Source organism: Variovorax sp. Soil_C_12 (assembly GCF_057657375.1).
Window position 1 is genome coordinate 52,934 of sequence record NZ_JBDGIO010000018.1, and the last position, 57,671, is coordinate 110,604.

At 70.0% G+C, this 57,671-nt stretch carries 44 protein-coding genes (2 of these 44 running past the window's edge); 29 read left to right on the forward strand and 15 right to left on the reverse strand.

Features of this window, described 5'->3' with window-relative positions; genetic code table 11:
- The 9 genes from AC3A6X_RS31535 to AC3A6X_RS31575 form a co-directional block, all read right to left on the reverse strand.
- Window positions 1-812 carry the 5' end (the start) of a spermidine synthase gene (locus AC3A6X_RS31535; protein WP_487845873.1) on the reverse strand. The gene continues 1,228 nt to the left of window position 1, outside the view, so 812 of the gene's 2,040 nt are visible here — the first part of the coding sequence; it begins with the start codon at window positions 810-812; the stop codon falls past the left edge of the window.
- Window positions 813-814: 2 nt separating this feature from the next.
- Complete coding sequence (locus AC3A6X_RS31540; RefSeq protein WP_487845874.1) at window positions 815-1,273, reverse strand: DUF2214 family protein; 459 nt, start codon at window positions 1,271-1,273, stop codon at window positions 815-817.
- A complete protein-coding gene (locus AC3A6X_RS31545; protein WP_106557007.1) occupies window positions 1,270-2,229 on the reverse strand; it encodes a LysR family transcriptional regulator in 960 nt (319 codons plus the stop codon). The genes AC3A6X_RS31540 and AC3A6X_RS31545 overlap by 4 nt, the downstream gene beginning before the upstream one ends.
- Window positions 2,230-2,295: 66 nt before the next feature.
- Window positions 2,296-2,853, reverse strand: coding sequence for a hypothetical protein (locus tag AC3A6X_RS31550; protein ID WP_487845875.1), 558 nt, complete (start codon window positions 2,851-2,853; stop codon window positions 2,296-2,298).
- 157 nt (window positions 2,854-3,010) lie between these two features.
- Window positions 3,011-3,499, reverse strand: a complete 489-nt coding sequence (locus AC3A6X_RS31555; RefSeq protein ID WP_487845876.1) for a CesT family type III secretion system chaperone — start codon at window positions 3,497-3,499, stop codon at window positions 3,011-3,013.
- A gap of 337 nt (window positions 3,500-3,836) precedes the next feature.
- Window positions 3,837-6,476 (reverse strand): hypothetical protein, encoded by a 2,640-nt coding sequence (locus AC3A6X_RS31560; RefSeq protein ID WP_487845877.1) that lies wholly within the window; start codon window positions 6,474-6,476, stop codon window positions 3,837-3,839.
- A gap of 94 nt (window positions 6,477-6,570) precedes the next feature.
- A complete protein-coding gene (locus AC3A6X_RS31565; RefSeq protein WP_487845878.1) occupies window positions 6,571-8,565 on the reverse strand; it encodes a hybrid sensor histidine kinase/response regulator in 1,995 nt (664 codons plus the stop codon).
- A complete protein-coding gene (locus AC3A6X_RS31570; RefSeq protein ID WP_487845879.1) occupies window positions 8,562-9,566 on the reverse strand; it encodes an ABC transporter substrate-binding protein in 1,005 nt (334 codons plus the stop codon). The genes AC3A6X_RS31565 and AC3A6X_RS31570 overlap by 4 nt, the downstream gene beginning before the upstream one ends.
- Window positions 9,567-9,751: 185 nt before the next feature.
- Entirely contained in the window at window positions 9,752-11,635 is a 1,884-nt protein-coding gene (locus tag AC3A6X_RS31575) for an ATP-binding response regulator (RefSeq protein ID WP_487845880.1), read from the reverse strand.
- 242 nt (window positions 11,636-11,877) lie between these two features.
- On the opposite strand from AC3A6X_RS31575, the gene phnD reads away from it, so the two are divergent.
- The 4 genes from phnD (at window position 11,878) to AC3A6X_RS31595 (ending at window position 16,627) form a co-directional block, all read left to right on the forward strand.
- On the forward strand, window positions 11,878-12,903 hold the full coding sequence (phnD, locus tag AC3A6X_RS31580; protein ID WP_487845881.1) for a phosphate/phosphite/phosphonate ABC transporter substrate-binding protein: 1,026 nt from the start codon (window positions 11,878-11,880) through the stop codon (window positions 12,901-12,903).
- 7 nt (window positions 12,904-12,910) lie between these two features.
- Entirely contained in the window at window positions 12,911-13,915 is a 1,005-nt protein-coding gene (locus AC3A6X_RS31585; RefSeq protein ID WP_487845882.1) for a phosphate/phosphite/phosphonate ABC transporter substrate-binding protein, read from the forward strand.
- 262 nt (window positions 13,916-14,177) lie between these two features.
- Window positions 14,178-14,834 (forward strand): hypothetical protein, encoded by a 657-nt coding sequence (locus tag AC3A6X_RS31590; RefSeq protein ID WP_487845883.1) that lies wholly within the window; start codon window positions 14,178-14,180, stop codon window positions 14,832-14,834.
- Window positions 14,835-14,953: 119 nt separating this feature from the next.
- Window positions 14,954-16,627: a ShlB/FhaC/HecB family hemolysin secretion/activation protein gene (locus tag AC3A6X_RS31595; protein WP_487845926.1), complete on the forward strand. Its 1,674-nt coding sequence runs from the start codon at window positions 14,954-14,956 to the stop codon at window positions 16,625-16,627.
- Between the two features lie 54 nt (window positions 16,628-16,681).
- Here AC3A6X_RS31595 and AC3A6X_RS31600 read toward each other — a convergent pair whose 3' ends face one another.
- Window positions 16,682-17,083 (reverse strand): VOC family protein, encoded by a 402-nt coding sequence (locus AC3A6X_RS31600; protein WP_487845884.1) that lies wholly within the window; start codon window positions 17,081-17,083, stop codon window positions 16,682-16,684.
- Window positions 17,084-18,304 carry an Acg family FMN-binding oxidoreductase gene (locus AC3A6X_RS31605; protein WP_487845885.1) on the reverse strand — a complete coding sequence of 407 codons (1,221 nt, stop codon included), beginning with the start codon at window positions 18,302-18,304 and terminating at the stop codon, window positions 17,084-17,086.
- A 287-nt stretch (window positions 18,305-18,591) separates the two neighbouring features.
- Here AC3A6X_RS31605 and tssK point away from each other — a divergent pair, with 287 nt between their 5' ends.
- The 23 genes from tssK (at window position 18,592) to AC3A6X_RS31720 (ending at window position 53,522) form a co-directional block, all read left to right on the forward strand.
- Window positions 18,592-19,923: a type VI secretion system baseplate subunit TssK gene (tssK, locus tag AC3A6X_RS31610; protein WP_487845886.1), complete on the forward strand. Its 1,332-nt coding sequence runs from the start codon at window positions 18,592-18,594 to the stop codon at window positions 19,921-19,923.
- Between the two features lie 156 nt (window positions 19,924-20,079).
- On the forward strand, window positions 20,080-21,408 hold the full coding sequence (locus AC3A6X_RS31615) for a DotU family type VI secretion system protein (protein WP_487845887.1): 1,329 nt from the start codon (window positions 20,080-20,082) through the stop codon (window positions 21,406-21,408).
- Window positions 21,405-25,010 carry a type VI secretion system membrane subunit TssM gene (gene tssM / locus AC3A6X_RS31620; protein WP_487845888.1) on the forward strand — a complete coding sequence of 1,202 codons (3,606 nt, stop codon included), beginning with the start codon at window positions 21,405-21,407 and terminating at the stop codon, window positions 25,008-25,010. Before AC3A6X_RS31615 ends, tssM begins: the two co-directional genes overlap by 4 nt.
- Window positions 25,007-25,651: a type VI secretion system-associated protein TagF gene (gene tagF / locus AC3A6X_RS31625; RefSeq protein WP_487845889.1), complete on the forward strand. Its 645-nt coding sequence runs from the start codon at window positions 25,007-25,009 to the stop codon at window positions 25,649-25,651. Before tssM ends, tagF begins: the two co-directional genes overlap by 4 nt.
- The gene (locus AC3A6X_RS31630) at window positions 25,648-27,522 is read left to right on the forward strand and encodes a serine/threonine protein kinase (RefSeq protein WP_487845890.1); all 1,875 of its coding nucleotides are present in this window, start codon (window positions 25,648-25,650) and stop codon (window positions 27,520-27,522) included. The genes tagF and AC3A6X_RS31630 overlap by 4 nt, the downstream gene beginning before the upstream one ends.
- Window positions 27,523-27,576: 54 nt before the next feature.
- The gene (mltA, locus tag AC3A6X_RS31635; protein ID WP_487845891.1) at window positions 27,577-29,247 is read left to right on the forward strand and encodes a murein transglycosylase A; all 1,671 of its coding nucleotides are present in this window, start codon (window positions 27,577-27,579) and stop codon (window positions 29,245-29,247) included.
- Between the two features lie 17 nt (window positions 29,248-29,264).
- On the forward strand, window positions 29,265-30,035 hold the full coding sequence (locus tag AC3A6X_RS31640) for a hypothetical protein (protein ID WP_487845892.1): 771 nt from the start codon (window positions 29,265-29,267) through the stop codon (window positions 30,033-30,035).
- Between the two features lie 26 nt (window positions 30,036-30,061).
- Window positions 30,062-31,150 (forward strand): hypothetical protein, encoded by a 1,089-nt coding sequence (locus tag AC3A6X_RS31645; RefSeq protein WP_487845893.1) that lies wholly within the window; start codon window positions 30,062-30,064, stop codon window positions 31,148-31,150.
- Window positions 31,151-31,313: 163 nt separating this feature from the next.
- A complete protein-coding gene (locus AC3A6X_RS31650; protein WP_487845894.1) occupies window positions 31,314-33,413 on the forward strand; it encodes a caspase family protein in 2,100 nt (699 codons plus the stop codon).
- Window positions 33,414-33,447: 34 nt separating this feature from the next.
- On the forward strand, window positions 33,448-34,005 hold the full coding sequence (locus tag AC3A6X_RS31655; RefSeq protein WP_487845895.1) for a type VI secretion system tube protein Hcp: 558 nt from the start codon (window positions 33,448-33,450) through the stop codon (window positions 34,003-34,005).
- A gap of 33 nt (window positions 34,006-34,038) precedes the next feature.
- Complete coding sequence (locus AC3A6X_RS31660; protein ID WP_487845896.1) at window positions 34,039-34,860, forward strand: type VI secretion system accessory protein TagJ; 822 nt, start codon at window positions 34,039-34,041, stop codon at window positions 34,858-34,860.
- Window positions 34,853-35,368, forward strand: a complete 516-nt coding sequence (gene tssE / locus AC3A6X_RS31665) for a type VI secretion system baseplate subunit TssE (protein ID WP_106557022.1) — start codon at window positions 34,853-34,855, stop codon at window positions 35,366-35,368. The genes AC3A6X_RS31660 and tssE overlap by 8 nt, the downstream gene beginning before the upstream one ends.
- Before the next feature lie 681 nt (window positions 35,369-36,049).
- Window positions 36,050-37,954 (forward strand): type VI secretion system baseplate subunit TssF, encoded by a 1,905-nt coding sequence (gene tssF, locus AC3A6X_RS31670; RefSeq protein ID WP_487845897.1) that lies wholly within the window; start codon window positions 36,050-36,052, stop codon window positions 37,952-37,954.
- Window positions 37,918-39,030, forward strand: coding sequence for a type VI secretion system baseplate subunit TssG (tssG, locus tag AC3A6X_RS31675; protein ID WP_487845898.1), 1,113 nt, complete (start codon window positions 37,918-37,920; stop codon window positions 39,028-39,030). Before tssF ends, tssG begins: the two co-directional genes overlap by 37 nt.
- Window positions 39,031-39,154: 124 nt before the next feature.
- Window positions 39,155-41,851, forward strand: coding sequence for a type VI secretion system ATPase TssH (gene tssH / locus AC3A6X_RS31680; RefSeq protein WP_487845899.1), 2,697 nt, complete (start codon window positions 39,155-39,157; stop codon window positions 41,849-41,851).
- Window positions 41,852-41,912: 61 nt separating this feature from the next.
- A complete protein-coding gene (locus AC3A6X_RS31685) occupies window positions 41,913-43,010 on the forward strand; it encodes a hypothetical protein (RefSeq protein ID WP_487845900.1) in 1,098 nt (365 codons plus the stop codon).
- A gap of 20 nt (window positions 43,011-43,030) precedes the next feature.
- Window positions 43,031-44,449, forward strand: coding sequence for a tetratricopeptide repeat protein (locus tag AC3A6X_RS31690; protein ID WP_487845901.1), 1,419 nt, complete (start codon window positions 43,031-43,033; stop codon window positions 44,447-44,449).
- A 17-nt stretch (window positions 44,450-44,466) separates the two neighbouring features.
- Window positions 44,467-45,840, forward strand: coding sequence for a tetratricopeptide repeat protein (locus tag AC3A6X_RS31695; RefSeq protein ID WP_487845902.1), 1,374 nt, complete (start codon window positions 44,467-44,469; stop codon window positions 45,838-45,840).
- A 24-nt stretch (window positions 45,841-45,864) separates the two neighbouring features.
- Window positions 45,865-48,753, forward strand: coding sequence for a type VI secretion system Vgr family protein (locus tag AC3A6X_RS31700; RefSeq protein ID WP_487845903.1), 2,889 nt, complete (start codon window positions 45,865-45,867; stop codon window positions 48,751-48,753).
- 13 nt (window positions 48,754-48,766) lie between these two features.
- Entirely contained in the window at window positions 48,767-51,373 is a 2,607-nt protein-coding gene (locus AC3A6X_RS31705; protein ID WP_487845904.1) for a DUF2169 family type VI secretion system accessory protein, read from the forward strand.
- Window positions 51,370-52,422, forward strand: coding sequence for a pentapeptide repeat-containing protein (locus tag AC3A6X_RS31710; RefSeq protein ID WP_487845905.1), 1,053 nt, complete (start codon window positions 51,370-51,372; stop codon window positions 52,420-52,422). The genes AC3A6X_RS31705 and AC3A6X_RS31710 overlap by 4 nt, the downstream gene beginning before the upstream one ends.
- A 20-nt stretch (window positions 52,423-52,442) precedes the next feature.
- Entirely contained in the window at window positions 52,443-53,117 is a 675-nt protein-coding gene (locus AC3A6X_RS31715) for a DUF3540 domain-containing protein (protein WP_487845906.1), read from the forward strand.
- Window positions 53,118-53,126: 9 nt separating this feature from the next.
- Window positions 53,127-53,522: a DUF4150 domain-containing protein gene (locus AC3A6X_RS31720; protein ID WP_309958976.1), complete on the forward strand. Its 396-nt coding sequence runs from the start codon at window positions 53,127-53,129 to the stop codon at window positions 53,520-53,522.
- Between the two features lie 20 nt (window positions 53,523-53,542).
- On the opposite strand, the gene AC3A6X_RS31725 is transcribed toward AC3A6X_RS31720, so the two are convergent.
- Window positions 53,543-54,142 (reverse strand): hypothetical protein, encoded by a 600-nt coding sequence (locus AC3A6X_RS31725; RefSeq protein ID WP_487845907.1) that lies wholly within the window; start codon window positions 54,140-54,142, stop codon window positions 53,543-53,545.
- Between the two features lie 326 nt (window positions 54,143-54,468).
- On the opposite strand from AC3A6X_RS31725, the gene AC3A6X_RS31730 reads away from it, so the two are divergent.
- The gene (locus AC3A6X_RS31730; protein ID WP_487845908.1) at window positions 54,469-55,110 is read left to right on the forward strand and encodes a retropepsin-like aspartic protease family protein; all 642 of its coding nucleotides are present in this window, start codon (window positions 54,469-54,471) and stop codon (window positions 55,108-55,110) included.
- On the opposite strand, the gene AC3A6X_RS31735 is transcribed toward AC3A6X_RS31730, so the two are convergent.
- The 3 genes from AC3A6X_RS31735 to AC3A6X_RS31745 form a co-directional block, all read right to left on the reverse strand.
- Complete coding sequence (locus AC3A6X_RS31735; protein WP_487845909.1) at window positions 55,107-55,460, reverse strand: RidA family protein; 354 nt, start codon at window positions 55,458-55,460, stop codon at window positions 55,107-55,109. The two genes, AC3A6X_RS31730 and AC3A6X_RS31735, sit on opposite strands and share 4 nt — an antisense overlap.
- 14 nt (window positions 55,461-55,474) lie before the next feature.
- On the reverse strand, window positions 55,475-56,110 hold the full coding sequence (gene plsY / locus AC3A6X_RS31740; protein WP_106555767.1) for a glycerol-3-phosphate 1-O-acyltransferase PlsY: 636 nt from the start codon (window positions 56,108-56,110) through the stop codon (window positions 55,475-55,477).
- Between the two features lie 108 nt (window positions 56,111-56,218).
- Window positions 56,219-57,280, reverse strand: coding sequence for an aldo/keto reductase (locus AC3A6X_RS31745; RefSeq protein ID WP_487845910.1), 1,062 nt, complete (start codon window positions 57,278-57,280; stop codon window positions 56,219-56,221).
- Window positions 57,281-57,366: 86 nt separating this feature from the next.
- Here AC3A6X_RS31745 and AC3A6X_RS31750 point away from each other — a divergent pair, with 86 nt between their 5' ends.
- Window positions 57,367-57,671, forward strand: partial view of an alpha/beta fold hydrolase gene (locus tag AC3A6X_RS31750; RefSeq protein ID WP_487845911.1) — the start only. Its footprint extends 628 nt past the window's final position; the window shows 305 of its 933 coding nt (coding positions 1-305); its start codon is at window positions 57,367-57,369; the stop codon falls past the right edge of the window.

Below are 57,671 nucleotides of genomic sequence, written 5' to 3' on the forward strand. Positions count from 1 at the left end.
GTCAGCAGGTAGACCGACAGCGGCAGCACCCAGAGGAAGGGCACCGGCGCCACGTTCTGCGTGACGTGGTTGGTGACGGCCAGCAGCAGCCAGGAGCCGAGCGCGGGCAGCAGCAGCCACAGCAGCTGGTCGATGAGGCGCGGCTTCGTCTCCGGGCTGACCACGGGCGCGGGCGCGTCGCCGGACGGCGCCACGACCTCGATCGCCGCCGGCCAGCGTCCGGCAACGTAGAACGCGGTGGCGCTGCACAGCAGCACGAACACGCCATAGCCCGCGGACCAGGCCCAGGCCTGCTGCTGCACGGTGCTGCGCGGCTCGATCAGCACGGGGTAGCAGAGCAGCGCCGCCAGCGAGGCCAGGTTGGACAGCGAGAAGTAGCGGTACACCTGCGCGCCCCACGGCGTGCGCGTGATCCAGGCCTGCACCAGCGGCCCGGTGGTGGACAGCAGGAAGTAGGGCAGCCCGATGGTCGCGACCAGCAGGCCGAGGATGCGCAGCGTCGGCTCCTCGCCGCCGCCGGGCTTCCAGGACGCGTCGGCCAGCACCGGCATGAAGGCCAGGCTGGCCAGCAGCAGCGCGCCATGCACCTTCGCCTGCGTGCGCGGCTCCAGGCGGCGGGAGATCCAGTCGGCATAGGCGTAGCCGGCCAGCAGCGCGACCTGGAAGAACACCATGCAGACCGACCACACCGCCGCCGAGCCGCCGAACCAGGGGAGGATCTGCTTGGCGACCAGCGGCTGCACCAGGAACAGCAGGAAGGCGCTGAGGAAGATGGTGCCGGCGAACAGCGCCTTGATGGACGCCGGCTGCACGGCTAGCCCCTTGCCCCGAAGCCGCGCGCCAGGAACACGGCCACCAGCGGGATCAGCGCGATCAGGTGCGCCTGGATCATCACCAGCTTGCGCGTTTTCTTGACATCCGCCGCATCGGGCAGCGAGCCGCTGGAGCGCACTGCCTTGCGCCAGCGGAAGTAGGTGAGCGTCGGGAAGATCGAGAGCACGGCGATGATGATGAAGAGCCCCAGCTTCACGTGCAGCAGCGGGTTGGTCCAGTACCAGGTGGTGCCCTTCATGCCCCACCAGGTGCGCGCCAGGCCGGTGGCGAGCACGGCGATGGCCGAGATGCCGTAGACCATGTCCACCTTGGCGATGCGCTCGACCGCCGCTGCATTGAGCCATTCCACGCGGCACAGCGCGGCCTCGCTCGAGATGAAGACCACCATCGTGAGGATGGCCAGGAAATGCACGTACGCAAGGATCGCTTCGAGGGTCATCTTGTTTTTTCCGGGGAAGTCGCAGGCGCAGCGATTGTGCCGCCCCAGAACTCCGGCCGTGCATACTGCGCCTTCAAAAAATCCAGCCACAGCCGCACCCGCAGCGCCAGGTGCTTGCGCTGCGGAAAAACGGCATAGATGCCGTTGGGCGGCGCCGCGAAATCGTCGAGCAGCGGCACCAGCAGGCCGGCGTCGATCTCGGCCTCCACCTCCCAGGTGCTGCGCCAGGCGATGCCGTGGCCGGCCAGGCACCAGTCGTGCAGCACCTGGCCGTCGGAGCAGTCCAGCGGGCCGGTGGGGCGCAGGTAGATGACCTCATGCTCGCCGTTGGCGCCGGGCACCCGAAAGGCCCAGCCGCGGGTCTGCGAGGCATCGCTGGAGAGCGTCAGGCAGGCGAAGCGCGCCAGCTCGTTGGGATGGCGCGGCGCGCCGTGCCGGCGGATGAATTCCGGCGTGGCCACGCAGCGGCGGCGGTTGTCGGCCAGGCGCATGCTGACCAGCGAGGAGTCGGGCAGGTCGCCCACGCGCACCGCGCAGTCATAGCTCTCGCCGGCCACGTCGATCACGCGGTCGCTCAGGTTCAGCGAGATCGTCACCTCGGGATGCAGGTGGTGGAAGCGCGGCACGAGCGGCGCCACGTGGCGCCGGCCGAAGCCCGCCGGCGCCGTCACCCGCAGGTGGCCGCTGGCCTTGACCCCGCCCGCGCTCACGCTGGCCTCGGCATTGGCCAGCTCGACCAGCAGGCGCTGGCAGTCCTCGAGGAAGGCACTGCCCTCGTGCGTGAGCGTGATGCGGCGCGTGGTGCGCACCAGCAGCTTGACGCCCAGCCGCTCCTCCAGCGCATCGAGGCGCCGCCCCATGATGGCCGGCGCCACGCCCTCGGCCTTGGCGGCGGCCGTGAGGCTGCCGCGGGTGGCGATTGCGACGAAGGATTCGAGCTGCTTGAGGCGGTCCATCGGCGGGGATTATGCGGAGCGCGGCAGGCGCTCGGGAGGCGAAGGAATAATGTTCGTCTTCAACTTCTATCGAGGATCGGAAAGTGACGCGTTCAGACCTGATGGCTCAAGCCCGGCGCTGAGCCTTACGGGCGTTTCCAACGACGAGTTCGGTCCTGGCGCATTCAGATCCAGCAGCCAAAGTGCCTGAGGCTCGAGATCGGTGCTGGGCGTTGTGGAGACTTCCAACGATGGAATCGAGCGAAGCACGCCGGGGTTGATTCGCCCCCTCTCGTCCTGATGCTCGACAGGTTCCCGTCGCATGTCCCGGATGTAATGCTGAATCGCGACCTTGATGAGGTTGTTGCCATGCTGGCCGACGATGAACTTCGTATCCGAATTGATATTGAGGTGTTCAACGTGGTACCTGAATAAGACTCGCGCGACCGGGACGGAGACGGCTGGCTCACGTCCGGTCCGATGGGCGATCACTTTGCTGACATGAAAATCCAAGGTGTTGGAACCCGGGTCATACCCAAGCGTCTTTTGGAAGACGCCATGATCCACGGCGTCTTGCAAGACTTTCAGCGATTCGAAAAGGTGCCTGCCGTTCTCGCAAGCCGAGATCACGTCATCGAACTTCAAAGACTGAACAGCGCCAGCGCTGCGTCGACCCGGCGCACTTTGGCGCAAGCCCAGAGCAAGGTGCCGAAGGTGTAGACGTCGGGCTTGACACGCCCCGCGGTTCCCAAGGCTATCTCTACGCAAATCCACCTCCTTCGTGAAATGTTTGCCTCTCTGCTCAGGCGAAGTTCGTCCAGGATGGCGGCTCCCCCGCCTTCTGCATCGGTGAGAGGCCATGCAGTTCCCCAGCGAGGCCGTCGCGCCGCCAGCGATGCGCCAGTTGCGCGATGTGCGCCAACTCCGCCTTCAGGGTCTGGACATCGATATCCATCGTCGTGCGCAGGTAGCACGCGAGTTCCTGCGTGCTGTCGTCGATGCAATACGCTGCGTTGTGCTGCTGCGCCATCGATACGTTGAGTGCCAGCAGGCGACGCAAAGCGGCCGCTTCAGTGGCCAGCGGCACCACGCCGAAGACGCAGTACGCGAACAGGCATGCGGGCTCGCTCAGCGGGTCGTAGCCGACACTGAACGTCACGTCCTCCACGCAGGCCTCGAAGGCGATGGGCAAGTGCGGGTCGAATTCGAACACTGGTTCCTCCCAGCCTGCGTCGCGGTAGAAGTCGCTGACGAGATCCAGGAATCGTTGCGCGGAGTCCGGGTTCTTCATTGGCGTTTCTGACCGGGAACGAACTTGGGTGCATCCGCGTTCAGTGGGCGCCATGCATTCGAAGGAACGAATTCGGGCGCATGCGCGTTCAGCAAGGGGCTCGCGACGTCAATGTTCTGTCTGAAATTCAACTCAGTTCCTCTTGGAGATGTTTACTTGTTTAGTCACGCCACGCGCGGAGGGCAAGGCTCAGGCACTGACGTCGATGCGATGTCAGTCCAGGTCGCATTTCCGGACCCTGACTCGATGAGTAACCGCTGTCGGGCACGAGTTCCCGCGCACACCAGGAGTCGAGGGTCAAGTCCGGGCGCGCGGTAGCCGGCGGTCGGCGGACAGCTCAGGAGGGGCTGAAGCGCGAGACCATTTCCACCCAGGCTGCGTGGCCGATCTCGGCCTCCACTTGCGCGGCCAGGCTCCTTTGCTCGAAGGCACGGGCAGCCACGAACTGTGCTCCTGCATGGTTGTACTCGGAGCGATCATCCGGAAGCCGGATGAGTGCACGGGCCATCGCTGTGCACCACATCACCTGCTCGGACTCCGACAAATCCCTGATCCATAGCAGCGTGCCCATCGCCATCGTCTCGTCGTCCACAACGCAGCGCATGACATTGCACAAGCCGTCAGCGGAAAGCAAGAATTCGCCAGTGCCGGCCACGCGGACTGTCAGCATGGCACTCAGTGCGAGGTGGGCCTCTGGGAAAGTCAGTCGAGACAGCAGTTCCTCCGACTTGCCCAGCCCGGGGTTCGCGGCAGCGGAATCGATGGCCTTGGCGATGAGCAGACGCAGCTTTGAGTTGAAAAAGCCGGGCTTGAGATTCATGAGCAAGAGCAGCCGCCAGCCAGGGGCCCATTGATGCAGGTGTCGGATGCAGTCATTGAGTTTGCCGAGCTCGATGGCCGCCATCTGCCTCGATAGGGCCACCATGTCGTCCAGCGGCTGTTCTTGCGCAATATTCTTGATTGAACCTTGTGCGTTGCCCTGCGGTACAACGGTGGTCTGGATCGGCGGCAGCGCGGCCCCAAGATCGACGCGATGCGCGAGCGCCTTGAAAAGCAAGGCGACGGTGGCGCCGCTGCATCGGCTTCGAACCAGTGCGTAGCGGTTCTGCAAGAGGAAGCGGTCCTGCAAGAGGTAATCCACCACGGCGTGCGCGATCAGGCCTGGGCCTTCGACCATTGCCAGGATGCAGTCGAGCTCGACGGAATGATCGGCCCTGCAAAGCATCGGCAGCGCATGGACCATATTGCGGCGCAGGGTGTCGCCCGGGGTTCCTATCCGTTCGACCAGCGCCTGGATGACCTGTTTCTGCCCTGCACCCATCGACGAAAGAATCGCTGTCGCGACTTCCGCGTAGTACGGCTCGCCGGTCATGAAGAGCACGGCGGCCATCTCCCGCGCTACTGAAGCCTGTTTCGCCGCAGCCTCTGCATCTTCCTGATCGATCTTTTTTATGTCGAGGTTCAGAACCTCGATTCCGACCGCTCCAAGCTTTTGGCTGACAGCCTCGAAAAGTTCGCCATAGACCCCATGGCGAAATTCCGGGTGCGGTGATTGATGAAGAAGACGCGCGGCGGTGTACAGGTGCCCGTCTCTGAGGGCCTGCCGAAAGTCCGCGGCCAGATGGACGAGCGTGTCCGCATTCCCGAGAATGCGGCCGGCTTTGACCTTCAGCGAACCCAGGATGCCGGTCTGCGGTTCCTGCTGCACCTCTTGCTGGATCTTCAGAAGTGAGCGCCCATGGGCCTTATAGTCCGACTCGTCCCACTGCAGAGACCATTGAGTCAGCGCACTCACAAGGTAACTTTTCAGCGCTTCGGCGAATTCCGCATCCATCTTGTTGGACAGCGATGCAAGTTCTCGCAGGCGGCCCAGGCCCTTCTCGATGTCCTGCGAATTCACGGCCTGCTCGACCGCAATGCGCAAGACTTCGCCTTGCAGTCCGGCCGGCACTTTGTAGAGCAGGTGCAGCGTCCTTTCTGCAAGCCAAGCCTTCGCTTGCAGCCCGTCGAGCAGACCGCTGAGCTTGTTGCCATACGCCTCAACCACCGGAAGAGGCGTTTTCCCCGTGGTCAAGACGGGCCAGGTGATGCATTTCATCGCTCCCGCCCGCGCGGGATCGTGACGCTCGACGTCGTCAGCGAGCCACAGGAGCGAGTGCAATTCGCCCAGGTATGCATCCGCGGGCATGTTCCGGATCCGTTCCAGCGTGATGTGCACAGCTTCGACGAGTGTGAGGTCGTCATCAAAGACCTTGACCATTTGCATGGTCAGTGTCGGAAACAAGGCGACGCACTCCTGCCTTTTCTCCGGCGATAAACACGGCAAGAGCTTGAAGAACAGGGGAAAGTTCTGGCCGAGCCGCGCGTCGCGGACTGCGGTGCTCAGGACCCGGCCCATGGCATTGCTGCCATCCTGATCGTCGCTGGTCTTCAGCCGGCGGATATGCTCGGGCGAGCACCGGTTCAGCAGGACAAGTCGAACGGCCGGCATGCACATGCATATCAGTGTGCATGCTGGGTTGAAGTTGTCCGCGCCCATCAGGATTTCGAGGGCCTGGGAGATCGGCTCCAGCGCTTCTTCACCCAGCTTCGAAGCCGCGACGAACTGGTTGTCGTTCTGGAAGTCCAGGCTAGTGATTTTCTTTAGGCAATCCCGTACCGACTTCCATTGATCGCCGCAGGCTTGAGCCTCAAGAGGCCGGGGTCGCTGGGGCATTCTCAGTTGACGACCGCCACTGCGATCGAGCCTTCGCGAATCGACGAGCCTGAGTAACACGTGTCTTGAGGACTGGATCGAGTCGGGTTCGAGCACCCTCGATGTACTCGGCGCTTGTCCATCCTGAATGCGTCCTTCTGCAATCCGGCGGCCGCGTCCTACGTTGTTTGAATTCAACTCCGACCCTCTTTGAAAGCGTTCATCCGCACGCTCGGACGAAGGCGGCCGCGCCGATCGATCGAGTTCGGTCAGCGTTTGCACTCGGCTGACTGCACACCTGTCTTCTGTAACCGTTGCGGTTGACAGGGTTCCGGGACGGCCCGGCGCATGCTGGCCATGAACCCGGCAAGCCGGCTCAGGAAGCCATGCGCCCGGCGCGCCGCGTCGACAGCAGCGCGCGCAGCTTGGCCGGCGCCACCGGCTTGGTCAGAAGCGTCACACCGCCCTGCCGCAGCCGCTGCAGCGCCTCTGGCCCGGTGGCGCCCGAGACCAGCACCGCGAGCGCCTGGGGCTGCAGGCGGCGCGCGGCCTCGATCACTTCCATGCCGTCCTCGGCGTCGGCCAGTTGCAGGTCGCACAGCAACACGTCGAAGCGCGTCTCCGAATCTGCAAGACGGCGTATTGCTTCGCTCCCGCTGGCCACGCATTCGACCTCGCAGGCCCATTGCGTGAGCAGCGCCCGGGTGGCGTCGAGGATGGCCGGGTCGTCGTCCACCACCAGGCAGCGCAGCCCGGCCAGCGGCGAGCTGGCCACCGGCTCCGGTGCCGGCGGCGGCACGTCGCGCGGATCGGCGCCGGGCAGTTCCAGCGAGAAGGTGCTGCCGGCCTGCAGCGCCGAGCGCAGCGCGATCCGCGTGCCCAGCAGCGCGGCGATGCGGGCGCAGATCGCCAGCCCGAGGCCGAAGCCCTGGCGCCGGTCGCGCTCGGTGTTCGCGACCTGGTAGAACTCCTCGAAGATGCGCTCCTGGTGGATCGGCGCAATGCCGACGCCGTTGTCGCGCACCTCGATGCGCACCTGCCCGCCGCGGCGCCGCGCCGCCACCAGCACCGTGCCCTCGGCCCCGCTGTGGGTGATCGCGTTGCCGACGAGGTTGCCGATGATGCGCAGGAGCAGGGCGGGGTCGGAGCGCACCGCGAGGCCGCGGTCCCGCCACACCAGCCGCACCTGCGAGGCGGCGGCGCGCGCCGCGTGCTGGGCGCCGAGCTGGTCGAACAGCATCGCCAGCGAGACGTTGCCGATGGCTGGCGTCAGCACCTGCGCGTCGAGCCGCGAGATCTCGAGCAGGTCGTCGAGCAGCACGCCCATGAACTCGGCGCCTTCCTGCAGCCGCAGCACCGCAGGGCGCTGCGTTGCGCTGGCGGTGGGCAGCAGGCCATCGATGAAGAGGCCCATGGCGTGCAGGGGCTGGCGCAGGTCGTGGCTGGCCGCTGCCAGGAAGCGGGCGCGCGAGAGCGCGGCCTGTTCGGCTTCGGCCATGCGCTGCAGCGCGACGGCGGTGGCCGCGCGCACCTGCTCCTCGCTCTGCTGGCGGTTGCGCTGCAGGCGCTCGGCCAGGCGGTTGATGTCGTGCGCGAGATTGGCGAGCTCGTGCTGCCCGCTGCGCGTCTCGTCGTCGCCGTCGGCCGGCGCCTTGCCGCCGCGCGTGACGACGTTGCAGCGCGCATCGAAGCGGCCGGCCTCCAGCGCGGCCACGGTGCGCGAGATGCGGCGCAGCGGTTGTGCGACGGTGCGCGCCGTGTGCCGCACCCAGGCCCAGGCCGCGATCAGCGCGATCATCGCGATGCCGATGCCCGCCATGAGCGAGCGCGTGCGCTCGTGCGCGTAGGCCGTGGTGTCGCGGAAGGCCTGCACCAGGCCGATGGGCTTGTCGCCGCCGGCGGTCGCTCCCTCGGGTGCGAAGGCGCTGGCCTTCGAGGCCTCGCGCAGCGTCACCGGCGCGGTGAACATGCGCAACTGCCCCATGGGGGCGGCCTTGGAGCCGGCCGTGACGAACACGCCGGCGCTGTTGCTGATCTCCACCCGCGTCACCTGGCCGCCGCGCAGGGCCGCGTTGGCCACGTTCTGCAGCGCGGGGAGGTCGCCGGCGTAGAGGCTCAGGTCGGACATCGCGGCCACCTGGCGCGCTACCGCCTGGCCCTCGGCATTGAAGGCGGCTTCCAGCGTGTCGAGGCGGCTGTGGGTGAACCAGGCGGTGAGCGCCAGGGCGACGGCCGCGCAGGGCACCACGCCGAGCCGGAACAGGTCGCGCTGCAGGCTTCCGCTGACCACCACCGCCCGGCCGTCGGCGGCGGGCTCGGAGGGGCGTGCGGCGGTGGGCAAGGCCAGGCCGTGGCTGGTGGAGTGGATCATCGGGCGGCGGTCACCCGCTCGGTCAGCTCGCGCTCCTCGGGCGGGCGCAGGCCCAGCCCGCGCGCGACGGTGGCGTTGACGCGCACCGTGGAAGGCGTCGCCGCCTCCACCAGCACGCCGCCCGCGACCGGGCCCATCGCCAGCTTCTGGCCGAGCGCACGCGCCTGCTGCGCGAGCTGCCCCGGCGTCGAGACCGCGGCGGCGAGTCCGCCGGAACGCACCAGCCCATCGCTGGTGCCGAATACCGGCAGGCCGGCGGTGGCGCCGGCGCGCAGCACCGAAAGGGTGGCGGCCTGGCTGTCGCCGATCAGGTCGGGCAGCACCATCAGCGCATCGCTGCGCGGCACCAGCACGCGCAGCACCGAGGCCAAGGACGTGGCATCCGGCGCGTACTCGACCCGCAGGTCCCACCCGTGGGCGGCACGCTGCAGCTCGCGCACGATCGGCTCCGATTCGGCGGTGGCCACCACGCCGAGCCGGCGCTTCTGCGGCAGCAGGGCATCGATGAGCACGAGCTGGTCGGCCATGGCGGGCTCGCGCAGCAGCACGCCGACCTGGCGGTCGCCGCGCTTGAGCGCGGGGCTGGCCTTGAGGCTTTCGTAGTCGAGACGACTGAGCATCGCGAGCACCAGCGGATCCTGGCCGGGGCGCTCGATCGCGCTGCGCGCCGCGGCCACGCCGACCGCCATGGTGACCGGCACGTCCACCGGGACGCTGGGCCGCAGGCTGCGGGTGCGCACGCCGGCGTTCGCGCGCTCCTCGCCGGCTGCCACGCGGTCGGCGGGCGTGCCGTCGGTGGGCAGGCGCACGAGCTCGAAGCGGCTGCTCGCATCCTGCGATTCGCGCAGCAGGCGCACGAATTCCGCGTGGGCGGCGTTGTCGTCGGCCAGCAGCACCGTGAGCCCGGCGGCCTGAGCGCCGGCGGCGAACGCGGCCGCGAAGAGTACGCCCGCGATGGCACGCAGCCCCCGAAGGAGCGCTGAGGAAGGATTCACGAGCATGAACTGCACCGTTGTGGTGATGAAGCCAATGTACGGACCCGGCTGTCTCCGCGCGATAAGGCAGAGGGCTTAGGTCGAACTGCGGGCGGGCGTATTGCGCTGCTGGATGGCACCCGCTCGCGGCCTCTCGGCCTATGCCTTATTTCGTATGCGGCCCCTGGACGGGCCGGCGCCGGCCGATTCCCTCAGGCCGCGGTCTGGCGCACGGCCGCCAGCTGCGCGCCGATGGCCTGCCGCAGCAGCTTGGGCGACACCGGCTTGTAGAGCACGGCCACGCCCGCGCTGGCGACCTCGCGCAGGCGGTCGGGCTTGGTCTCGCCGGTCACCAGCAGGCGCGCGGTTGCGGCGCCGATGCCGCGCGGATGGCGCTCCAGGGCGGCCAGCACGTCCAGGCCGTTGTCGCCGCCCTGCAGCAGCAGGTCGCTCACCACCAGGTCGGGCGGCCGGTCCCAGCTGTCGGCGAAGGCCAGCGCCTCGGCGCGCGTCTGCGCGGTCATCACCTCGGCGCCCCAGTTGCTGAGCACCACCTGCAGCCCTTCGAGGATGGTGCGCTCGTCGTCGATCACCAGGGCACGCACGTCGTGCAGGTTGGGCTCTTCGTCGACGCCCAGGGCGGCCGGCAGCGCGCCCGGCGCCGGCAGCGCGGGGTCGGCGCCGCGCACCATGACGCGCACGCAGGTGCCCTTGTGCGGCCGCGAGCTCAGCTCGACGTGGGTGTTGAGCAGCGCCACCAGCCGCTGCACCGTGGCCAGGCCCAAGCCCATGCCCCTTGCGTCGCGGCCCTGGCGCGGCTGCGGCTCGACCTGGTAGAACTCCTCGAAGACCCGCGACTGGTGGTGTTCCGCAATGCCGACGCCCGTGTCCACCACGTCGATGCGCACGCCGCGCCCGCGCCGGCGCGCGCCGACCAGCACGCCGCCCTCGGTGGTGTGGCGCAGCGAGTTCGACACCAGGTTGTTCAGGATGCGCGAGAGCATCACGTAGTCGCTGCGCACCCACAGCTCGGTCTTGCGCACCACCAGCCGCAGGTTCTGCTGCTCGGCCACCGGCCGGAAGTTGCGGCTGATCTCGTCGAAGAGCTGATCGAGCGGAAAGTCGGCCCACTGCGGCTGCAGCACGCCGGCATCGAGCTGCGAGAGGTTGAGCAGGCCCGAGAACAGGCGGTCCAGCGAGTCCACGCATTCGCGGATGTGGCCGATGCGCTGCAGGCGCACCGGGTCGGTCTCGCCGTTGGCCAGGCCGTCGGAGAACAGCGTGAGCGCGTGCAGCGGCTGGCGCAGGTCGTGGCTGGCGGCGGCCAGCAGGCGGGTCTTGGCCTGGCTCGCCACCTCCAGCTGCTGGTTCTTGCTGGCCAGCTCGGCGGTGGCGTTGGCGATGCGGCTCTCGAGCAAGGCGCGGCTTTCCGACAGCGCGGCGGCCGCCTCGTTGAAGCCGTGCTGCAGCCGCCGCACCTCGGCCGTGCCCTCGACCGCCACCTGCACTTCCTCGCCGGCGCCCAGGCGGTCCACCGCCTCGCCCAGCGCCTGGATCGGCGCGCTGATGCGGCGCGCCGCCCACCAGCCGGCCAGCCCCACGCCCACCAGGCTGGCGCCCAGCACCAGCACCACGTTGAGCCAGACCGAACGCTTGGCGCGCTCCACCGCGTCCAGGCTGATTTCCACCATCACCTTGCCGGCGTGCTTGCCGTCGTCGGCGACGATCGGCGCCACCACCTGGAGGCCTTCGCCGCGCTGGCGGTCCTGGGTCTCGGAGTTGGCCAGGATCTCGCCGTCATCGGACCAGATCTGCACCTGCTGCACATGCGGCTGGTAGCTGCCGGACTGCGCGGTGTGCTGCATCGCGCGGCGGTCCATGCGCTGCAGCTGCGACTGGGCCACGGTGGCCACCTGCAGCGCCACGGTCTGGGCGTTGGCGCGCATCAGCTCGGTCACGTTCGCGAGGTGCTGGCGCGTCAGCACGGCGATCGCGCCCAGCGTGGCCACGGTGGCGGGCAGCAGCGCGAGCAGCACCAGCTGCTGGGCCAGCGTCAGGCGCACCAGCAGGCGCAGGGCACGGAAGGGCCAGTTCATCGGCGCATCAGCGGCACGCCGGCACAGAGGGCGGGCTCCGACTGAAGTACATGGCCAGAGGAAAATGTCACGGAATCTGCCAAAGTTGGTTTCTAATTGTGTTCTCGACTGAACAGCTTTGACCAGCCCGTTGCCGGAGTTCCCAGCCCAACGTGTTCCAGAAGAAGATGCAGGTCCCTGTCCATGGCGCCGATGGTGCTTCTTTCGTCCTACTCGTCCGCCCCACCGCCGAGCGTCTGCGCATGATGGCATGGCGCGTGCTCGCGCTCCTGTGGCGCAGCGTCCTGGCCGCCTTGCTGGGCCTCGCGTTCGCGGCCCCGATGCAGACGGCCTCCGCCGCGGACGAGGCCCCCTTGCGCTTCGGCATCCTGCCGCTGGGCGGTGCCTTCGAGTCGCGCAACGACTGGGAGCCGCTGCTGGCGGACCTCAGCCGCGCCATTGGCCGGCCGGTCAGCGTGCTTTCGGTCAACTCCTATGAAGCGCTCGAGCAGGCCATCCAGCGCGATCAGGTCGACATGGCCTTCCTCTCGGGGAAGATGGCGCTCGACACGGTCACGCAGCGCCGCATGAGCGTGGTCGCCCAGGTCACGCGCCACGACGGCCTGCCGGGCTACCGTGCGCTGCTGCTCACGCGCAAGACCGGGCCCCGCACCACGCTCAAGGGCCTGCTGGCCGAGCCCGAGCGCTGGCGCCTGGCGCGCGGCGAGAGCCGCTCGGTGTCGGGCTTCATCGTGCCGCAGCTGCAGCTCTTTTTGCCCAACCACATCGCGATGGAGACCCGCTTTGCCAGCGAGGTGGTGGGCACGCACCAGGCCACCGCCCTGGCCGTGGCCAACGGCGAGGCCGACGTGGCGACCAACAACACCGCCGACTTCGAGCGCTTCAAGCTCCAGTTCCCGGCCGAGGCCGAGCGCCTGCAGGTGATCTGGGAATCGGAGCTGATCCCGCATGCCCAGATCGTCGTGCGGCGCGAGTACGGCCCCGAGTTCCGGAAGAAGGTGCAGGCTTTTCTGGTCGAGTACGCGCGCGGCAAGGGGCCGCGCGGCGACGCCGAGCGCGCCGTACTCAAGTCGCTGCACGATCTCGCGGGCTTCGTGGCGGCCGACAACAGCTCCCTGCTGCCGGCCGCCAAGCTGGCCTATCAGCTGGCGCGCCAGAGCGCAATGAGCGCCCAGTGGGTCAATGAGGCCGCGCGGCAGGCGCGGCTGCAGCGCATCGAGAACGGGTATGCCGAGCAGACGGCGGCCTTGCGCGGCAACGGGCCCTGAGGCCGGCATGCGGCGGCGCCTCCTGTGCGCGGCGGCGCTCGTCGCCGTGCCCGGGGCCGGATGCTTCGCCCCGGCCGCGTCCGCCGACGCGGCCGTCCCCCTGCGCTTCGGTGTGCTGCCGATCGGCGGCGCGGTCGAATCGCGCGAGAGCTGGACGCCGCTCCTGGGCGACCTGAGCCGTGCGCTGGGCCGGCCGGTCAGCGTGCTGTCCGTGAGCTCCTACGAATCGCTGGACCAGGCGATCCGGCGCGGCGAGGTGGACTTCGCCCTGCTGTCCGCCAAGCTGGCGCTGGATGCCGTCGTGCAGCAGCGGATGACCGTGGTGGCGCAGGTGAAGCGCCATGCCGGCCTGTCCAGGCACCGCGCCGTGCTGCTCGCGCGCAAGACCGGCTCGCACCGCGCGCTGGGCGACCTGCTGGCCGCGCCCGAGCGCTGGCGCCTGGCGCGTGGCGACAGCCGCTCGGTGTCCGGCTTCATCGTGCCCCAGCTGGAGCTCTTCGCGCCCCACGGCATCCCCATGGAGCGCTTCCAGAGCGAGCTGCTCGACACCCACCAGGGCACCGCACTGGCGGTGGCCAACGGCGATGCCGACGTGGCCACCAACAACACCACCGACTTCGAGCGCTTCAGGCAGCAGTTCCCCGTCGAGGCCGCCCGGCTGCAGGTGATCTGGGAATCGAGCCCCACGCCGCCGGCGCTGTTCGTGATGCGGCGCGACCAGCCCGCGGCCCTGCAGAAGCGGCTGCAGGACTTCCTGACGGGCTACGGCCAGGCCAGGGGCCCGCGCGGCGATGCCGAGCGCGAGGTGCTGAAGCAACTGCACGCGCCGCTGGGCTACGTGGTGGAGGACAACAGCGCGCTGCTGCCGACCGCGACCCTGGACTACCAGCTCGCCCGGCAGCACGCGCTCAATGCGAAATGGGTCAACCCGGCGGCACGCGAAGCCCGGCTCGAGCGCATCGAGCGCAGCTACGCGCAGCAGGCGGCCGCGCTGCGCGGTACAGCGCCCTGAGCGCGCCGCGACCGCGAAGCCCGCGCGGGCGCGCAAGAATTGATCAGATTCTTTTCTCGTGCTTTGGACCAAAATGCGCGGCCTCGCAACCAGAGCGAGCAGGGCAGGCCATGCAATCCAGAGTAGGCACGGGGCACACCCCCGGCACCACACAAATCCATCACCAAAGCCCCGGACGCGCGCGCCCGTCCATGAGCCATGCCTGCCCCGGCGCTATCGGCTTCATCGGCGCCCTCCGGCACTTCTCCCAGGAATACCTCGCATGACCATCGAATTCATCGCCCCGTGGCTCCTCCCCTCCGTGCTCAGCGCGATCACCATCGCGGCCATCGTCCTGGGGCGCAGCAGGCACCGCCATGCATGGCTGCTCGACCTGTCGGCTCAAGCCGGCTGGAATGTCTACATCGTCGCCGCATCGGCCTGGGGCTTTCTGCCGCTGAGTGCCACGCTGACTGTCCTGTATTGGCACGACCGCCTCGGGTCGAAGCGCAAGGACGACCGCGAGAGCGAGGCTCGCGACGAGTGGAAGGACACGGTGATGGACGCCCTCGTTGCGAGCGCGGCCTTCCGCAAGGAGCACGAAAACGATCCCGAGAAGGCATTGACCGCGCTGGTGAAGATGAAAACCTGCATGGCGCTGGACCCGGCCATCTCGATCGAGGCCGAGGCCCTGGTGCAGCGAGGCCGCGACGAAGTCAACGGCAAAAGCGACATCACGGTGTCGCCGCCTGTTCATCTCCTGCAAGCGCTCGGCCAGCTCAAGCCGCTGCCCGAAGCGACCGCCAAGCCCATCCGGTCCGCCAGCGTTTATCGCCGCGAGATCGGCATCGAGTGGGAAGACACCGGCGTGCCTGGCATCGAAGTGACGGAGGTCGCTTCGTCTGCCCCTGCACCTTGGAACACGCTCGCTGCGGCCTGAGGCGGCGCCAGGCGAGGCGAAGCGGATGTGACGAATTCAAGGGAGGCCGCGGGCCTGCGGCCCGTCAGAACCTGCGCGTGTGGAAGCGCAAGACATGGGCGCTGGCTCTGCCGGCCGCAATGGCGGCGCTGGCGCATGCCCAGACCGCGCCGCTGCCCGCGGCGCCCAAGCCATTTGTGGAGGAACAGCGGCAACAGGAACGCGAGCGCGCGCTGCGCCGGCAGCAGGAGCGCGCCGTCGACAGCCGCCTGCAGCCCGAGCTCCGGCCCGAGAACCGGCGGCTGCCGAAGGACGAGGCGCCATGCTTTCGCATCGAGCGCCTCGTGCTCGCCGGCGAGCGCGCCGAGGACTTCCAGTGGGCACTGGCCGCCGCCGCCGGCGAGAACGCCAGCGACGATCCGCGCGGCCGCTGCATCGGCACCGAGGGTGTCGACATCGTGATGGCGCGGGTGCAGCAGGCCGTGGTCGCGCGTGGCTACGTCACCACCCGGGTGCTCGCCGCGCCGCAGGACCTGGGCCAGGGCACCCTGACGCTCACGCTGATCCCCGGCCGCGTCGCCGGCATCCGCTTTGCCGCCGGCAACGAGGCGCGCACCAGCCTCGCCACCGCCATCCCCGCGCGTGCCGGCGATCTGCTGGAGCTGCGCGACGTCGAGCAGGGCCTGGAGAACCTCAAGCGCGCCCCCACCGTCGAGGCCGACATCCAGATCGAACCCTCGAAGGTCGCCGATGCGCGGCCCGGCGACAGCGACCTGGCCGTCAAGTACGCGCAGCGCTTCCCGCTGCGCGCCACACTGAGCCTCGACGACAGCGGCACCAAGGCCACGGGCAAGACGCAGGCCGGCGCCACCGTCGCCTGGGACAACCCGCTGGGGCTCAACGACTTGTTCTACGTCAGCCTCAACCACGACGCCTTCAACCACAGCGGCCAGGGCACCAGCGGCCAGACCGTCCACTACTCGCTGCCCTGGGGCTACTGGCTGGCGAGCGCCACCGCCTCGCAGAACAAGTACCACCAGACCGTGCAGGGTGCCGACCAGGCCTATGTCTACGCCGGGGAATCGTCCAACGCCGAGCTCAAGCTCTCGCGCCTGATCTTCCGCGACCAGCAGCGCAAGACCACGCTCGGCCTGCGCACCTTCCGGCGCAGCGGGCACAACTTCGTCGAGGACGTCGAGGTCCCGGTGCAGCGGCGCGCCACCGCCGGCTGGGAGCTGGGCCTGGCGCACCGCGAATTCATCGGCGAGGCCACGCTCGATGCCAGCCTCGCCTGGCGGCGCGGCACCGGCGCCTTCGGTGCCTTGCGCGCACCGGAGGAGAAGTTCGACGAAGGCACATCGCGCTTCAGGATCGCCACCGCCGAGCTCGGCCTGAACGCGCCCTTCCAGTTCGGCGCGCAGAAGCTGCGCTACACGGGGTTGTGGCGCGCGCAATGGAACCACAGCCCGCTCACGCAGCAGGACCAGTTCTCCATCGGCGGGCGCTACACCGTGCGCGGCTTCGACGGCGAATCGAGTCTGATGGGCGAGCGCGGATGGCTCCTGCGCAACGACATCGGCTGGGCGCTGGGCGAGACCGGTGGCGAGCTCTATGCGGGCATCGACCACGGGCAGGTGGACGGGCGCTCCACCGAGGGCCTGGCCGGGCGGCGCCTGACCGGCGGCGTGATCGGCCTGCGCGGCGCGTGGAAGGGGCTGAACTACGACTTCTTCGTCGGCGCGCCCATCCGCAGGCCCGAGGGCTTCCGCACCGCGAGGACGAGCGCGGGATTCAACCTGAACTACAGCTTCTGACGCGACCGGGCTGGAAAGAAAAAAATTCCAGACAGAGGACGGCGGCTGTGTTCCTCACAAACTCTGTATCACCGCCATGATGTTCCCCTCCGTATCCTTGAACCAGGCCGCCTTCGCCCCGCCCTCGTTCAAGATCCCGTTCGCATCCTGCCCCGGCATCTTGTAATCCTCGAACACCACCCCGCGCTTCTTCAGCTCGGCCACTTCGCTCTCGATATCCGCGACCTCCCAGAAGGCCTGGCTGGCCTGCGAGGTGCCTGCATTCGGCGTCGGGTACAGGAAGCAGCTGGTGCCGCCGGCGCAGTCGTAGACCACGCCGCCGGCCGTTTCCGTCTTGGGCTTGAAGCCCAGTTTCTGTTCATAGAACTGCCGCGCGCGGGCGACGTCCTTCACGGGGATGTAGGCATACATCGGGGATTGCTGAAGCATGGCTTTGTCCTTCGATCGTTCGTTCATTCATTCCTCGGTCCGTGCGGGCAGGGCTTCGCCGACGCGGCGCACCGCCTCGACGGGCCTGCGCGGACTGTGCGGCACCTCGCGCGTAGGCACGCCGATGCGAAAGCAGAAGGTGGGCAGTCCGCCGTTCAGGAAGAGCTGCTGCTCGACGGCGCTCTGCATCTTCGGCGCGTGCCCGAGCTGTCGTTCGCGGCAGATGCGTTCCGGGATCTGGTTCATCGGCTGGCAGGCCAGCCCCCGCAGCGTCGCCGCCAGGTGAAGGCGCTGCCAGGCGCGGCCGACCTGCAGCGAGACCACGTCGTCCAGCAGGCGATGCGCCGGAACGACGAAGAGGCCGAAGTGCGCGGCGGTCGCCAGCTGCACCTGGCGCGTGTTCTTGAGCCACACGGAATGCGCGGACTGCTCCGAGGTTTGCGGAACCAGGCGCGCCAAAGTTGCGAGCCACGGCGCCAGCCCCTGCGTCTGCATCGTCAGGCCGTCCCGGCGTGCATCGATCAGCGTCTGGTCCTGCCGGTACCAGCGCGCGCTGTCGTGACCCATCGGCGCGTCGGCGATGATGTCCCGCGTCGCCTCCAGCGTGAGCGCGCCGAAGCGCCGGGCCTCCTCGCTCTTGCTGGGCAGGAAGACGAGCTCGTGGTCGCCCATGCCCGCCGCCTCGGCTTGCAGCGCATCCAGGGTCGCGTCGTCGATCTCGCGCGCGAGCTCGTACGGCCCGCGGTCGGTGCGGCGCCTGGCGATCGCGGCCTCCAGCCGGTGCGTCACCGGCTCGGGCGCCGGCGTCAGCGTCACCCGCGCCGCAAGCTCACGGTTCGACGACGGCCGCAGCGCGATCTCGGTCGCCAGGCCCGCCCCCGGTGCGGCAATCGCCATGTTCTCCAGCGCGCAGCCGATGCCGATGAACATCTCGCGCTCGCAAGGGTCCATCGCGCCGAGCGCCCGCTCGAAGTCCGCATGCACCAGGATCTCGCCCGGCCCCACGGTGAAGCGCCAGGGCTGCGAGTTGTGCGGGCTTGCCGCGAGCACGGCCGCCGCGACGAGCCGCTCGGCGCCGGCATGCGCATGGGTTTCGAAGGCGCGCCAGGCGTCGAGCGACTTGTCCTGCGCACGCAGGAGGCCCTGGCGATAGGCCCGGTACGAAATGCCGCCCGCCGCGGCCAGCGTGGCAACGGCGGAGAACCATCGGAGCGCCGGATGCGCTGAGGGTAGGGTCTTGGCAGACATGGGGCCTCCGTGTCTCGAGATGAAGACGGGTTGTGACACGCGGCGGGGCATGGTGTCTGTCGGCCTCGTCCCACAGCACCCAAAAAGACCCTCGTGCGCACGGCCGTCGCCTCGCGCAGCGACGTGTCACCGCGCGCCACCGCGCGATGTGCCGTCCCGCCAATAGCCCCTTCGCTCTATCTCGCCTCCCCCATCTAGGCCATTAGCCAGATTTGCCGCGTCTCCCCCGCGCCGGAAACTAGATGTTTCCTTTCCGGCGGGGCCCTCCCGCCATCGACGGAGCGCGGATGAGTTGGCGAACTAAAGTGGTTTGGAGCGAGGGGATGCTGCTGCAGCCCCAGCACCTGCAGCAAAGCGAGCGCCATGCCGACCATGCGCGGCACCTGCTGTTGCGGACCACCACGCCCTATGCCTGGGGCTTTGCCGAGCTGGAGATCGACGCCGCCGCGCTCACGCTCGGCAAGCTGGCGCTGGTGCGCGCGGTGGGTGTGTTCGGCGACGGCACGGTGTTCGACATGCCGGCGGTCGACCCCCTGCCCGAGCCCATCGACATTCCCAGCGCGATGCGCGACGAGGCGGTGGTGCTGGCCCTGCCGCTGCGCCGCGCGGGCGCACGCGAGGCCGATGCCGAGGCTTTCGAGGACCTCGTGCGCCACCGCGTGCTCGAAACCGAGGTGCCCGACTCCAACACCGCCGGCGAGCGCACCGCCATGCTGCAGCTGGGCGCGCTCAATGCCCGCCTGCTGCGCGCCGGCGACGCCACCGATGCCTGGACCACGCTCAACGTCGCCCGCGTGGTCGAGCGCCGCACCGACAACCAGGTGCAGCTCGACCGCGTGCTGCTGCCGCCGCTGCTCGACGTGGCCGGCCATTCCGTGATCCGCGGCTGGCTCGACGAACTGCTGGGCCTCCTGCGCCAGCGCGGCGAGGCGTTGGCCGGGCGCATGACGCAGGGCGGCACCGGCGGCGTGGCCGAGATCGCCGACTTCCTGCTGCTGCAGACCGTCAACCGCAACGAGGCCGTGTTCGCGCATCTCGCCAAGAGCGCGATGCTGCATCCGCAGCGCTTCTTCGAGCAGGCGCTGGCGCTGGCCGGCGACCTCGCGAGCTTTCGCGATGCACGCCGCGTGGCCCGTTTCGCGCCCTACGTCCACGACGACCTGGCGATGAGCTTCAAGCCGCTGATGGACGACCTGCGGCGCAGCCTTTCGATGGTGCTGGAGCAGTCGGCCATCCGCATCGACCTGCACGATCGCAAGCACGGCGTGCGCGTGGCGCTGATCCCCGACGTGGAGCTGCAGCGCAACGCCACCTTCGTGCTCGCGGTCAACGCGCAGATGCCCGGCGAGGCGCTGCGCGCGCGCTTCCCCACGCAGGTCAAGATCGGCCCGGTGGAGCGCATCCGCGACCTGGTCAACCTGGCGCTGCCGGGCGTCACGCTGATGCCGCTGCCGGTGGCGCCGCGGCAGATCCCTTTCCACAGCGGCGCCAACTACTTCGAGCTCGAAACGCGCAACAGCGACCTGTGGCGCCAGCTCGAGCAGTCGGGCGGCATGGCGATGCACATCGCGGGCGACTTCCCCGGACTGGATCTCGCCTTCTGGGCGATTCGATCATGACCATGCCGGGCTTCACGCATTGCTCCCTCTCCCTCTGGGAGAGGGTTGGGGTGAGGGCTTGCGGCGTTTCCATCGGCGTGATCGCATCAAGCGCCCGGTGCGCTCACCCCAGCCCTCTCCCAAAGGGAGAGGGAGCAAGACACAAGGTGCAGCACCATGACGACACCTGACCCCTTCGCTGCCTTCGAGTCGGAGCGCACGGTCATCAAGCCCAAGCCGCGCGGGCCGGGCGGCTCGGCGCCGGTGCCGCCGCCCGCATCCATGGGCGGTGGCGCCGAGCCGCTGCCGGCCGAGGTCGCCGACCTGGGCCTGCTCAATCCGCTGGTCTCGGCCGCCGGCAAGTTGCTGGTGCTGGTGGGCCAGCTGCGCAACATGGTCCATGCGCCCAACGTGCCGGCGCTGCGCGCATCGACCGCCGATGCGGTGAACCAGTTCGATGCCGCCGCGCGCCGCACAGGCGCCTCCAACGAATCGGTGCTGGCCGCGCGCTACGTGCTGTGTACCGCGCTGGATGAAGCCGTGGCCAACACCCCCTGGGGCGTGCAGGGCGGCTGGAACAAGCAGAGCCTGCTGGTGCAGTTCCACAACGAGACCTGGGGCGGCGAGAAGGTGTTCCAGCTGCTGGCCCGCCTCGCGCAGGACGTGCCCACGCACCGCCAGCTGCTGGAGCTGATCTACAGCGTGCTGGCGCTGGGCTTCGAGGGCCGCTACCGCGTGGTGGAGAACGGTCGCGCCCAGCTCGACAGCGTGCGCCAGCGCCTGGCCGAGCTCATCGCCAAGGAGCGCCCGCCGGTCGAGGCCGAGCTCTCGCCGCACTGGCGCGGGCAGGGCGCCGGCACGGTGCGGCTGCGCGAGTCGCTGCCGATGTGGGTGTTCGCGGCCGGCTTCGCGCTGCTGCTGGCGCTGGCCTGGTTCGGCTTCCGGCTGGCGCTCAACCAGCGCTCCGACGCCACCTATTCGGCCGTCTCCAGCCTGCGCGTGCCCAACGTGCAGATCGCGCCGCCGGCCATCCTGTCGAAGTCGCCGCGGCTTGCCAAGTTCCTCGAAGCGGAGATCAAGCAGGGCCTGGTCACCGTCACCGACGAGGCCGACCGCAGCACCGTGCGGCTGCGCGGCGACAGCTTCTTCGGCTCCGGCAGCGCCGACCCGATGGCGCAGTCCCTGCCGGTGCTCAACCGCATCGGCCAGGCGCTGGCGGAGGTCAAGGGCGAGGTGCTGATCACCGGCCACTCCGACAACCAGCCGATCCGCTCCATGCGCTATCCCTCCAATTGGCACCTTTCGGCCGCGCGCGCCGACGCGGTGAAGGGCGCGCTCTCCACCCTGGTCGACCCGGCCCGCATGCGTTCCGACGGCAAGGCCGACGCCGAGCCCGTCGCCGCCAACGACACGCCGGCCAACCGCGCGCGCAACCGGCGCGTCGAGATCGTGCTGCTCTCGCCGCCCGAGCGCGTCGCCGCCGAGCTGTCGGAGGTCAAGCGATGATCAAGAAGCTGTTCGGATGGCTGTTCCATCCCGTGCTGCTGACGCTGCTGGCGCTCATCGTCGTCGCGCTGCTGATCTGGTGGATCGGCCCGCTGGTGCGCATCGGCGAGCTGGCCCCGCTGGAGAGCGAGCTCTCGCGCGCGGTGCTGATCGGTGTGATCGTGCTGCTGGTGCTGCTGCGCGCCGCCTGGCGCCGCTGGCGCGTGCGCAAGGCCAGCCAGCACCTCACCGACGGGCTGATGAAGGCGCCCGCCGCGCCGGCAGCCGCAGGCGACGACGGCGGCGAGCGCAAGGTGCTGGACGCCCGCTTCACCGATGCCGTCGCCACCCTCAAGAAGATGCGCCTGCACGCCGCCGGCCGCAAGCCGGGCTGGCGCGACTGGCTCTCGCTCTCGGGCGGCAGCTACCTCTACGACCTGCCCTGGTACGTCTTCATCGGCGCGCCGGGCGCGGGCAAGACCACCGCGCTGGTCAACTCGGGCCTCTCGTTCCCGCTGGCCGAGAAGTTCGGCCCCGGCGCGATCCGCGGCATCGGCGGCACGCGCAATTGCGACTGGTGGTTCACCGACGACGCGGTGCTCATCGACACCGCCGGCCGCTACACCACCCAGGACAGCCACCAGACCGAGGACAAGGGCGCGTGGGAGAGCTTCCTCGGCCTGCTGAAGAAGGTGCGCCCGCGGCGTCCGCTCAACGGTGTGTTCCTCACGGTCAGCGTGCAGGACCTGCTGTCGCACAACGCCGAGCAGCGCAGCACGCTCGCGGCCTCGATCCGCGCGCGCCTGCTGGAGCTCGACGCCAAGCTCGCGACCCGCCTGCCGGTCTATGTGCTGGTCACCAAGAGCGACCTGCTCTACGGCTTCGGCGAATACTTCGCCGACCTCGGCAAGGAGCAGCGCGCGCAGGTCTTCGGCTTCACGCTGCCGGCGGAGGAGGGCGCAGTGGTCGACGAGAAGGGCCTCACGGACGCCTTCCATCGCGAGTTCGGCCTGCTGCACGGGCGCGTCAATGACGCGCTGATCCAGCGCATGCAGCGCGAGACCGACGGCACCCGGCGCGCCGCGATCTTCGGCTTCCCGGCGCAGTTCGGCGCCATCGAGCCACTGCTCGCGGACCTGCTGGAGCAGGTCTTCACCGGCTCGCGCTTCACCCAGCCGCCGTGGGTGCGCGGCGTCTACTTCACCAGCGGCACGCAGGAGGGCAGCCCGATCGACCGCGTGATGGGCGCGCTCTCGCGCAGCTTCGGGCTGGAGCGCGCGATCCTGCCGCCGCAGAAGAGCAGCGGGCGCAGCTACTTCCTCACCTCGCTGCTGCGCGACGTGGTCTTCCCCGAGCAGCGCCTGGCCGGCGCCGACGTCAAGCTGGAGCGCCGCCGCCATGGGTTGCGCGTGGCCGCGCTGGCGGCGATGACGCTGGTCACGCTCGCCCTGCTGGCCGGCTGGGGCTGGAGCGGCTGGCGCAACCTCGAGTACCTGAAGGCCGTCGATGCGCGCATCGCGCCCGCGCGCCAGCAGCTCGCCGCGCTGCCGGCGCGGGTGCAGAACCTGGTCGAGGTCGCGCCGGTGCTGCAGGGCCTGCGCAACATCTGGAAGGTGCCCGAGAACCGCGAGGGCAACGAGCCCCTGTCGATGACGCTGGGCCTCTACCAGGGGAACAAGCTGGACGCCGCCGCCATGCTGTCGCACCAGCGCGCGCTCAACGAGGTCTTCCTGCCGCAGCTGGCCAAGCGCATCGAGGACCAGCTGCGCACCGCGCAGAAGGACAACCTCGAGTTCACTTACGAGGCGCTCAAGACCTACCTCATGCTGCACCAGCCCGACCGCTTCGACGCCGAAGCGCTGAAGGCCTGGATCACCCTCGACTGGGCGCGCAACCTCGACCGCGGCATCCCCGAAGACCAGCGCAAGCTGCTCGAGGACCAGCTCGACGTGCTCATCGCCCAGGGCCCGCCGCGCTCGCCGCTCAAGATGGACGAGGCCCTGGTGCGCAACGTGCGCGCCGTGCTCGCCAGCTACCCGCTGGAGCAGCGCGTCTTCAGCCGCCTGAAGCGCCAGCGCCTGGGCAAGGACATCCCGCCCTTCAGCGTGGCCGCGGCCGCCGGCCCGGCCGGCCCGCTGGTCTTCGAGCGCGCCAGCGGCAAGCCGCTCGCCGATGGCGTGCCTGGCATGTTCACCTACGACGGCTACCACAAGCGCTTCCAGAACGAGGTGACCGTGGTCACCGGCCTGCTGGCCACCGAGGACCCGTGGGTGCTGGGCCAGGAGCGCGGCGCGGCCGACCGGCTGCGCGACGCCGCCGCCCTGGGCGCGCTCACCGACCGCGTGCGCCGGCTCTACCTCGAGGAATACGCGAAGGTGTGGGAGGCCCTGCTGGCCGACGTGCGCCTGGTGCGCGCCACCGGCCTCGACAAGAACATCGAGAACGCGCGCATCCTCTCGGGCGTCGGCTCGCCGCTCGCGAGCTTCCTGCGCGCGGTGGTCAAGGAGACCACGCTGACGCCGGCCGAGCAGCAGGGCAAGGACGTGGTCACCAAGGCCAGCGAGACCGTGCGCAACACGCGCAAGGGCCTGGAGGAGCTGTTCGGCGGCGACCCCAACAAGCCGGTGGCCGCGGGCAAGCGCATCGAGAGCATCGTCGACGACCGCTTCGCCGACCTGCGCCGCCTGGTCAGCTCGCCCACGCCGGGCGGCCCGGCGCCCATCGACGACACGCTCAAGCTCTTCAACGAGGTCTACGTGTATCTGACGGCGGTCGACACCGCGGTCAAGAACCGCAGCTCGCCGCCGCCCGGCGACGTCGCGGGCAAGCTCAAGTCCGATGCCGGCCGCCTGCCCGAGCCGGTGCGCTCGATGGTCGAGAACCTCAGCCAGTCCGGCGCCACCCAGGCCCGCGTGGCCGAGCGCGGCAGCCTGAGCCTGGACCTGCGCCCGGTCACCGAGTTCTGCAAGAGCGCGATTGCCGGGCGCTACCCCTTCGTCACCAGCAGCAAGCGTGACGTGCTGCCCGAGGACTTCGGCCAGATGTTCGGCCCCGGCGGCCTGATGGACGAGTTCTTCCAGAAGCGCCTGGCCGCGCTGGTCGACACCAGCACCCGGCCCTGGCGCTACAAGCCGGTGGCCGAGCAGGGCGCGATCACGGCACAGGCCATCGCGCAGTTCGAGCGCGCCGCGCGCATCAAGGAGATCTTCTTCCGCGCTGCCGGCCGCACGCCCGCCATGCGGCTGGACTTCAGGCCGGTGGAGATGGATGCGGGCATCACCCAGTTCATCCTCGACGTCGACGGCCAGCTGGTGAAGTACGCGCACGGCCCGGTGGTGCCGATGGCCGTGCAGTGGCCCGGCCCCAAGGGCACCAACCAGGTGCGGGTGCAGGTCAGCCCGCCCTCGGCCAGCGGGCCCTCGGGCACGGCGGTCGACGGGCCCTGGGCCCTGTTCCGCGTGCTCGACGAGGGCCAGCTCGAAGCCGGCGACGCGCCCGAGAAGTTCTTCATCACCTTTCAGATCGGCGCACGCAAGACCCGCTTCGAGGTCACGACCAACAGCGTGCAGCATCCGATTCGCCTGCGTGAACTGCGCGAGTTCGCTTGTCCGGAGGGCTTGTGACTGAGGACGACGGCTCGACCAACGCCCCGGGCTGGTTCGGCAAGCTGCCCGGCATGGGCGACTTCGCCCAGCGCCGCATGCCGGAGCTGTTCCGCGAACCCTGGGACCGCTGGCTGCAGAACGGCTTGGCCAAGCTGCGCGCGCGGCGTACCGACTGGACCGAGCGCTACCTCAAGGCGCCGCTGTGGTGCTTCGTGCTGAGCGAAGGCGTGATCGACGGGCGCAGCTGGCTCGGCGTGCTGATGCCTTCGGTCGATGGCGTCGGGCGCTACTTCCCCTTGACGCTGACGGCCGAGCTGGTCTCTTCGCGGACCGAGCTGCAGGGCGAGGTGCTGGCGCGCACGCGGCGCTGGTGGACCCTGGCCGCCCAGGCCGCGCTCGAGGGGCTGGAGCACGACCTCGATGCATCGCGCTTCGATGCGCGGCTCCAGGAGCTGTTCGCCAGCGACGCGGCGGAGGCGGACACCGGCGAGTACCCGCCGCTGGCGCTGCCGGAGGTCGGCCACTCGCTGTGGTTCACCGATCCCGGCGCCGAGCGCGGTCTGGGCATGACCAGCCACGGCCTGCCGCAGGACGAGCAGTTCGAGTCGCTGTTCGGCTTCGGCAACGAGCCGGGCGTGCGCCAGGAGGCGGGGCCATGACCGAGCAGAACCCCTCCTCGCGGCCCGTGCCGCCCGGCGACGACGACCCGACGCAGGTCATCACCGGCCGCCCGTCCGCCACGCCCACGCCGGACGACGGCGCGACCATCATCACCGGCGGCGGCCCCACCGTGCCGCCCAGCCAGACGCCGACCCTGGCGGCCACCTCGCGCACGACGTCGATCGGCAACGAGCAGGCCGGCCTGCTCCCCATCGGCAGCCGGCTCGCCGAGTTCGAGGTCACGCGCATCGTCGGCCAGGGCGGCTTCGGCGTGGTCTACGAGGCCTGGGACCCGACGCTGGAGCGCGTGGTCGCGATCAAGGAGTACCTGCCCAGCTCGCTGTCCACCCGCCAGGGCGACGGCACCGTCACCCCGCTGTCGGAGCGGCACCGCGAGACCTTCGAACTGGGCATGCGCAGCTTCATCAACGAGGCGCGCCTGCTGGCCCAGTTCGACCATCCCTCGCTGCTCAAGGTCTACCGCTTCTGGCAGGAGCGCGGCACCACCTACATGGTGATGCCCTTCTACCGCGGCGACACCCTGCGCCAGGCGCTGCACGCGATGCCGGGCGGCGCCGCCGAGGGCTGGCTTCTGCACATCATGGACGGCGTGACGCAGGCGCTGTCGGTGATGCACGCGGCCCACTGCTACCACCGCGACATCGCGCCCGACAACATCATCCTGCTCGAGGGCTCGGGCCGGCCGGTGGTGCTGGACTTCGGCGCCGCGCGGCGGGTGATCACCGACAAGACGCAGGCCATCACCGTCATCCTCAAGCCCGGCTACGCGCCGATCGAGCAGTACGCCGAGATGCCCGACATGGCGCAGGGCGCCTGGACCGACGTCTACGCGCTCGCGGCCGTGATGCACGTGGCCGTGAGCGGCCGCGCGCCGCCGCCGTCGGTGGCGCGGCTCTTGTCCGACAGCTACGTGCCGCTCTCGGGCAACGAGGCGCTGCGCCAGCGCTACAGCCCCGCGCTGCTCGCGGCCATCGACGCCGGCCTGGGCGTGCGGCCCGAGTCGCGCCCGCAGTCCATGGCCGCGCTGCGCGAGGCACTGGGGCTGGACGGCGGGGTGACGGTGATCCGGCCCCCGGCCGCGCCCTCGCGCGCCTCGACACGCGGTTCGCTCCCGCCGCCCCCCGCACCCGCGGCATCTCCCAAGGGCAAGGGCGCGGCCCTGGCAGGCGTGGCCGCGGTGGCCGTGCTGGCCGCGGCCGGCGGGTGGTGGTGGTGGCAAGGCCGCGCCGGCGCCGATGACGGCAAGGCGCCGGTGAGCACCGCGCCGGCGCCGCCGGCCGAAGTCGCGCAGGCGCCCGCACCGCCGCCCCCACCACCGCCGCCGCCGCCCGCCAGGGCGCGCACGCCGGCCGAGTCGCTGCAGTCGCTGGCCGAGGGCGCCGCGCCGGGCTTCGAGGTCACGGCAAGCCCGCGCAAGAGCGAGGTCGCGATCGGCAAGGACAAGCTGGGCTTCGAGCTGCGCAGCAAGCGCGAGGGCTTCGTCTACGTCTACCTGCTGTCCAGCGGCGGCGAGATGTTCCTGCTCTTCCCCAACCTGCTGGACAAGTACAACAAGATCGCCGCCGGCCAGGCCCTCACGCTGCCGCGCGCCTCCTGGCCGATGGACGCGGGCGGGCCGGCCGGCGTCAACCAGTTCGCGGTGCTGGTCAGCGAGCACGAGCGCGACTTCGGCGGCTCCGGCATGCAGAGCGAGGGCGTGTTCCCGCAGTTCCCGCTGCCGGTGCTGGCGGCCCTCGAATCCGCACGCGGCAGCGGCCCGCCGCCGCTGCTGGGCAAGCCCGTATGCGCCCCCAACACGCCTTGCAAGGACGCCTATGGCACGGCCTTCTTCAAGATCACCGAGAAGTAATCGTCTTCAAGCGGCGGGCTCTTGCACCCGCTGCCCCCGGACCAGGAGTTCTCCATGACACAAGCAGCCCTCGCCCTCTCTCTTTCGACGCTGCGCAGCGCGCCCGCACGCTGGAGCGGTGCCGCCCTCGGCGCGGCCCTGCTGGCGGCCTGCGGCGCCATGCCGGGCCCCGGCACCGGCCCGGGCACCACGCCGGCGGCCCCGCTGGCCCCGGTGGCCGCTGCACCGGCGCCCGCTCCGGCACCGGCCGCCACCGGGCCGGCCTCGTCGTCGTGGTCGACCTCGTCGCCCTCGAGCGCGCGGCCCCCCGCCGCGCCCGGCGGCGCCAACGTGGCCGGCCAGGCCCGCACCTTCTCCACCCAGCTCGCCACCTACACGGCGGTCGGCTTCGACACGGTGCCCGGCTGGGGCCGCGACGACTTCGCCGAGAGCTGGCCGGCCTTCCTCGGCAGCTGCAAGGTACTGACCGGCCGCGGCGCCGAGTGGCGCCAGATCTGCCAGCGCGCCGCCACGGTCGACCCGAAGAGCAACCCGGCCATCCGCGGCTTCTTCGAGCGCGAGTTCTCGGCCTACCAGATCCGCGACGACGACCGCCGGCCCGACGGCGTGGTCACCGGCTACTTCGAGCCCGAGATCGCCGGCAGCCGCAACTACGCGCCGCCCTACATCTACCCGGTCTACGGCCAGCCGGAAGACATGCTGTTCGCCGACGCGCGCAAGCTGCCGCCCGGCAGCGGCACCGTGGCCGCGCGCGTGGAGGGGCGCAGCGTGGTGGTGCAGCAGGGCCTCTCGACGCGCGACATGGGCGCGCCGGGCCTCTACGCGCTGGACCTCTCGGGCATCACGCGCGACACGCTCGACCGCAAGGTGCGCCTGCGCATCGAGGGCAAGCGCCTCCTGCCCTACTACACGCGCGAGGAGATCGAGACCAAGGGCGCGCCCAACGCCCGCGTGCTGGCCTTCGTGAGCAGCGCCACCGCCCTCTACGAGATGCAGATCCAGGGCTCGGGCCGCATCCGCCTGCCCAGCGGCGAGATCGTCCGCGTCGCCTATGCCGAGCAGAACGGCCAGCCCTTCCGGCCCACGATCGCGCAGTCGCCCTCGGGCAAGGCGCTCAGCCGGGTGAAGACGCGCGGCCTGGGCGTGGAGCTCGAGCTGGACGACGGCGACGACGAGGTCGAAGACGGCGCGGTGATCCGCACCCGCGGCTTCACGCTGGCCCTGCCCGCGGCCAGCGGCGCGGTGGTGGTGCCGGGCCGGCGTGCCACCAGCCCGGTGCTCGGCTCCGGCATCAAGGACCCGAGCTACGTCTTCTTCAAGGAAGCCATCGGCGGCGCCGGCGGTCCGGTGGGCGCCTTCGGCGTGCCCTTGCAGGCCGGCCGCTCGATCGCGGTCGACCCGCGCGCCACGCCGCTGGGCTACCCGGTGTTCGTCTCGACGCGCACGCCCGACAGCGGCGCGCCGATGCAGCGCCTCACCATCGCGCAGGACACCGGCGGCGCCATCCGCGGCGCGGTGCGCGCCGACTACTTCTTCGGCAACGGCCAGCAGGCCGCGACCCAGGCACGGCGAATGAAGGAGCGCGGGCAGCTCTGGGTGCTGTTGCCGCGGGGGCTGGCGGTGGCGGCGGCGACCACCTCCACGATCCGCACGCGCGGCACGGCGGTGGGCGCGGATCTGCCGCAGTGCCTGGTGCCGCAAGAGGACGCCTGCGTCGACGACTGAGTTGAGCGACAAGCGCAATGCAGGACACCCTCTCCTCCGAGCAAAGCGTCGAGCTCGTCCGCCTCTGGCGGCGCCGGCAGACGCTGTCCTCGACGGAGATGGGCGAGATGTACCGCATCGTCGGCGGCGCGCTCGGCAGCTGCCACCCGCCCGAGCTGCGCGTGCTCGGCGAGGGCCGCGCCGAGCTGGTGGCGCAGTTCATCTATGCCAAGGTGCTGCGCCTGGATGCCGACCCCGACGAGGCCGAAGAGGCCGGCGGCGAAGCAGGCACCAAGGGCCACGGCAGCGCACCCTCGACCGCCTTCGCGCTGTGCGCCTACTTCCGGCGCTACCTCATCGACTGCACCCGCGCCAGCAGCTTCCGCCGCAAGCTCTCCATCGGCGACCAGGTCACCGAGAACCAGCTCGAGGCCGCGGTCGGCGCCGCGGAGAGTGCCGAGGACGAACTGGCCGAGCACGGCCTCAGCACGCCCTCGGTCCATGCCGCGGCGCGCGCCTTCATCGCCGGCCTGCCCGAGCCCGAGCGCATCCTGCTGTGCGAGGGCTTCGGCCGCGAGGCGCAGGGCGGGCTCTCGGGCATCGCCTCGCGCCATGCCATCGCCTCCTACCACTACCGGGCCGGCCGGCTGGGGCTGGTGCACAAGCGCGAGGGCCTGCCGGCCGACTACGCCCGCACCACCCTGGGCCAGTGGATCTCGCAGACCCTGGGCATCGCGATCGAGGCCGGGAACATGGGCGCGATCCTGCAGGTTTTCAAAATCCTCGGTGCTGAAGCGTCTTACGCCTGAAGAAATACGACTTCAGGAGAAGAACCATGACGCTCGACCTCTGGCCCCCGCTCAGCCTGATCCGCGGCACCCTCGCCGGCGCCGGCGATGCCGCGGCGGGCGAGGCCCTGGTGCCGGCCGGTGCCGAGCCCGCGCCCTCGCGCGCCTGCGACGCCAGCCTGCTGCTGCCGCTCACCGAGCTGGCCCGCCGGCGCGAGGCCGTGGCCGCGCGCGCCTTCCCCGCCCGCTGGGCGCCGGGCCGCCTGGTGAGCGTGCTGCACGAGGGCCGTCTGCTCGGCGTGCTGCTCGACAAGTGCCTGCACGACAAGCTGTGGCGCGGCTGGATGGCCGCCAGCGAGGCCGACTGGGCCAGCGCCTACGACGTGCTGCTGGAGCCCGGCGACGAGCCCTTCGAGCCCATGTTCGGGCTGATCCAGACCTGGAACGTGATCACCCTCGAGCAGCGGCCGCAGCTGTGCGCGCGCGTGCTGGGCGAGCTCTCGGCCACCCGGCTGGCGGCGGTGCGCGCGGTCCACGACGAATGGGCCGTGCAGCAGCCGCTGGCGATCGCGCCCGAGCCCGGCCGCATCGCGCTGCGCACCGCCGGCGGCGTGTTCTCGGTGCTCTCGGGCACGCCGCTGGGCGTGGACGACCCGCGTGCCGAGTACCAGGGCCTGTACCTCGAGGCCGCCACGCGGCTGGCAACCCAGCTGCAGGCCGCGGCGAAGCCCGGCACGCTGGCGCTCGCGGCGCCGGTGGCCGAGGGCTGGTGGTCGCGCCTCGCCGGCTGGTTCCGCGCCGACCGGGTGGTGCGTCCGGCGCTGGCCTTGCTGGCGCTGGTGGTGGTGGTGCAGAACGCGGCGCTGCTGCGTTCGGGCAGCGAGGACGAGGAGATCCGCTTCCGCGCCACGCCCGCGGCCGAGATTCCAGCCGCATCGGACGTCCTGCTGCTGCGCTGGAAGGCCGGCGCCCCCATGGCCGAGGCGCAGGCGCTGCTGCGCGCGGCCGGCGCCGAGGCCGTCGGCGGGCCCGACGCCCAGGGGCGCTGGCGGCTGCGCCTGGCGGGCGGCGATGCGGCCCAGGGGCGTGCGCTGCTGGCCGGCTCGCCGCTGGTCGAATCGGTGGAGGGGCCGTGAGACATCCGGTGCCGACCGTGTTGCTGGTTTTGCTCCCTCCCCTTCCGGGGGAGGGTTGGGGTGGGGGCACCGCGCGCTCGATCAAGCGCAACGCATCATCAAGCGCTCGTGCCCCCACCCCAGCCCTCCCCCAGAGGGGGAGGGAGCAAGTCAGGGCCCGCACATGATGTCGCCGCACCGCCTTCTCCGCATCGCCCTGCTGCTGGCGGGACTGGCGGCGGCCGGCGGCGCGGGTGCGGTCCAGCGTGCCTTGCTGGTGGGCGTGTCCGAGCTCATCAACCAGCCGCCCTCGCTGTGGCTGCAGGCGCCGCGCAACGACGTCACCCTCATGCGCCAGGCGCTGCAGAAGCAGGGCTTCGCGGCCGGCGACATCCTGGTCCTGGCCGACGGCGTGGGCGGCGCCGCGCTGCCGGACTCGCAAGGCATCCACGAGGCGCTGTCGCGCCTGCTCGCGCAATCGGCCGGCGGCGACTTCGTGCTGCTGTACTTCTCCGGCCACGGCACCCGCTGGCGCGATGCCGCCAAGCGCTACCAGGAGCCCGACGGCCTGGCCGAGAACTTCCTCGCGCGCGACGTGCGCGGCGCGGTGGGCGCCGGCGGCGCGCTGCCCGGCGGCCTGCGCGACGTCGACATCGACGGCTGGGTGCGCGCCTTCCTGGCGCGCGACGTGTTCGTCTGGGCCGTGTTCGACACCTGCTCCGCCGCCTCGATGACGCGCAGCTCCGCAGCGGCGCCCGCGAACCCGCCGGACGACGAGGTGCGCTTTCGCGGCGTCCGCGTCGACCTGCTCGCGCAGGGCGGGAGCGGCGCCCCGGCCGCGGCCGCGCTCCCGGCCCCCACCGCGCCAGCCGTGCCGCGGGCGCGCTACGTCGCCTTCTTCGCCTCCGAGAGCCACCAGGTCACGCCCGAGCTGCGCCTGCCGCGCAAGAGCCGCACGGCCGCTCCGAAGGCTCATAGCACCGCAGCCGAAGGCGAAGGTACTCCAGTGAGCCGCACGGCCGCTCCGAAGGCTCATAGCACCGCAGCCGAAGGCGGAGGTACTCCAGTGAGCCGAGACGCGCAGCCGCAGGGCCTGCTCACCTGGGCCGTGGCCGAGGCGCTGCAACGCCGGCCCGCGACCTGGCGCGAGCTCTTCGACGGCGTGCTGGCGCTGTATCCGCCGGTGATCGCCGAGCTGGAGACGCGCTTCCCGGGGCGCGACCTGCCTTCGCCCGTGGCCGAGGGCGCGCTCGATGCGCCGCTGTTCGCCAACAGCCCGGCGCCGGCCTCGACGCGGCCCGCGTGGCGCGCCGAGCGCACCGGTGCCAGCCTGCGCGTGCAGGCCGGCGAGCTCGACGGGCTGGTGCCGCAGCAGGCCGTGCGGGTGCAGGCGATGCTGGACGACGGCACGGTGCGCAGCGCGCTCGGCAGCCTCGTGCAGATCGAGGCCGATACCGCCGGCGCCGCGGTCCCCGCGCCCCTGCAGGCGCTGCCCGGCAGCGCGCTGTGGAGCGTCGTGCCGGCGGGCGAGCCGGCGGCGCTCGCCTTGCGCGTTCGCGGCAGCGGGCCCCTGCCGGCCGGCATCGTGCTCGACTACCCGGCCTCGGTCCGTCTCGTCGCCGAAGGCGAGGCCGACGTGCGCTGGACCGACCTGGGCGCCGCGGGCCATCGGCTCGACATCGAATCCCCGGCGCTCGCCGGTGGCGCCACGCCCGCGCGCGTGACCGTCGCCGACGCGGCCGCCCTGCGCCGGCGCCTGCAGGCCCTGGCGCAACTCAAGTGGCTGAGCGTGCAGCAGGCGCTGGGGCAGGGCGGGGTGCTGCCCGGCTTCGATGCCACGCTCGAGGTCTGGGACGGCGCGCGCCTGGTGCGCAGCGAAGCGGCCCCGCAGGCGGCCGCCCGCCTGGCGCCGCCACGCGGCGGCGAGCGCCTGGCCCTGCATGTGCGCAACGCCAGCGGGCACTCGGTGGACATGGTCATCGTCGGCCTGGATGCGCAAGGCGCGATCCGGTCCGTGTATCCGAGCGAGCTCGGCGAGACCAACCGCTTCGAGCGCGGCACGCCCGAGGCGCCCGCCGCCAAGCGCTTCGACCTGCCCTGGCTCGGCGCCGACGACACCCGCCTGCTGATGCTCGCGACGCCAGCCTCGCCCTACAGCGCGCCGCGCCTGTTCGGCGCCCCGCCGGCCGAAGCCCTTGCCGAGCTGCGGGTGCGCGGGCTGCCGCAAGCCGAGAAGCGGCGGCCCATCTTCACCGCGATGGTCCGCTGGACCCCGGCGAAATAGCGCAGTCATTCATTCATTCACCGAGGAGAAGAAGATGTCTTGGACGATCGACGGCACCCTGGACCCCGACGAGGCCCTGCGCCTGCTGGACCACATGTCCGGCGCCAGCGACAACGACTTCGCGATGCTCATCGAGAACAAGGGTGCCGTCGTCGAGGGCGAGTCCGCGCGCCAGTACGAGGACGGCAAGCAGCGCATGGACATCGCGGGCTACGCCTACCTGGCCGAGGTCGTCACCCCGCCGGGCGCCAGCAAGGGCAAGGTGCGCAGCCACAGCCTGATCGTGGTGCGCAATTGCGATGCGGCGACGGCCTCCATCGCCAGCCTGATGAAGAACCAGGACAGCGACATCAAGGTCGAGCTGTCGGTCTTCAAGGCCGGCGGCGATTCGTCCAAGGACATGCAGCCCACGCTCGAGATCGTGCTGGAGGGTGCGCGCATCGACACCCATTCCATCCTGACCGGCGGCACGCCGCGGCGGCCCTGCGAGATCCTGTTCTTCCGCTATCGCAAGATCGAGATCCGGTCCGCGGCGCAGAAGAGCACAGGCCAGCGCGGCGCCGTGCGCAGCTGCGTCATGAATGCTGAATGAATGAATGAATCCCCGGCACACGAAAGGCACCCCATGACCCAATCCGCCGAACTCCTTCAAGCCGCCGACCCTGCCGGCGCCCTCAAGGCCCTGAGCGAGGAGGTGCGCGCCAAGCCGGGCGACGCCAAGCTGCGCGTCTTCATGGCGCAGCTGCTGTGCGTGCTCGGGCAGTGGGAGCGCGCGCTCAACCAGCTCAACGTCGCGGCCGAGCTCGATGCGCTGGCCGTGCCGATGAAGCAGGTCTATGGCGAGGCCATCCGCTGCGAGGGCCTGCGCGCCGAGGTGTTCGCCGGCACGCGCACGCCGATGGTCTTCGGCCAGCCCGACGAGTGGCTCGCGCTCTTGATCGAGTCGCTGCTGCGCCAGGGCGCCGGCGATGCGGCATTGGCCGAGGACCTGCGCACGCGCGCCTTCGACGCCGCCCCCGCCACGCCGGGCACGCTCGACGGCAAGCCCTTCGAGTGGCTGGCCGACGCCGACATGCGGCTGGGCCCGGTGCTGGAGGCCTTCGTGAACGGCCGCTACTACTGGATCCCCTTCGCCCGCCTGGCGCACATCAAGTTCGACCCGCCCGAGGACCTGCGCGACTGCGTGTGGCTGCCGGCCCACCTGCAGTTCGAGAACGGCGGCGAGACCCTGGCCCTGGTGCCCACGCGCTACGAGGGCACGCATGCCTGCGGCGATGGCGCGCTGCAGCTCGCGCGCAAGACCGAGTGGCGCGAGCTGCGGCCCGAGGTGTGGGCCGGCTGGGGCCAGCGCATGCTCAGCGGCGACGACGGCGAGGAGCACGCCATGCTGGACGTGCGCGAGATCCTGTTCTCTGCAGCGGCGCAGCAAGAGCCGGCCCATGGCTGAGCAGATCGCCCAGGAGCGCCTGCAGCCTTCGCTGCTCGACCGGCTGATCGACAACGCGCCCACCGAGCAGCGCGAGAGCGACGACAAGCGCACCCTGACCCGCCAGGCCCTGCGCCAGGCGATGCTGCGCGACCTGTCGTGGCTGCTCAACGCGACCGGGTACGGCCTGCCCTTCGACGACAAGCGCTATCCGAATGCGGCGCGCTCGGTGCTCAACTACGGATTGCCTATGCTGTCCGGCCAGTTCACGTCGTCCATTCAGCGTGTCAGCATGGAACAGGCTCTGAAGAACGCCATCCTGCAGTTCGAGCCCCGCATCCTGCCTCGCACACTCGAAGTGGAACTCGTCATGGAAGGCTCGGCACTCGATTCCCACAACCGCATCGGCCTCCAGATACGCGGGCTGCTCTGGGCCCAGCCGGTGCCGCTGGAGTTCCTGATGCGCAGCCGGATCGATCTGGAAGAGGGACGCATCGAGATCGAAGACGTGGCGCTTCCGCAGCGTTAGGGCCTGGCAACCCATGAATCACCCCCGCGTGAGGTCCCGGATGCTGTCTTGCTCCCTTTCCCCCTCCCTCTGGGGGGGTGGGGCCCGTTTGACTCCCTCCCCCTCCGGGGGAGGGCTGGGGTGGGGGCACCGGGCGCTTGCTTCGGCGTTGCGCTTGCTCCGAGGCCGAAGCCGGGAGTTCGCCCCGGCGGGCGAGTCACTTTCTTTTGCTTCGCCAAAAGAAAGTAACCAAAGAAAAGGCGACCCCACTGGCCGCGTGCCTCCGCTTCGCTACGGCAGCCTGCGGTGCTCGCTTTTCGCGGGGTCCGCGCAAACTCGCTTCGCTCAAACACGCGCGGCCCTGATCCGCGAAAAGCTCCGCTCCTCGGCTACGGCCAGAGGGGAGTTGGAATTCAACGCGCCATGGCGCGTCCTTCTGTGGGGTGCGCGAGCGCACGCGCTGCGGGTCCTCGCCTACGCTGCACATGCACGCATGCACATACGCTCCAGGCCTCGCGCAGCGAGGCCGTTCTTTGGCGAGACAAAGAAAGTAACGCGCCCGCCGGGGCGACATCCCGGCTCCGGCCTCGGAACAAGCGCACCGACCCATCAAGCGCGCGGTGCCCCCACCCCAGCCCTCCCCCGGAGGGGGAGGGAGCAAGTCAAGGCCCCCACCTCCCAGAACGCCTCCCAGAGTTCCGCATGGACCCGCGCCTGCTGACCCTGTACGAACAGGAACTGCGCTACTTCCGCGAGAGCTCGGGCGAGTTCGCGCGCGCCTTCCCGAAGATCGCGCACCGCCTGGGCATCGAGGGCCAGGACGTTGCCGACCCCTATGTCGAACGGCTGATCGAGGCCACCGCCTTCCTGGCCGCGCGCGTCGGCCTCAAGCTCGACGCGGAGTACCCGCGCTTCACCGGCCACCTGCTGGACATCGTCTATCCGCAGTTCATGGCGCCGACGCCTTCGATGATCGTGGCGTCCCTGGCCATCGACCCGGACGACGCCAACCTCGCCGGCGGCCCCACGCTGCCGCGCGGCAGCGGCTTGCGCGCGCGCCACGCCGTGGGCCAGAACACGCATTGCGAGTTCCGCACCTCGTGCGCGCTGCGCGTCTGGCCCGTCGAGGTGCAGCGCGCGCAGTACTTCACTTATGCGCCCGACCTGCCGCTGGCCCAGCATCCGCAGTCGCGCGAGATCCGCGGAGGCCTGCGCATCGCGCTGCGCGCCACCGCGGGCCTCAAGTTCAACCAGATCGCACTCGACGAACTGCTGATCCACTTCGGCGGCGCCGAGGACGTGGCCTGGCAGCTGCACGAGTGCATGCTCGGCAAGCCCCTGGGCGTGCTGGTGCAGCCGCTGTCGGCGGGCGGCGTGGCGGCCGGGGCCGCGGCCGGCGCGGTGCGGCAGTTGCCGGCGAGCGCGGTCCAGCCCGTGGGCTTCGAGGACGACGAGGCGCTGCTGCCCGTCACCGCCACCGGCTTCTCGGGCCACCGGCTGGTGCAGGAGTACTTCGCCTTCCCGCAGCGCTTCCAGTTCGCGCGCATCGTGGGCCTGCAGCGCGTGCTGTCGGCGATGGCGGTGAGCGAGGTCGAGCTGATCGTGCTGTTCTCGCGCGGCGATGCGGCGCTGGAGAAACTCGTCAGCGCCGACAACGTGCAGCTGCACTGCGTGCCGGCGATCAATCTCTTTTCCAAGCGGCTCGACCGCGTGACGGTGAACGAAGGCGTGAGCCAGTTCCACCTGGTGCCCGACCGCACGCGGCCGCAGGACTTCGAGGTCCACACCGTCACCGAGGTGATCGGCCACGGCAATCCGACCGGCGCCGATGCCACGCCCGAGCAGCCCTTCCTGCCCTTCTACGCGGCCTTCCACGGCAGCCGCCACGGCCACCCGGCCTACTTCACCACCACGCGCGAGCCGCGCATGCCCTCGGCCCGGCAGCGCACCGAGGGCCATCGCAGCAGCCACATCGGCTCCGAGGTCTACATGCAGATCGTCGACCCGCAGCAGGCGCCCTATGCGGGCTCGCTGCGGCAGCTGGCGGTGAGTGCGCTGGTCACCAACCGCGACCTGCCGCTCCTGATGCCGCTGGGCCGCGAGAACGACTTCGACTGCATCGACGCCTTTCCGGCGCAGCGCGTGCGCATGGTGCGCGGGCCTTCGCGCCCCGTCTCGCCGGTGGTGAACCACGGCCTGGGCTGGCGCGTGATCGACCACCTGGCGCTCAACTACCTGTCGCTCGCCGACAGCTCCGCGCAGCAGGGCGCGGCCGCGCTGCGCGAGATGCTCATGCTCTACGCGGTGCATGGCGACGAGGTGCGGCAGGGCCAGGTGCGCGGGCTGCTCTCGGTGCGGTCGAAGCCGGTGGCGCGGCGCCTGCCGCTGGCCGGGCCGATCGCCTTCGGCCGCGGGCTGGAGGTCACGCTCGAGGTCGACCGCAATGCCTTCCACGGCCACAGCGCCTTTCTCTTCGGCGCCGTCATGGCGCGCTACCTGGCGCGGCATGTGGAGGTCAACCACTTCGTCGAGACCGTGCTCACCGTGGCCGGCCGCGGCGAGATCATGCGATGGAGGCCGCTGTGCGGGGCACGCCCGATCCTGTGATCCCCGCGGCCGCCAGCGTGCGGCTCCCCGGCAGCGTCGGCCAGCACCTGCAGGCCTGCGCCGAGCAGCCCTGGGCGTATGACTACTTCGCGCTGATGCGCCGGCTCGAAAGCATCGCCGCCCATGCGCCGCGCTGGGGCCGCGCGCTGCTGCCGAGTGCCGAGCCGGTGCGCGTCGGCCAGGAGCCTTCGCTGTCCTTCGCGCCCGCCAGCTTCAGCCGCTTCGAGCCCGCGGGCGCCCATTCGCCGCCGCGGCTGCGCCAGCATTTCTTCGGCTACCTCGGGCCCAACGGGCCGCTGCCGATGCACCTGAGCGACTTCATCCGCGAGCGCACCATCAACCACGGCGACCCGACCTGGCTCGCCTTCCTCGACACCTTCTCGCACCGCTTCTCGCTTTTCTTCTACCGGGCCTGGGCGCAGGCGCGGCCGGCGGTGGGGCTGGACCGGCCGCAGGACGACGGCTTCCGCCGCCAGGTGGGCGCGCTGGTCGGCATCGGCACGCCCGCGCGACAGCAGCGCGACGAGATCCACGACGACGCGCGACTGCATTTCTCGGGCCGCCTGCTGCGGCAGGTGCACAACGCCGAGGGCGTGGAGGCCGTGCTCGCCAGCTACTTCGGTGTGCCGGTGAGGCTCGAGCCCTGGGTCGGCCACTGGATGCCGCTGCCCGAGGAGGAGCTCACGCGCCTCGGGCCCACCCCAGGCCGCAGCGAGGCCTCGCGCTCCCTGGGCATGGGCGCGATGCTGGGGCGGCGCGCGTGGGACCGCCAGCACCGCGTGCGCCTGCACCTGGGGCCGCTCGACTTCGAGCAGTACCGCATGTTCCTGCCCACCGGCGACGGGCGTCCCGCACTGCGGCGCTGGATGCAGCAACTGCTGGGCGACGAGTTGTACTGGGACGCCGAGCTGATCCTGCAGAAGGAAGAGCTGCCCCCCGCGCGCCTCGGCACGCTGAAGGGCAATGCGCCGCGCCTGGGCTGGGTCTCGTGGCTGGGCCGCGAGCGGCGCGCGCGCGACGCGGCCGATGTTCGTATCGACGGCGATGCGCCAATGGGTCGCACCGCACTTCAATAAACAAAACCCCCGGGGGGCTGTCCGTCATGCACACGAGGAGATTCCATGGACCCCCAGCTCACATTCGTTCACTGCCCCCCGAGGGGGCGCATGCCTCCTTTGAGGCGGCTCTACAGGAGGCATCATGAGTGAAATCAGCCGTACGGCCCTGTTCGGCAAGCTCAATTCGCTCGCCTACAAGGCGATCGAGGGCGCCACGGTGTTCTGCAAGATGCGGGGCAATCCGTATGTGGAACTGGAGCACTGGTTCGCCCAGCTGCTGCAGTCGCAGGACTCCGACCTGCACCGCGCGATCCAGCACTACGGGCTGGACATCTCGGTAATCGCCAAGGACATGACGGCCGCGCTCGACCGACTGCCGCGCGGCGCCACCGCCATCAGCGACTTCTCGCCGCACATCGAGAACGCGATCGAGCGCGCCTGGACCTATGCCACCCTGCAGTTCGGCGAGGCGCAGGTGCGCACCGGCTACCTGCTGGTGGGCATGCTGAAGACGCCCAGCCTGCGCAACCCGCTGCTGGGCATGTCGAAGCAGTTCGAGAAGGTCAAGGTCGAGGACCTGGCCGACAACTTCGCGAAGATCTGCGACCCGTCGCCCGAATCGAAGATGCGCGCGCAAGACGGCACCGGCATGGGCAGCGGCGCGCCTGGCGAAGACACCGGCGCGATGGCCCCCGCCGCCATGGGCAAGGGCGATGCGCTCAAGAAGTTTGCTGTCGACCTCACGGAGAAGGCGAAGAAGGGGGAAATGGATCCGGTGACCGGGCGGGACGAGGAAATCCGCCAGATCGTCGACATCCTGATGCGGCGCCGTCAGAACAACCCGCTGCTCACGGGCGAAGCGGGCGTCGGCAAGACCGCGGTGGTGGAAGGCTTCGCGCAGCGACTGGCGCGCGGCGACGTGCCCCCGCAGCTCAAGGAGGTGAAGCTGCTCACGCTGGACATCGGCCTCTTGCAGGCCGGTGCCAGCATGAAGGGCGAATTCGAGCAGCGGCTGCGGCAGGTGATCGACGAGGTGCAGGCTTCGCCCACGCCGATCATCCTGTTCATCGACGAGATCCACACGCTGGTGGGCGCGGGCGGCGCGGCCGGCACCGGCGATGCGGCCAACCTGCTGAAGCCCGCGCTCGCGCGCGGCAACCTGCGCACCATCGGCGCCACCACCTGGGCCGAGTACAAGAAGTACATCGAGAAGGACCCGGCGCTGACGCGGCGCTTCCAGGTCGTGCAAGTGCCCGAGCCCGACGAGACCAAGGCCATCCTGATGCTGCGCGGCGTCGCCAGCGTGCTGGAGAAGCACCACCGCGTGCAGCTGCTGGACGAGGCCATCGAGTCCGCGGTGAAGCTGTCGCACCGCTACATCCCCGCGCGCCAGCTGCCCGACAAGGCGGTGAGCCTGCTCGACACCGCCTGCGCGCGGGTGGCGGTCTCGCAGCACGCCATGCCGCCGGAGGTGGAGGACTGCCAGCGCCGCATCGAGGCGCTGACGGTGGAGCAGGAGATCATCGGCCGCGAGGAGGCGATCGGCATCGACGTGAGCAAGCGCTCGGCGCAGGTGCAGTCGCTGCTGGCCGAATCGAAGGCGCAGCTGGAGAAGCTCGATGCGCGCTGGAAGGAAGAGAAGGGGCTGGTCGACCGGCTGCTGACGCTACGGGCGCAGCTGCGCGAAGGCAACAAGGCGGTCGATGCGGCGACCGCCGAGGGCGCTGCCCCGGATCGCACCGCACTGCTGGCCGAGCTGCACGAGCTGCAGGCGAAGATCAGCAGCGTGCAGGGCGAGTCCCCGCTGATCCTGCCCTCGGTGGATTCGCAGGCCGTGTCCTCGGTGGTGGCCGACTGGACCGGCATCCCCGTCGGCCGCATGCAGCGCAACGAGATCGAGACCGTGCTCAACCTCCCCAGGCTGCTGGGCCAGCGCGTGATCGGCCAGGACCACGCGATGGAGATGATCGCCAAGCGCATCCAGACCGCGCGCGCCGGCCTGGACAACCCGGGCAAGCCGATCGGCGTCTTCATGCTGGCCGGCACCTCCGGCGTGGGCAAGACCGAGACCGCGATCGCGCTGGCCGAGGCCCTGTACGGCGGCGAGCAGAACATGATCGTCATCAACATGAGCGAGTACCAGGAGGCGCACACCGTCAGCTCGCTCAAGGGCGCGCCGCCCGGCTACGTGGGCTACGGCGAGGGAGGGGTGCTCACGGAAGCCGTGCGCCGCCGCCCCTACAGCGTGGTGCTGCTGGACGAGGTGGAGAAGGCCCACCCCGACGTGCACGAGCTGTTCTTCCAGGTCTTCGACAAGGGCTTCATGGAAGACGGCGAAGGCCGCAGCATCGACTTCAAGAACACGCTGATTTTGCTCACCACCAACGCCGGCACCGACCTGATCGCCAGCCTGTGCAAGGACCCGGAGCTGATGCCCGACCCGGAAGGCATGGCCAAGGCGCTGCGCGAGCCGCTGCTCAAGATCTTCCCGCCCGCGCTGCTGGGCCGGCTGGTCACCATCCCCTACTACCCGCTGTCCGACGAGATGCTCGGCAAGATCGTCGAGCTGCAGTTGAAGCGCATCAAGAAGCGGGTGGAGGCGCGCTACCAGATCCCCTTCGAGTACGGCGACGACGTGGTGAAGCTGGTGGTGAGCCGTTGCACCGAAAGCGAATCGGGCGGCCGGATGATCGACGCGATCCTCACCAACACGATGCTGCCCGACGTCAGCCGCGAGTTCCTGAACCGGATGATGGAAGGCAAGCCCATCGAGGGGGTGCGCGTGGGTGTCGCCGATGGCAACTTCAGCTATGCGTTCGATGCCGGGGCACCGCAATGATGACGTTGAAGCTGAAGCCCGAGAACACGCGCGCGCCGGCCAGAAGAGAGGAGCTCACACCATGCCTTTAGCCAGTCAGGAAACGGTCGATCGCGTCACGAATGTTCTCTTGAACGGCACCTACCAGATGAAGCAGGCGGTCCTGCGCTCGACGCCGATTGCTCCGCCTCACGGTGATGTGTCGATGTTCACGAACGCGCAGCTCAGGGGTGGGGCGTTCGGCGACAAGATGAAGATCACCCAGGTGGACGACATGATTCGCTTCATCAAGCTCGGCCCGGTAGAGCGCGACTTCGTGGGTGCCCTGACCTTTGTCACACGAACGCCAGCCCAATTGCCGAGCGTCGCGTCGCGGCTGGGCTGGGTGCCGTGCTGGTTTCTGCCCTGGTTCAGCGGCAAGATCCTGAAGCTCAAGATTTCGGACGTTGCCACCAGTCCGGTGATCAACTTTGCCGGTCTCGGTATCGCCCCGGTGGCCAATCCCAGCTTGTTTTTCACTGCCGGCATCAATGGCTGCTCGGTGTTTGCGATCGGCGCTGCCGCGACCCCAAGCCTGTACCACGGTGGTGTCGACCCCGGCTCCGGCGTGGCGATGCCGCTCTTGGCCAACGAAACCACCGAGGCCGCATGGCGCCGGCTTCTGGGGCGTGGCGCCACGGTGAAATTCGTGGGCTCGGTGGGCAAGTCCGATTACATCAGCGAGCTGAATCCAGCGGCTGCCGATGACACCGATCGCCTCAGGTACAACACCTTCAAGACCACGACGCTGGCCCAGCAGCTGGAGCAGCGGCTCGAGGTCAATCCGAACCTTACCAAGCTCACGGTGGCACCTTGGGGCGCGGTTTTCGGTTTGCGCGACGCGGCTGGCCATTGGGGCTTTACCCTGGTCAAGCATGCCAGCGTGGCCGCCAGGAAAGTCACGATCATCACCAAGAAGCGCCTGTTTCGCAGCGACAAGGTCACTCGGCTGGAGCGCGGTGAAATACGGCCCTCGCAGACGGTGGTGAGGGATGCCCACGGCTTTGTCGATCTCACCGATCCCGGAACTGTTCTCTCGGAGCAGGACCACGCGACCTGCGTGAACCTGGGGTATAGCGAGTTCTTCCCGGGTGCCGGAGTCGCCGTCGTCAGGAACTTGACCAACACCCAGATTTTTTGAGTCGAAGACGACGCGGACTTATGCGCCACAAGAAAACGCTCGCGCCTGGGGCCGAGGAGGCCACCGCCCCGCGGGAGCGCCGCTTCACGATCGAGCAGGCGTTCGAGATCGCGCAGACCGTGCACCGCGACGGCCGGGCGGCCGAAGCCGAAGGCATCTACCGCGCCGTGCTGCAGGCCCGGCCGGAACATGTCGCCGCGCTGGGTGCGCTGGGCGTGGCGCGGCACCAGCAGGGCGACAGCGGCGAGGCACTGCAGTTGATCCGCCGTGCCCTTGCGCTCGCGCCCGGCGAGCCCGGCATCTGGAACAACCTGGGCAATGTGCTGCTGGAAGCCGGCCAGGTCGACGCCGCGGCCGATGCCTACGAGCAGGCGGTGCGCCTGGCGCCGGATCTGGTCGAGGTCCACAACAACCTCGGCGTGCTGCGGCGCGCGCAGCAGCGGCCCGCGGAGGCCGAAGCGGCCTACCGCCGCGCCATCGCGCTGAACCCGAGGTTCGCCGATGCGCTGTCCAACCTGGGCCGTCTGCTCAACGCGCTGGAGCGCACCGACGAGGCGCTGGTGGTGCTCTGCGAGGCGGTGCTGCTCCAGCCCGATCACATCAAGGCGCGCCATGCGCTCGGCATGACCTACTGCATGGCCGGCCGCGTCCCGGAGGCCGCGCAGGTGTACCGCGACTGGCTTGCCGAGGAGCCCGACAACCCCGAGGCACGGCACCATCTCGCGGCCTGCTCGGGCGATGCGGTGCCCGAGCGCGCCGCGGATGCCTACATCGAGAAGGTGTTCGACGGTTTCGCCGAGAGCTTCGAGTCCAAGCTGGCGCACCTGCACTACCGCGCGCCGCAACTGATCGAAGCGGCGGTTGCCGAACGGCTCGGCACGCCGCAGCGCGCGCTCGCCGTGCTCGACGCCGGCTGCGGCACCGGCCTGTGCGGCCCGCTGCTGGCGCCCTATGCACAGCGGCTGGAGGGCGTGGACCTGTCGCAGGGCATGCTGGCCAAGGCCGAGCACCGGCAGGTGTACGACGCGCTCGCCAAGGCCGAGCTCATGGCCTTCCTGCGGGACGCGGCGCCGGCCCGCTACGACCTGATCGTCTCGGCCGACACCTTGTGCTACTTCGGCGAACTGCAGGGGGTCTGCGACGCGGCCGCGCGGGCCTTGCGACCGCAGGGCTGGCTGTTCTTCACCGTGGAGGCCTTGCTCGGTGACGGTGCGGGGGGCTTCCAGCTCCATCCGCACGGTCGCTACAGCCATCGCGAAGCCTACCTGCGCGAGGTGCTCGCGGCCGCCGGCCTGGCGGTCGAGGGGCTGGAGCGCGCGCAGCTGCGCATGGAAAGCGGCAAGCCGGTGGAGGGCTGGGTGGTGTCGTGCAGGAAAGAGGCGCCCGGCGACGGCGCGGAACCGGTGGGGCTGCCAAGTCACTCACTGTCGTCACGATGACAAGGAGCAAGACGCCGATGAGCCACCCCTCCCATTCGATCGACCCAGCGACGCCGCTGGCCGAAGCACCGGACCTCGAGCTGGAATTCGCCCAAGCGCGGGAACTGCACGACGCAGGCAGTCTCGACGAGGCAGAGCAGGCCTACGGGCGCATCCTCGCGGCGGCGCCTGACCATGCCGAGGCGCTGCATTTCCAGGGTCTGGCGGTGCACCAGCGCGGCGACCATGCGCGGGCGATCGAGCTGATCCGCGCGGCCATCGCGCTGAACGGCGAGCAGTTCGGCTGGTACAGCAATCTCGGCAACGTGCTGCTGCTGAGCGGCCAGAAGGACGCGGCTGCCGAGGCTTATGACCAGGCGATGCGGCTGGCGCCGGAACGCGCAGACATTCACAACAACCTCGGCGTGCTGCAGGGCGACCGGGGGCGGCTCGAGGAAGCGGAGTCCACGCTGCGCCGCGCCGTCGCACTCGCCCCGGACAAGGCCGAAGTCCATGCCAACCTCGGGCGCGTGCTGCTGCGCCTGGCGCGCAACGATGAGGCACTGGGCTGCCTGGACGAGGCCCTGCGCCTGAACCCCGACCTCTTGATGGCGCGCCCCATGCTGGGCCTGGTCTACCGCAGGCTCGGACAGCTGGACGCGGCGGCGCAGGTCTATCGCGACTGGCTGGCTCGGGACCCCGGCGACCCGACGGCGCTCCATCATCTCGCCGGCTGCTCGGGCGAGGCCGTGCCGGAACGCGCCGCCGACGCCTACCTGGAGCGCACCTTCAATGCCTTTGCCAACACCTTCGACGACACGCTGGCGCGGCTGGACTACCGCGGGCCGGCGCAGGTCGCCGAGGCCGTGGCGCAGCACCTGGGCGAGCCGCGGCGCGCGCTGGACGTGCTGGATGCCGGCTGCGGCACCGGCTTGTGCGGGCCGCTGATCGCACCGTACGCGCGACACCTGGCCGGTGTCGACCTGTCGCAGCAGATGCTCGACAAGGCGCGGCTGCGGCAGGCCTATGACACGCTGACGAAGGCCGAGCTCACCGCTTACCTCGAGGCCGCCGAACCAGCCTCCCGCGACCTCATCGTCTCGGCCGACACGCTGATCTATTTTGGCGAGCTGCGAACCTTCTTCCGCGCGGCGGCAGAAATCTTGCGGCCGGCGGGTTGGCTGGTCTTCACCGTCGAGGCCTTGGCCGGCGACGAGGGCGCCGGCTTCCGTCTGCACCCTCACGGCCGCTACAGCCATTGCGACAGCTACCTGCGCGAGGTGCTCGCAGCCGCGGGCCTGGCGGTCGAGGGGCTGCAGCAGGTGCAACTGCGCGTGGAGGCCGGCACGCCGGTGGAGGGCTGGGTGGTCTCATGCAAAAAGGAAGCACCTCGTTCGTCCTCTCCGGACTAAGGCGATAAAGCAGAAAGCGAAGCCATGGCTGAAGATATCCAGTTCACCATCAAGAGCGACTCGCCGGTCAACGGCGAACTGATGTTCTGGAGCGTGGTGGGCCACGAGGGACTCTCCCGGCCCTCGGTGTACGAGCTGTCGGTGCTGTCGAAGAACCAGCAGATCGACGCCAAGGACATCCTCGGCCGCGCCTTCGACGTGGCGATCGAGTTCCTGGACGAAGGCGGCGGCAAGCACGAGCGCCACTGCGAGGGCCATGCGGTGCGCTTCATGCGCACCTCGCAGGTGGGGCGCCACTTCGAGTACCGCATCCAGCTGCGCTCCTGGTTCTGGCTGCTGAGCAAGCGCCAGAACTCCTGGATCCAGCAGGACAAGCCGGTGCTCGACGTGCTCGATGCGGTGTTCGAGGACAGCCCGGTCAAGCGCTTCAAGAAGGTCAAGAGCGAGAACGTGATCGGCACGCACAACGCCCGCCGCTACTGCGTGCAGTACCAGGAAAGCGACTACGCCTTCCTCTCGCGCCTTTTGGAGGACGAGGGCATCTACTACTGGTTCGACGCGCACGAGGCCCCCGGCACCATGCACCTGGCCGACAGCAGCGACGTGGCGCACCAGAAGCTGCCGGTGACCGACACGCTGAAATGGGTCGAAGACACCGCGGGCGAAGGGCGCTTCAACGAGATCACGCGCTGGATCAGCGCCAGGCGCTTCGACACCGGCAAGCATTCGACGCGCGACAGCGACTTCAAGGCCATCAAGAAGAAGCTGGGCGCCGACATGGACGCCGCCGACACGCACGAGCTGGCCGACCTCGAGGTCTTCGAGTTCCCCGGCGGCTACTTCACCAGCGACGATGCCGACAAGACGGCCAAGATCCGCGGCGAAGAGCTGGTGGCGCGGCGCGACCGCCAGTGGGCGCTGACCTCCTGGCCCGACGTGGCGGCCGGCCGCAGCTTCAGCTACGAGGGCGACCCCGACGGCACGCGCGACGGCGACTACGTGATCGGCGCCTGCACCTTCATCGTGACGCACCCGGGCTACGAGGCGCTGGAGTTCCGCGAGAAGCCGCGCACCGTCGGCCAGCTGCTGGAGGAGGCGCTGGCCGACGACGCGGTCAATGCCGACACGCTCGGCGTGCTGCACGAGCTGTTGGACGACACGCCGCAGATGCGCACCGGCGAGCGCGGCATCTGCACCTTCTTGCTGACCGTGTTCCCGCTCGATGCGCCCTTCAGGCCGCCCCGGCTCACGCCGCGCGTGACCATGCCCGGGCCGCAGTCGGCCATCGTGGTGGGCCCCAAGGGCGAGGAGCTGCACGTGGACGAGCACGGCCGCGTGAAGGTGCACTTCCACTGGGACCGCAGCGAGAAGCGCAACGAGAAGTCCACCTGCTGGGTGCGCGTGTCGCAGCCCTGGGGCGGCAAGGGGTGGGGCGGCTACTTCATCCCGCGCATCGGGCAGGAGGTGCTGGTCGACTTCCTCAACGGCGACGTGGACCGGCCCGTCATCGTGGGCAGGCTCTACAACGACGAGCAGTTCATCCCGTACAAGTCGCCGACGCAGAGCGGCTTCAGGACGCGCTCGACGCCGGGCGGCAATGCCGGCAACTACAACGAGATCATGTTCGAGGACAAGAAGGGCGAGGAGATGCTGTCGATCCACGCCGAGCTGGACATGAGCCGGAGCGTGGAACGCGACGATTCCACCAGCGTGGACCGGGACCAGTCCATCACCGTCAAGCGCGACCAGACCAGCCTGGTGGACCGCGACCGCAAGCACACGGTGACGCGCAACGACACCAACATGGTGGTGGTGGACCAGAAGAACACCGTCAAGGGCGCGCAGAACAACCAGGTGGTCGGCAACCGCACGAGCTTCATCGACGCCAACGACGCGCTCACCGTGGGCGGCACCAGCACGGTCGACGTGGTGGGCGCGCGCAAGACCACGTACCGCGCGGGCGAAACGCATACCGTGGTGGGCAACCAGACGGTGTCGGTGACGGGCAAGCTCACCTACAAGGCGGGCTCGATGAGCTTCGAGACCCCGCACATCGACTGGATGGTCACGGGCTCCAGCTCCAAGAACATCACGGTGCCGACCGGCCCGCTGAACCTGATGGCCAACAAGATCAAGCTGATGAGCAACACCGGCATCGAGATGATGTCGGTCGGCAACATCGACCAGACGGCCATCGGCTCCAACACCACCATCCTGGGGCCCAACACCAGCGGCTACATCGGCACCAACAGCGAGGCCAACCTGGGCATCAACCGCTCCACCTTCATGGGCCTGAGCATCGAGAACGCGCTGGCGCTGGCCATGAGCAACAACGGCGGCGTGTTCATCGAGAACACGCTGGGAGTGAAGCTCGTCAACTGCGTGGCGCCGGAGATCAAGTCGATCTCCACGGCCGACGTCAACCTCACGCCGCTGAAGACCATTTCGCCCGGCGGCGGCGGCGGGCCCGCCACGGGCGCCGCGGTGGCGGGCGCGCTGGGCGCGGTGGCTGGCGCAGGGAGCGCCTTCGCCGACATCGGCGCGACGCTCACGCAGTACGCCGATGCGGCGCAGGCCCTGACCGAGGCTGCAGCCGAGGCGCAGGCGGCCGGCATGACCGGCCTCGCGGGGCGCCTGAGCTCGCTGGCGATGCTCACCAACATGCGGCGCAACCACGGCATCCTCGGGGCGGTACCGGTGGTGGGAACGGGCTTGCAGGTGTTCCTGGAGATGTTCACCGGCGGCGATGCCATTGGCGCCGGACAGCTGGCCGGCGAGGGCGCCACGACCAATGCGGACGGCACCCCCATCGCATCGCCCGCCACCCCACCGAGCACCGGCGGCGGCGCGGGTGGTGGGGGCGGCGGTGGTGGTGGTAGCGGCGGTGGCGGCGCAGGCGGCGGCGGAGGCTGAAAGCAGCGCTCTCATGCAAGTCCTCAAGCCACAGGCGCTCGGACTGTCGACGCGCCCCATCGAGTTCCGCAAGCGCTTCGGCCTGTGCGTCAGCGCCTATCTCCACCTGCCCTTCGACCAGGGCGAACGGGGCACCCTGTGGGCCGAGCAGTCGATGTGGGCTTTCGTGGCGAGGGAGATGGCGCAGCCGATGATCGACGAGGGCGTGTCCAAGCTCACGCCCGAATTCCTGGTGCACGGCCATGCGCATCCGCCGGCCGGCCAGCCCGCCCACCAGAACGCCTGCGCCGTGCGGGCCCGCGTGGGCGGGTGCGAGAAGACCGTGCTGGCCTTCGGCGACCGCAGCTGGAATGGCGACCATCCCGGCGCGCCCGCCCCCTTCGCCTCGATGCCGCTGGACTGGTCGCGCGCCTACGGCGGCCCCGATTTCCCATCGAACCCGGCCGGCCGCGGCCGCCTGGCACAGGGTGGCGTGCTGCCGCTGCCCAACCTCGAACTGCCGGGCGACAGGCTGCGGCACCCCGACCAGGCCATTGCGCCGGCCGGCTTCGGTGCGCTCGACCCGATGCATCCGCAACGCGTGGCCTTGCGCGGCACCTACGACGCGGACTACATGGAGCAGCACGCGCCCGGCTTCGCGCCCGACACCGACTGGCGCTATTTCAACCTGGCCCCGTCCGACCAGTGGATGGACACGCCGCTGGTGGGCGACGAAACCTTCTCCTTCCACCACATGCACCCGACGCGGCCGCTGCTCGAAGGCCGCCTGCCCGGGCTGCGCGCGCGTGTCTTCGTCGGCTATGCCATGCCCGAGGGCGAACCCAAGATCCGCGAGGTGCCGCTGCGCCTGACCACGCTGTGGTTCTTCCCGCATGCCGAGCGCTGCATCGCGATCTTCCAGGGCCTGGCCGAGATCGGCACCGACGACGCGTCCGACGTGGCCAGCCTGCTCGGCGCCGTCGAGCGTGTGGGCCAGGCTCGCGACGATGCGCACTACCTGCAAGCGGTCGCGCGCCGCGCCCACCCCACGCTGGGCGCCATCTATTCGCTGATCGACAGCGACCTGCTGCCCGAAGGCATCGCGACCGCGGACCCGGCGGTGGAGGAGGCCAAGGCCCCCTTCGCCATGGAGGGCCTGCAGGGCAAGGCGCAGTACCGGCGCGCCGAGCTCGACGTGGAGATGGCGCGCGACAAGGTGCGCGCGATGGGCAAGGACCCGGACGCGCTGGGCATCCGCATGCCGCCGCCCGAGCCGTTGCCCACGGGCGACGCCTTGCCCGCCTACATGGAGGCCAAGCTCAAGGAAGCGCAGCTGCAGCAATGGGCTGCGGTGGACGATGCGCTCAGCCTGCTCGAGAAGGGACTGGCGGTGGCGGCGGCCAAGGGCGTGCCGCTGTCCGAGCTGAGCCACCGCGGCCCGCCGACCTTCAGTGCGCCGGCGCAGCTCGCGCAGATCCAGGCCGCCTCGAAGGACCTGAAGCCGCCGCTCGAACTGCCGCCGCTGGTGCGCAAGCTCTACATGCTCCAGGAAACGCACCGCGCCGGCTACCTGCAGGCCGCGCACGTGCAGCCGCCGGCCCACCCGATGCCGGCGGCCGAGGCCGCGGGCTTGCGCGACGAGGTGGCGCGGGCGGTGAAGGCCGGCATCCGGTGCTTCTTTTCCGCCGACTTCACCGGCGCCGATTTCTCCGGGCTGGACCTGCGCGGTGTGGACTTTCGCGAGGCCTGGCTGGAAAGCGCGGACTTTCGCGGCGCCAATCTGTCGGGCGCCAAGTTCCAGAGCGCCGTGCTCGCGCACGCCAAGCTGGATGGCGCGACGGCCATCGGCACCGATTTCCGCAGGGCCAATCTCGGCCGCGCCCGAATGGCCGGCGCGGTGTTCGATGGTGCCGACTTCTCCGACGCGATGCTCATGCGCTGCAGCTTCGCCGGCACGCAGGCCCGGCGCGCCCGTTTCACCAAGGCCAATCTGCTCGAAAGCACGTGGGGCGAGGCCGACTGGAGCGAAGCCGACCTGGAGGGCCAGACCTTCTACAAGCTCGACCTGCAAGGCATGCGCTGGCCGGGCGCGCGCCTCTCGTCCTGCAACTTCATCGATTGCGAACTCGCCGGCCTGGACATGCGCGCCGCGGTGCTGGAAGGCACCACCTTCGTCAATTGCCGGCTGGACGGCGTGATGATGGGCGGTGCGAAGGCGGCCGGCGCGGTGGCGGTCAAGGGCTGCAGCCTGGCGCGCGCGGACCTCAGCGAGGCCGACCTGCGGCGGTTCAATTTCGGCGGCAGCGAGCTGGGTGGCGCACGGCTGGTGCGCGCGCTGCTGGCGGGCGCCAACCTGTCCGGCGCCCGCCTGCGAGGCGCCGACCTGCGGCTGGCCCTGGCCCAGGGCGCGTTGCTGCGCCGCGCCGACTGCGCCGGCGCCAATCTCTCGGGCGTGGACCTGCGCGACGCGATCCTGCAGCATGCCGACCTGCGCGGCACCGACCTGCGGCGCGCCAACCTCTTCGGCGCCGACCTGGCCCGCGTGCGCCTGGACGGTGCCACGCGGCTCGACGGCGCGCTGCTCACCCGCGCGCGCACATGGCCGCGCCTCACCCGCGAGCAGCAGGAGTCCATGCCATGACGCCGCTGTTGCTCACGCTGGCCGTCTCGATGGGCGAGACCCTCGAGGGGCAGGACCTGAGCAAGGGCGCCTACGCGCGCCTGGGCCTGGGCGGCGGCGTGTTCACCCGCGTGAACCTGGCCGAGGCCGACCTGCGCGGCGCCGACCTGCGCGAGGCGGTGTTCGACCAGTGCGACCTGCGCGGCATGCTCGCCACCGGCGCGCAGATGCGCCGCGCCGTGTTCAACCGCTGCCTGCTCGATCATGCCGACCTGCGCCGCTGCGACCTGCACGGCGCGGTGTTCGCCGAGTGCGATCTCGTCCATGTCCAGCTTTCCGACGCGATGCTGGCCATGGCCACCGTGTCGAAGTGCAAGCTCGACCACGCGGTGCTGCGCGCCGTCTGCCTGGATTCGGCGCTGCTGAGCCAGTCCTCGCTGCTCGATGTGTGCCTGGACGACACCAGCTGGCAATACACCACCACCAGCGAATGCGACCTCACGCAGCTGAGCTGGGTGGGCGCGCGCATGCTGCGCAACAACTTCTTCCGCACGTCGCTGAAGAACAAGTCCTTCGACGGCCTGCAGCTGGAAGGCTGCCAGTTCTCCTTTGCCGACCTGGCGGGCGCGGACTTCAGCGGCGTGGGCCTGCGCCAATGCAACTTCCAGGGTGCGCAGCTCGACGGTGCGCGCTTCGTGCAGGCCGGCGCGCCGGCCTCGCTCTTTTGCGACGCGGCCGGCACCGGCGTGGACTTCAGCGGCGCCGATCTGCGCCAGGCCCTGTTCACCGGCGCGCGCCTGCCGCGGTCGCGCTTCAACGGCTGCCAGCTGCACCAGGCGCATTTCGCCGGTGCGGTGCTCGGCGGCGCCCAACTGCAGAACGCCGAATTGACCTATGCCGACTTCCGGCACGCCGACTTGAGCGGCGCGGACCTGCGCGGCGCCCGCATGACGCGCACCGTGCTGCACGGCAGCCTGACCGAGCAGGCGCTGATGAGCGACCGCGCCAGCGCGATCGAGACCGACCCCGAACTGCAGGCGGCCGAACGCTGGCAGCCCCTGGCCACATGAGTTTTTCCGCGAGGCAATCCATGAGCGAACCCCTTTCCTCTTCCGTTCCCAGCCGCAAGCGCCGCCGCACGCCGGGCGCGCCTGCGGCCCCGGACCAGCCCCTGGCCGGCCAATGGTGCGTCGGCACGGTGACCGAGGCCGAAGGCGGCGCGCTGGTCGTGCAAAGCGGCAGCCTGCGCCTGCAGGCCACGCGCGCCGCGAGCTGCCTGCTGGCGCCGGCCGCCGGCGACAGCGTCGCCTGCCTGCGCGTCGCGCCACGAGAAACCTGGGTGCTTGCGGTGCTCCAGCGCGAAGAGGGCGTGCCGCAGGTGCTGCAATGCGATGGCGACACGCGGCTGGAGGTCAGAGGCGGCACGCTCGCGCTGAATGCGGCGCGCATCGAGCTGCGCACCGAGGCGCTGGACGCCAGCGCGCGCCGCACCACCCTGGCCACCGACAGCGCCGACGTGGTGGCCCGGCAACTGAGCCTGGTGGCCTCGCGCATCAAGCTGGTGGGCGCGCTGCTGTCGAGCGTGGTCGACCGGGTGGAGCACTTCAGCAAGAACTACCTGCGCCACACCGACGGCATGGACAAGGTGAGTGCCACGCACGTCGAAGTGCAGGCGCAGCAGCTGATGCGCCTGGAGGGCGAGCATGCGCTGGTCAACGGGCGCGAGCTGGTCAAGGCGCGCGGCGCCCAGATCCACTTCGGGTGAGGACCGGGCATGTTTGCGAATTGCCAGATCATGGGCACCGACATGGGCTTTCCCGACGTCTGCATGACGCCGGCCGCGCCTTCACCCATTCCGGTGCCCTACCCCAACATCGCCATGGGACCGATGGCCATCCCCAACTGCCCCACCATCCTCGTGATGGGCGGGCCTGCGCACAACCTGGGCACCACCATTCCGATGACCAACGGCGACAACGCCGGCGTGCTGCTGGGCGTGGCTTCGGGAACGGTGATGGGTCCGAGCCGCCACCTGACCGGTGCATTCACCGTGCTGCTGCACGGGATGCCGGCGACGCGGCTGACCAGCAGCTCGCTGCAGAACAGCACCAACTGCCCGGGCGTGCGCACCGTGCCGAGCCAGACCCTGCTGCTGCTGCTGGCGCCATGAGCTTCACGCGCCTGTGCGCACTAGGGCTTGCGCACGTCCCACTCGCGCGCGACGTCGTCGCTGCTCTTGGCCGCACGGAAGTAGCGCGCGGGGCTGCGCTTCCAGTCGGCGCGCAGCACGCGCTCGGCGAATTGCTGGATCTCGCCCAGCGACGCGTCCACCGGACGCTCGCGCTCGCGCCCGTCGGTCGTCACCTCGCGCACCTGCCCGCCCTGGAACTGCACGCGCATCACCAGCGGCCTGGCCACCGGGTAATAGCAGCGCTGGCCGCTGTAGACACCCGTGATCTGCTCGCCGGAGGCCAGCACGATGTCGTATTCGAGGAGGTTCGACTTGGAGTTGTTGCCCGGCCCGTAGCGGCAGCGCGCCACCACCTGCGAGATCTCCTGCAGCCACCGGCGCGCCTGCTCGCCCGCCTGCGGCAGCAGGCCGGGCAGCACTGCCGGGTCCATGCCGGCGATCTCGCGCGCGATCGCGCTGTTGATCAGTTCCGCCAGCTTGGGACTGGGCTTGTCGCCCGGCTCTTCGGGCACGCGGCCGGTGCAGGCGGAAAGGTAGGCAGCGAGGGACGCCAGGATCATGATGTGGACCTTGAAGTTCAGCACGGGAGATCGAAGCATGGCAGCCATTAGACGATCGATCAGGTCGTATCCTCAAGTCTCCATGAGACTAGGGCCTGTTGACACATGAATCGCCCCCGCGTGGGGCCCCAGAGAGGGCTCAATCTAGGCGCCAAGCGCAGCTGGGTTGGACACCCAGCGAGCATTGGCAACGACGAGTGGGCCCTCTCTGGGGCCCCACCCGAAGGGCCGGGGCGGCAAGGGGCGCAGGGCGTCGTTGCGGTTCTTGCCCAGGCGGCCAGCCTGGGCTGCGACCCGCGCCTAGCCCTGCACCCCTTGCCGCCCCGGCGCGGGGGTGATTCATGGGTTAACAGGCCCTACGCCCGATGAAGGCCCTCCTGCTTCCCATGCTGCTGGCCGCGGTAGGCGGCTTCGCGCAAGCCCAGTCCGTGATGCTGACCGGCACCATCGGCAGCCGCGCCATCCTGATCGTCGACGGCAGCGCGCCCAAGACGGTGGCGGTGGGCGAGACCTTCCAGGGCGTCAAGTTGCTGTCGCTGGCGGCCGAGCAGGCCACGGTGGAGGCCGGCGGCAAGCGCGTGGCGCTGCGCATGGACCAGCCCGTCAGCATCGGCGGCAACGGTGGCGGCGGCGGCGGCGGTACGCGCATCGTGCTGCCGGTCTCGAGCGGCGGGCACTTCATGACGCAGGGCGCGATCAATGGGCGCAGCGTCAATTTCATGCTCGACACCGGCGCCACCACCGTCGCGCTCTCGGCGGCGGACGCGCAGCGCATCGGGCTCGATTTCAGCAAGGGACAGCCGGTGCGCGTGAACACCGCCAACGGCGTCGCCCAGGGCTGGCGGGTGCGGCTGAACTCCGTGCGGGTGGGCGACGTCGAGGTCTACGACGTCGAGGCCATCGTGTCGCAGCAGCCCATGCCCTACGTGCTGCTGGGCAACAGCTTCATCAGCCGCTTCTCGATGCGGCGCGATGCCGACCAGATGGTCCTGGAAAAACGCTTCTAGGCCACAGCCGCGGTCACGACGATCTCGATCTTGTAGGCCGCATTGGCCATTGCCGCCTGCACCGTGGCACGCGGCGGCGTGTTGCCGGCGGGAATCCAGGCGTCCCACACCTCGTTCATCGCGGTGATGTCGCCGATGTCGGCCAGGAAGATCTGCGTCATCAGGATGCGCGACTTGTCGCTGCCGGCCTCGGCCAGCAGGCGATCGACCATCGCCAGCACCTGCGCGGTCTGACCGCGGATGTCCTGCGTGGTGTCGTCGGGGACCTGGCCTGCGAGGTAGATGGTGCCGTTGTGGATCGCCATCTCGGAGAGGCGCGGACCGACGTGGAAGCGTTGAAGGTGGGCCATGTTTGCTTTCTTTCTCAAGTCTTGGCTTTGGAGCCCAGCCGGGACTCCGTGCCGGCCGCCAGCCGGCGGATGTTTTCCCGATGCCGCCAGATCAGCAGCAGGCTGATCGCGATCAGCGCGAGCAGCACCTCGCGGGAGAGCGGCCAGGCAATGCCGCCGCCGATCAGGTAGTAGGCCGGCGCGAAGAAGGCCGCCACGATCGAGGCGAGCGAGGAATAGCGGAAGAAGACCGCGATGATCAGCCAGGTGGTGCCGGTAGCGAGCCCCAGCAGCCACTCGATGCCCAGCAGCGCGCCGGCCGCCGTGGCCACGCCCTTGCCGCCCTGGAAGCCGAAGAAGACCGGATAGAGATGCCCCAGGAAGGCCGCCAGCCCCGCCAGCGCCGCGGTGCCCGCCCCCAGGCCATAGGGCTCGCCCAGGTGATGGATCAGGAAGACCGGCAGCCAGCCCTTGACCGCGTCCAGCAGCAGCGTCGCCAGCGCGGCGCCCTTGTTGCCCGAGCGCAGCACATTGGTCGCGCCCGGGTTCTTGCTGCCGTAGCTGCGCGGGTCGGACATGCCGAGCGCCTTGCTGACGATGACGGCAAAGGACAACGAGCCCAGCAGGTAGGACAGGACGATCGCGATCAACGAAGGCAGATAGGAACTCACGGTATCTCCAGACGGGTCATGCGGCCGAGGGGCCGCCAAACCGGCCGGCTATTCTGCCAGCGCGCACTGCACCGTTTTCGCGCCGAGCAGTCGCACGCAGACCTGTCCTCAGATCGCGGGATCGCGCATTTCCCAGCGCAACTTGTCGACTTCCGCCAGCACGTCGGGCGGCAGCCGCTTGTCCCAGCTGTCGAGGTCCTCCTCGAGCTGGGCCAACGAGGTCACGCCGATGATGGTGCTCGCCACCTGCCACTTGCTGTGGCAAAAGGCCAGCGCGAACTGCGTGGGCGTCAAGCCGATCGCGCGGGCCAGGGCGTTGTAACGGCGCGCCGCCTCGAAGGACTCGGACCGGCCCCAGCGCTGCTTGCGCACCGACTCGTAGCGCGCGATGCGCGCGCCCTTCGGCGCATGGGGCCCGGTGATGCCGCTCTCGTCGTACTTGCCGGTCAGAAGGCCGAAGCCCAGCGGCGAATAGGCCAGCAGCGAGACGCCAAGCCGATGCAGGGTCTCGTCCAGGCCGTTCTCGACGCCGCGGCTCAGCAGGTTGTAGACGTTCTGCACCGTGGCCACGCGCGGCAGCCCGTGCTGCTCGGCCAGCCGCACGAATTCGTGCACGCCGTAGGGCGTCTCGTTCGACAGGCCGATGGCGCGCACCTTGCCCGCCTTCACCAGGCCGGCCAACGCCTCGAGCTGCTCGTGGATGGAGGTGCGCGAGGTCTCGCGGGCCGGGTCGTAGTACATGTTGCCGAAGGCCGGCACATGGCGCTCGGGCCAGTGGATCTGGTAGAGGTCGATCACGTCCGTATTCAGACGACGGAGGCTGCCCTCGCAGGAGGCCGCGATGTCGGCCGCCGTCATGCCGCCGCCTTCGCGCACCCAGGGCATGCCGCGCGAGGGGCCGGCCACCTTGGTGGCGAGCACGACCTTGTCGCGCACGCCGGGGTTCTTCGCGAACCAGTTGCCGATGATGGTCTCGGTCGCGCCAAAGATTTCGGCGCGGGCCGGCACGGCGTACATCTCGGCCGTGTCGATGAAGTCGATGCCACGCTCGAGGGCGCGATGGAGGATGGCGTGTGCGGTGGGCTCGTCCACCTGCTCGCCGAAGGTCATGGTGCCGAGGCAGATCGGCGTGACGCGCAGATCGCTCTGCCCGAGTTGAATTTTTTGCATGCGAGGAATGCTAGCGACTACCGCGCCAGCCTGCTGTCCGCTGCCGGACTGCGCGGCCCGGCCCTCGTCCGTATCATCGATCGGCCATGTACCAAGCCCTCCGCCCCTCCCGCAGCGAGTTCGTCCCCATCCGCAACCTGCGCTACCACGTCCGCCTCTGGGGCACGCCTTCGCCGGCGCGCCCTCCCCTGGTGCTGCTGCACGGCTGGATGGACGTGGCCGCCTCCTGGCAGTTCGTGGTCGACGCACTGGCCGAGGAGCGCCAGGTGATCGCCCCCGACTGGCGCGGCTTCGGCCTGACCGAGGGCGGCGCGGTCGACAACTACTGGCTGCCCGACTACCTGGCCGACCTCGACTGGCTGCTCGACCACTATGCCGGCGACACGCCCGT

Excerpts from the sequence above, each read along its gene's own strand:
- AC3A6X_RS31540 (WP_487845874.1), bottom strand. The coding sequence starts at position 1,273 with ATGACCCTCGAAGCGATCCTTGCGTACGTGCATTTCCTGGCCATCCTC.
- AC3A6X_RS31545 (WP_106557007.1), bottom strand. The coding sequence starts at position 2,229 with ATGGACCGCCTCAAGCAGCTCGAATCCTTCGTCGCAATCGCCACCCGC.
- AC3A6X_RS31555 (WP_487845876.1), bottom strand. The coding sequence starts at position 3,499 with ATGAAGAACCCGGACTCCGCGCAACGATTCCTGGATCTCGTCAGCGAC.
- AC3A6X_RS31565 (WP_487845878.1), bottom strand. The coding sequence starts at position 8,565 with ATGATCCACTCCACCAGCCACGGCCTGGCCTTGCCCACCGCCGCACGC.
- AC3A6X_RS31570 (WP_487845879.1), bottom strand. The coding sequence starts at position 9,566 with ATGCTCGTGAATCCTTCCTCAGCGCTCCTTCGGGGGCTGCGTGCCATC.
- AC3A6X_RS31575 (WP_487845880.1), bottom strand. The coding sequence starts at position 11,635 with ATGAACTGGCCCTTCCGTGCCCTGCGCCTGCTGGTGCGCCTGACGCTG.
- phnD (WP_487845881.1), top strand. The coding sequence starts at position 11,878 with ATGATGGCATGGCGCGTGCTCGCGCTCCTGTGGCGCAGCGTCCTGGCC.
- AC3A6X_RS31585 (WP_487845882.1), top strand. The coding sequence starts at position 12,911 with ATGCGGCGGCGCCTCCTGTGCGCGGCGGCGCTCGTCGCCGTGCCCGGG.
- AC3A6X_RS31590 (WP_487845883.1), top strand. The coding sequence starts at position 14,178 with ATGACCATCGAATTCATCGCCCCGTGGCTCCTCCCCTCCGTGCTCAGC.
- AC3A6X_RS31595 (WP_487845926.1), top strand. The coding sequence starts at position 14,954 with ATGGCGGCGCTGGCGCATGCCCAGACCGCGCCGCTGCCCGCGGCGCCC.
- AC3A6X_RS31600 (WP_487845884.1), bottom strand. The coding sequence starts at position 17,083 with ATGAACGAACGATCGAAGGACAAAGCCATGCTTCAGCAATCCCCGATG.
- AC3A6X_RS31605 (WP_487845885.1), bottom strand. The coding sequence starts at position 18,304 with ATGTCTGCCAAGACCCTACCCTCAGCGCATCCGGCGCTCCGATGGTTC.
- tssK (WP_487845886.1), top strand. The coding sequence starts at position 18,592 with ATGAGTTGGCGAACTAAAGTGGTTTGGAGCGAGGGGATGCTGCTGCAG.
- AC3A6X_RS31615 (WP_487845887.1), top strand. The coding sequence starts at position 20,080 with ATGACGACACCTGACCCCTTCGCTGCCTTCGAGTCGGAGCGCACGGTC.
- tssM (WP_487845888.1), top strand. The coding sequence starts at position 21,405 with ATGATCAAGAAGCTGTTCGGATGGCTGTTCCATCCCGTGCTGCTGACG.
- AC3A6X_RS31630 (WP_487845890.1), top strand. The coding sequence starts at position 25,648 with ATGACCGAGCAGAACCCCTCCTCGCGGCCCGTGCCGCCCGGCGACGAC.
- mltA (WP_487845891.1), top strand. The coding sequence starts at position 27,577 with ATGACACAAGCAGCCCTCGCCCTCTCTCTTTCGACGCTGCGCAGCGCG.
- AC3A6X_RS31640 (WP_487845892.1), top strand. The coding sequence starts at position 29,265 with ATGCAGGACACCCTCTCCTCCGAGCAAAGCGTCGAGCTCGTCCGCCTC.
- AC3A6X_RS31645 (WP_487845893.1), top strand. The coding sequence starts at position 30,062 with ATGACGCTCGACCTCTGGCCCCCGCTCAGCCTGATCCGCGGCACCCTC.
- AC3A6X_RS31650 (WP_487845894.1), top strand. The coding sequence starts at position 31,314 with ATGATGTCGCCGCACCGCCTTCTCCGCATCGCCCTGCTGCTGGCGGGA.
- AC3A6X_RS31655 (WP_487845895.1), top strand. The coding sequence starts at position 33,448 with ATGTCTTGGACGATCGACGGCACCCTGGACCCCGACGAGGCCCTGCGC.
- AC3A6X_RS31660 (WP_487845896.1), top strand. The coding sequence starts at position 34,039 with ATGACCCAATCCGCCGAACTCCTTCAAGCCGCCGACCCTGCCGGCGCC.
- tssE (WP_106557022.1), top strand. The coding sequence starts at position 34,853 with ATGGCTGAGCAGATCGCCCAGGAGCGCCTGCAGCCTTCGCTGCTCGAC.
- tssF (WP_487845897.1), top strand. The coding sequence starts at position 36,050 with ATGGACCCGCGCCTGCTGACCCTGTACGAACAGGAACTGCGCTACTTC.
- tssG (WP_487845898.1), top strand. The coding sequence starts at position 37,918 with ATGGAGGCCGCTGTGCGGGGCACGCCCGATCCTGTGATCCCCGCGGCC.
- tssH (WP_487845899.1), top strand. The coding sequence starts at position 39,155 with ATGAGTGAAATCAGCCGTACGGCCCTGTTCGGCAAGCTCAATTCGCTC.
- AC3A6X_RS31685 (WP_487845900.1), top strand. The coding sequence starts at position 41,913 with ATGCCTTTAGCCAGTCAGGAAACGGTCGATCGCGTCACGAATGTTCTC.
- AC3A6X_RS31690 (WP_487845901.1), top strand. The coding sequence starts at position 43,031 with ATGCGCCACAAGAAAACGCTCGCGCCTGGGGCCGAGGAGGCCACCGCC.
- AC3A6X_RS31695 (WP_487845902.1), top strand. The coding sequence starts at position 44,467 with ATGAGCCACCCCTCCCATTCGATCGACCCAGCGACGCCGCTGGCCGAA.
- AC3A6X_RS31700 (WP_487845903.1), top strand. The coding sequence starts at position 45,865 with ATGGCTGAAGATATCCAGTTCACCATCAAGAGCGACTCGCCGGTCAAC.
- AC3A6X_RS31705 (WP_487845904.1), top strand. The coding sequence starts at position 48,767 with ATGCAAGTCCTCAAGCCACAGGCGCTCGGACTGTCGACGCGCCCCATC.
- AC3A6X_RS31710 (WP_487845905.1), top strand. The coding sequence starts at position 51,370 with ATGACGCCGCTGTTGCTCACGCTGGCCGTCTCGATGGGCGAGACCCTC.
- AC3A6X_RS31715 (WP_487845906.1), top strand. The coding sequence starts at position 52,443 with ATGAGCGAACCCCTTTCCTCTTCCGTTCCCAGCCGCAAGCGCCGCCGC.
- AC3A6X_RS31720 (WP_309958976.1), top strand. The coding sequence starts at position 53,127 with ATGTTTGCGAATTGCCAGATCATGGGCACCGACATGGGCTTTCCCGAC.
- AC3A6X_RS31725 (WP_487845907.1), bottom strand. The coding sequence starts at position 54,142 with ATGCTTCGATCTCCCGTGCTGAACTTCAAGGTCCACATCATGATCCTG.
- AC3A6X_RS31730 (WP_487845908.1), top strand. The coding sequence starts at position 54,469 with ATGAAGGCCCTCCTGCTTCCCATGCTGCTGGCCGCGGTAGGCGGCTTC.
- AC3A6X_RS31735 (WP_487845909.1), bottom strand. The coding sequence starts at position 55,460 with ATGGCCCACCTTCAACGCTTCCACGTCGGTCCGCGCCTCTCCGAGATG.
- AC3A6X_RS31745 (WP_487845910.1), bottom strand. The coding sequence starts at position 57,280 with ATGCAAAAAATTCAACTCGGGCAGAGCGATCTGCGCGTCACGCCGATC.